This window comes from Micromonospora sp. PTRAS2 (assembly GCF_054052245.1).
In genome coordinates, this window is record NZ_JBSWBU010000004.1 from 57,243 (window position 1) to 113,426 (window position 56,184).

Consider the following 56,184-nt stretch of genomic DNA (forward strand, 5'->3'; position numbering starts at 1 on the left):
CCGCAGCAGGAGGAAGCCCTGCTCGTGGAACTCCTTGCGGTCGGTGTCGCTGATCGGTTCGTAGCCGGTCCGGCCGTCGTAATCGAACACCGCGTCGTACCCCTCCCCATGAGGTGAAACCATTTCTGGCACAGGACGCCGATGCTACTGCGCCCGCGCGGGCGGGTGCGGAGCGCGCCCGACGGTGCGGGGGAGTGGCCGGACCGTTGGCACCCGTCTGGGCACGGAGGGTGAGATCAGGTGCTTGTTCGGCGGCTTTCGCCGGATATGGAGGATTGTGCGGTAACCGTCGGTGTGGAGAATCGAGCCGCTCAGGCGTCGGCGAAGACCTCGGCGAGCACCTCGCCGTCGTTCGCCGGGGCGTCGCCCACCCGGCTCCAGGTGCCGGCCTTCGCGGTCCACTCCAGGCCGGCGAAGCGCACCCGCTTCACGCCGTGGTCGGAGGCGTGCGAGACCAGCCAGTGCGCGTACCGCCAGCCGTCGCGCCGGTCGTCGGCCGGCACCGCGAGGCCGGTCAGCTCAGCCGGGGACGCCGCCTCCGGCAGCCCCCAGTCCAGGCTCAGGCCCCGGGTCAGCGCGGCGGCGGCCGCCGCGCCCCGCATCACCGGCGTCGCGCCGACCGTGCAGGCCACCGCGCCGGTCGCCTCGCCGAGCAGGGCCCGGGTCAGCACCTCCGACTCGTCCGCCCACTTCTGGTAAGCCTCGGGGAACGCCGAGCGCTGCACCTTCTGCGCCGCGTCGGTGACCCGCATCTTCTCCCAGCCGCGCACCCGCTTGAGCGCGGCGTAGAACTTCCGGGTCGCGTACCGGGGGTCGGCGATCTGCGCCTCGGTGCCCCAGCCCTGGCTCGGCCGCTGCTGGAACAGGCCCAGCGAGTCCCGGTCGCCGTCGGGGAGGTTGCGCAGCCCGGACTCCTGGTAGGCCGTCGCGAGGGCGACCACCACGGCCCGCTCGGGCATCTTCCGCTGGACGCCGATGGCCGCGATCGTGGCGGCGTTGGCCATCTGGTCGGCGTCCAGGCGCACCTGGCCGTCGGCCTGCACCGTGCAGGTGCGGCTGGTCAGGGACAACGGCAGGCGCAGCTGCCCGCCGGCCTGCCGGACGACGAGCCAGATCCCCACCACGGCGATCACGGCGACGACGACACCGGTCGCGACGACTGCCCGACTTCGCACCCGCACCCCCTGTTCGACGGCGTCCGCCAAGAGTACGTCCCCGCCGCCGCCGTCCGGCCCGTCCGACCGATTCGCTCCGTTCCGTGGCGGGTCGGCCGCGATGCGTGTCCGCCTTCCCCACGCCCCGGCCCGGAAACCGGAGGCCGACCCGGGAACCGCTCGGCGCCCCGGGAGTCGATCGGCCGGCCCGGTCACCGGTCAGTCCGTCGGCACCCAGCGCGCGTCGCGCTTCTCCCGGAACGCCAGCACGCCCTCGCGCCCCTCGTCGGACAGGAAGAACCCGGTCGACAGGGCGGCCAGCTCGGCGACCCCGGCCCGCAGGTCGGCCGCCGGCGGGCGGCGCAGCAGCGCCTTCGCCCCGGCCAGCGCGTTCGGCGCCCCCCGCACCAGCGAGGCGCAGGCCCGCGCCACCGCCGCGTCCAGCGCGTCCGCCGGCACCGCCGAGGTGACCAGCCCGATCTCGGCGGCCCGCCGCCCGTCGAAGGTGTCGCCGGTGAGGTACAGCTCGGCGGCCGCCCGGGGCGCCAGCCGGGGCAGCACGGTCGCCGAGATCACCGCCGGGATCACCCCGATCCGCACCTCGGTGAACGCGAACGTCGCCTCCTGCGCGCAGATCGCCAGGTCGGCCGCCGCGATCAGGCCCAGCCCGCCGGCCCGCGCAGGCCCGGCCACCCGGGCCACCACCGGCTTCGGGCACTCCCAGACCGCCGCGAGCACGTCGCCGAGCATCCCGGCCGGGACCGTGCCGCTGGCGTACGCGGCGGCGGTCTCCTTCAGGTCGGCGCCGGAGCAGAAGACCGGGCCGGTGTGGTCGAGCACCACCACCCGGACCGCGTCGTCGGCCACGGCGGCGGCCAGCCCGGCCAGCAGCTCGGTCATCAGCGGCGTGGAGAGCGCGTTGCGGTTGTGCGGGCTGTCCAGGGTGAGGGTGGTCACCCCACGGGCCGTGGCGACCCGCACGAGCGCGGCGGTGGAGGTCATGCCGGGCACACTAGTGGCCATGCCCGGCGTCCTTCCAGAAGGCGAGCCCGTCCCGGCCGACGGCTCGCTGCCCGCCACCGCGACCCGCGCCGTCGGCGCGCGCGGCTTCGGCGTGTACGTGCACGTGCCGTTCTGCGCCAGCCGCTGCGGCTACTGCGACTTCAACACCTACACCGCCGACGAGCTGGGCGGCGGGGCGAGCCGCGAGGGGTACGCCGACACCGTGCTCGCCGAGCTGGCGCTGGCCGCCCGGGTGCTCGGCGACACCCCGCCGCCCCGGGTGGACACCGTGTTCGTCGGCGGCGGCACGCCCACCCTGCTGCCCGCCGACGACCTGGCCCGCATCCTCGACGGCGTCGACCGCACCTGGGGGCTGGCCGCCGACGCGGAGGTGACCACCGAGGCCAACCCCGAGTCGGTGACCCCGGAGTCGCTGAAGACCCTGCGGGCCGCCGGGTACACCCGCATCTCGCTGGGCATGCAGTCGGCCGCGCCGGGGGTGCTGGCGATCCTCGACCGCCGGCACCGCGCCGGCCGGGCCACCGAGGCCGCCCGGGAGGCCCGCGACGCCGGGTTCGACCACGTCAACCTCGACCTGATCTACGGTACGCCGGGGGAGAGCGCCGACGACTTCGCCGCGTCCCTGGCGCAGGTGGTGGCCGCCGGGGTGGACCACGTCAGCGCGTACGCCCTGATCGTGGAGGACGGCACCCGGCTGGCCGCGCGGATGCGGCGCGGCGAGCTGCCGTACCCCTCCGACGACGTGGCGGCGGACCGTTACCTGGCCGCGGAGGCCGCCCTCGACGCGGCCGGTTTCTCCTGGTACGAGGTGTCCAACTGGGCCCGCACGCCGGCCGGCCGGTGCCGGCACAACCTGCTCTACTGGAACGGCGGCGACTGGTGGGGTCTCGGGCCGGGGGCGCACAGCCACGTCGGCGGGGTGCGCTGGTGGAACGTCAAGCACCCGGCCGCGTACGCGAAGCGCCTGGCGGCGGGGGAGTCGCCCGGCCTGGCCCGGGAGGTGCTCACGCCCGACGAGGCCCACACGGAGGACGTCATGCTGCGGCTGCGGCTCGCCTCGGGGCTGCCGCTGGCGGTGCTGGACGACGCGGGCCGCGCCGGGGCCCGGCGGGCCCTCGCCGACGGCCTGCTCGACCCGGCCGGCTACGCGGCCGGCCGGGCGGTGCTCACGCTGCGCGGCCGGCTGCTGGCCGACGCGGTCGTGCGCGACCTGCTGCCCTGACGGGGGTGACCCCGACCGGCCGGGGGAGCGGCCGGTCGGGGATCACTTGATCAGGTTGACGGTCATCGGGTAGCGGTAGGGGCTGCCCTCGTTCGCTTTGATGCCGGCGACGATGCCGAAGATGATGCCGACGATCATGGCGCCGAAGCCGATCAGGAGCCCCACCAGGATGCAGGTGAGGATCCAGCCGATCAGGGCGATGACCGACCAGAGGAGCTGGAAGTTCAGCGCCGCCACCGCGTGGGCGCGGACCGTCGGCGACTGGTTGCCCCGGGCGAGCAGGGCGATCAGCGGCGCGAGCCAGCCGAGCACGCCACCGCCGAGGAACATCCCCGCCGCGCCGCCGAAGTGGGCGACCAGGACCCAGGTCTTGTCCTCGTTGTTGGCGTAGCCGCCGGAGGGCGCGCCGTACGCGCCGCCGGTCGGATATCCGCCACCGGGCGGGGGGAAGCCGCCCCCGGGTGGCGGGTAGCCGGCCGACGGCGGCTGGTCACCGGTGGGCGGCGGATAGCCACCGGGCGGGGGATAGCCGCCCGCCCCGGGGGCCCCGGACAGTGGTGCGGTGGGGGGCTCGTGCCCCGGCGAGCCGTACGGTGCCGACGGGTTCGGCTCCGGCGGGTAGCCGCCGGGGTCGCCCGATCCGGGAGGGCGAGGTGGTTCAGTCATGCACGTCACGGTAGGGGTTGCGGGCAAGCGGGCACCAGAGCGACACCGCCGCGGAGCGGCGGATGTTCGGCCCGCCCACGCAGGTGGCGGCCCGCACCGGGCGGCCGTCGACCGGTCGGCGCGCGCCCGGCCGGCCTCCCGCGCGGCGGTCGCCGCACCCGCGGTCCGTCGTTGATCTTACCCAGCACGGGGCAGCCGACGTAGACTGGCACTCGTTACAGTCGAGTGCCAGGCGTCGACGCACCGGCGGAGCGCCGACCTGCGGTGCCGCCGCGCCGCCGGGCCCGACATGCGACAGGAGGTGGCAGGGTGGGTCTGGACGACCGCAAGCTCGCCGTGCTCCGCGCGATCGTCGAGGACTACGTCGCCACCCAGGAGCCGGTCGGCAGCAAGGCGCTGGTCGAGCGGCACCAGCTCGGCGTCTCCCCCGCGACGGTGCGCAACGACATGGCGGTGCTGGAGGAGGAGGGCTACATCCGGCAGCCGCACACCAGCGCCGGCCGGGTCCCCACCGACCGGGGCTACCGCCTCTTCGTCGACCGGCTGTCCCGCGTCAAGCCGCTCAGCCCGGCCGAGCGCCGGGCGATCGAGCGCTTCCTGGTCGGCGCGGTCGACCTCGACGACGTGGTGCACCGCACGGTGCGGCTGCTGGCGCAGCTCACCCGGCAGGTCGCCGTGGTGCAATATCCCTCGCTGGCCCGCTCCTCGGTGCGGCACCTGGAGCTGGTGCCGATCTCCACCACCCGGCTGATGCTGGTGATGATCGCCGACACCGGCCGGGTCGAGCAGCGGCTGGTCGAGCTGCCCGCGCCGGTGAGCGCCGACGACGTCACCGACCTGCGCCGGCTGGTCAACGAGAAGCTCGTCGGCAGCCGGCTGTCGGAGACCCCGCCGCTGGTGCAGGCGCTGGTCGAGGAGTCGAGCCCGCACCTGCGCGGCACCATGACCACGCTCTCCACCGTGCTGCTGGAGACGCTGGTCGAGCGGCACGAGGAGCGCATCGCGCTGGCCGGCACCGCCAACCTGACCCGGGGCGGCCTGCTCGACTTCCAGGGGTCCCTGCGGCCCATTCTGGAGGCGCTGGAGGAGGAGGTGGTGATGCTCAAGCTCATCGGCGAGGCCGAGTCGACCACCACCCGCGTGCTGATCGGCGACGAGAACGAGATCGACAATCTGCGGGCCGCCTCGGTGGTGAGCACCGGCTACGGCCCGGGGGCGACCGCGCTCGGCGGACTGGGCGTGGTCGGCCCCACCCGGATGGACTACCCCGGCACCATCGCCACGGTGCGGGCCGTGGCACGCTACGTGGGCGAGCTGCTGGCCCAGAACTGACCAGTCAGGGCCGACGGCCGGCTCCGGCCGACGACCGGCGCAACGCGACAAGAACATGAGGACACGGGACGCAGTGGCCAGGGACTACTACGGCATCCTCGGCGTGAGCCGGGAGGCCTCCGACGACGAGATCAAGCGCGCCTACCGCAAGCTGGCGCGGCAGTTCCACCCGGACGTCAATCCGGACCCGGAGGCACAGGAGAAGTTCAAGGACATCAACGCCGCGTACGAGGTCCTCTCGGACGACCGGAAACGGCAGATCGTCGACCTCGGCGGCGACCCCCTCGCCCCCGGCGGCGGGGGCATGGGCGGCCCGGGCGGACCCGGCGGGGCCGGCCCGTTCGTCGGCTTCCAGGACATCATGGACGCCTTCTTCGGCGGCGCGGCCGGCGGCTCCCGGGGCCCGCGCCCGCGCACCCGGCCCGGCGCGGACGCGATCCTGCGCCTGGAGCTGGACCTGCACGAGACGGCGTTCGGCGTCGAGGCCCCCATCACCGTCGACACGGCGGTGCTCTGCACCACCTGCTCCGGGGCGGGCACGGCGGCCGGCACCCACCTGGCCACCTGCGAGGCGTGCGGCGGCCGGGGCGAGGTCCAGTCGGTGCAGCGCACCTTCCTCGGCCAGGTGGTCTCCGCCCGGCCGTGCACGGTCTGCCAGGGCTACGGCACCACCATCCCGCACCCCTGCCCGACCTGCACCGGCGACGGGCGGGTGCGCACCCGCCGCTCGCTCACCGTCAAGATCCCCGCCGGGGTCGAGGACGGCATGCGCATCCGGCTCGCCCAGCAGGGCGAGGTCGGCCCGGGAGGCGGCACCGCCGGCGACCTCTACGTCGAGATCCACGAGCGCCCGCACGACGTCTACTCCCGCAAGGGCGACGACCTGCACTGCCGGGTCACCGTCCCGATGACGGCCGCCGCGCTCGGCACCCGGCTGACCATCAAGACCCTCGACAGCGAGGAGACGGTCGACGTCAAGGCCGGCACCCAGCCGGGCAGCACCCTGCGGCTGCGTGCCCGGGGCGTGCCGCACCTGCGCGGCACCGGCCGGGGCGACCTCTACGTCCACCTCGACGTGCGCACCCCGACCAAGCTCGACCCCGACCAGGAAAAGATGCTGCGCGACTTCGCCAAGACCCGGGGCGAGGAGGTCGCCGAGCTGAGCAAGCAGGGCGGCTTCTTCTCCCGGATGCGCGACGCCTTCAACGGGCACGCCTGAGGTGTCGGCGCCGCTGTTCCTGGTCGACGCGCTGCCCACCGGCGACGCGCTGACCCTCGGCGGCCCGGAGGGGCACCACGCGGCCACCGTCCAGCGGCTGCGCGCCGGCGAGGAGCTGCTGCTGGCCGACGGCCGGGGCGGCACCGCCGCCGCCGTGGTCACCGCCGTCGGCCGGGGCGCCCTCGACCTGCGGGTCACCTCCCGGGGGCACGTCGACGCGCCCGTCCCCCGGCTCGTCGTGGTGCAGGGCATCGCCAAGGGCGACCGGGGCGAGCTGGCCGTGCAGGCGATGACCGAGGTCGGCGTCGACGAGATCGTGCCCTGGGCGGCGGCCCGCTCGGTGGCGCAGTGGCGCGGCGACCGGGGCGTACGGGCCCGGGAGAAGTGGGCGGCGACGGCCCGGGAGGCGGCGAAGCAGGCCCGCCGGGCGTGGCTGCCGGTGGTGGCCGGCGCCCCCGACGAGTCCACGGCCACGGTGGCCCGCCGGATCGCCGGCGCCGCCGCCGCGTTCGTCCTGCACGAGGAGGCGCAGGAGCCGCTGACCGCCGCCGCGCTGCCCGCCACGGGCGAGATCGTGCTGGTCGTCGGCCCGGAGGGCGGCATCACCGACGCGGAGGTGAGCGCGTTCACCCAGGCCGGCGCCCGCCCGGTGCGCCTCGGCCCGCACGTGCTGCGCACCTCCACGGCGGGCGTCGCCGCCCTCTGCGTCCTGGCCACCCGCCTGTCCCGCTGGTGACCCGCCCGTCCTGTCGGTGACCCGCCTGTCCCGCTGGTGGACCCCCGCCCCGGTCAGGTGCGCAGGTAGGACGCGCCGTTGAGGTCGACGATCGTGCCGGAGGCCCACTCCGCCTCCGCCGACGCCAGCCAGTGGACCGCCGCCGCGATCTCCTCCGGGCGGGCCACCCGGCCGAACGGGCTCTGCGCCCGGATCGCCGCGCCGCCCTCACCGGCCAGGTGCTCCGTGGTCATGTCGGTCTCCACGAAGCCGGGGGCCACCGTCGCGACCGCGATGCCGTACGGGGCCAGGGCCACCGCGAGGGACTGGCCGAGCGCGTTGAGCCCCGCCTTGCTCGCCCCGTACGCCGGCTGCTCCGGCTCGCCCCGGAACACGCCCCGCGACGAGACGTTGACGATCCGCCCGCCCCGCCCGCGCATGTGCTGGGCCGCGCACCAGGTCACGTTGGCCGCCCCGGTCAGGTTGGTCTCCAGCACCTGCCGCCAGCGCCGCTGCCAGTCGGCGTAGGACGCGCCGAAGACCGGGTGCGGGGCGTTCCGCTCGCCGTACACCCCGGCGTTGTTGACCAGCACGTCCAGCCCGCCGAGGCGGGTCGCCGCGTCGTCGACCATCACCCGTACCGCCTCGGGGTCGGCCAGGTCCGCGCGGACCACGACGTGGCCGTCGCCCGGCAGCTCCGCGCGCAGCCGCTCGGCCAGCTCCCCGGAGCCCCGGTGGTGGATCGCCACCCGGTCCCCGCCCGCCGCGAACCGCGCCGCCACCGCGCGCCCGATGCCCCGCGAGGCCCCCGTCACCAGCACCGCCCGTGAAGTCACGCGGCCATCATGCCCCAGCCGTCCGGCACCACTTACCATGCCCCGATGGGATCCGACTGCCTGTTCTGCCGCATCGTCGCCGGGGAGATCCCGGCCACCGTCGTCCGGGAGACCGACACCACCCTCGCCTTCCGCGACATCGATCCGAAGGCCCCGGTGCACGTGCTGGTCATCCCCAAGGAGCACTACGCCGACGTGGCGACCCTCGGCCAGGGCGACCCGGCACTCGCCGGCGAGCTGCTCGCCACGGCCGCCGCCGTGGCCGAGGACGAGGGGCTGCTCGGCGACGGCTTCCGGCTGATGTTCAACACCGGGGCGTACGGCGGCCAGGAGGTCTTCCACGTGCACGCGCACGTGCTCGGCGGCGCGCCGCTGGGCCCGATGCTCTGCCGCTGAGGGGGGGCGGCGGGCGCGTCCGTCGCGGGCGCGTCCCGCGCCGAGGTGTTAGGAAGGGGCCCTTCCCATACGGAATGCGTTAACAAGGGGCCCCTCCTTACACTGCGGGCGTGAGTGGAATCGACGAGCGGCTCGGGCGGATGGTGCGGCGGGTCCAGGCCGAGGGGCGGGTGCCGGCGGTCGCGGCGGCCCTGCACCGGGCGGACCGCCCGCTCTGGACCTGCGAGGCCGGCGGCACCGGCAACGACACGGCGCTCGGCCCGCAGACGCTGTTCCGGATCGGCTCGGTCACCAAGACGTTCACCGCGGTGCTGGTCATGCAGTGCCGCGACGCCGGCCTGCTCGACCTCGACGACCCCGTCGGCGCGCACCTCGACGTGCCCGCACACGGCGAGCTGACCGTGCGCCGGCTGCTGTCGCACACCTCCGGCCTGCAACGGGAGCCGCACGGCGACGTCTGGGACACCCTGCTCGCCCCCGGGGCGGACGAGCTGCTGGCCGACCTGGCCCGCGCCGAGCGGGTGCTGCCGCCGGCCCGCCGCTTCCACTACTCCAACCTCGGCATGGCCGTGCTCGGCCAGCTCGTCGCCCGGCTGCGCGGCGGCACCTGGGCCGAGGTGCTCGCCGACCGGGTGCTCACCCCGCTCGGCCTGACCGCCACCACCGACCGGCCGGGCCCGGCGGCGGCCACCGGGTTCCTCGTCGACGCGTACTCCGACGAGGCGCACCCCGAGCCGCCCACCGACTTCGCCGCGGTCGGCCCGGCCGGGCAGCTGTGGAGCACCGCCACCGACATGGCCCGCTGGGCGGCGTTCCTGGCCGACCCGGCGGCGCTCGACCCCACCGGCGCGGTGCTCGCCCCGGCGACGCTCGACGAGATGCGCTGGCCGCTGACCGTCACCGACGAGACGACCTGGGGGGCCGGCTTCGGGCTGGGGCTGATCCTGCTGCCGCAGGGCGACCGGGTCGTGCACGTCGGCCACGACGGGGCGATGCCCGGCTTCCTCGCCGCCGTCTACGGCCGCCGGGGCGGCGACGGCACCCCCGGGGCGATGGGCGCGGCGGTGCTCGGCTCGTCCGGGACCGGCGTGCAGGTCATGGAGCTGCCGCACCGGCTGCTCGCCGCCGCCGTCGAGCACGACCCGGCCGAGGTCGAGCCGTGGCGGCCGGGCCCGCCGGCCCCGGAGCACCTGCGCGGGATGCTGGGCCCGTGGTGGGGCGAGGGCTTCGCGTCCGTCTTCAGCTGGCACGACGGCACCCTGCAGGCCCGCAGCGCGGGCGACCCGGCGGGCAAGCCCCCGGCGGTCTTCGCCCCGCTGCCGGACCGGCCGGACGTGTTCCGCACCGTCTCCGGGCGGGAGGCCGGCGAGCTGCTGCGGTTGACCCGGGACGCGACCGGGGCGGTGGTCCGGCTGCACTGGGCGACGTACCGCTTCACCCGGGGCCAGGAGACCTTCGACGGGTACGACTTCCGGCGCTGACGCCCGGCCGGGCCGGCAGCCCGGCGGCCCGGGGAAATGGGCGAGGTGCCGCCGCGCGGGAAACGTTACGATGGAGGTAACGTCCGATCGCCGCGCCAGCAGGGCCCGGCGCCGAGATCGAGAGCAGGTGCGCAGGGCCCCTCGGCCCGACCCATGACCGGCACCCCACCTCCCGGCCCGCCCCGGGTGCAGACCAGGATCACCGTCCCCGACTCGAAGATCATGGTCAACCTGCTGGGCGCGGGCGACGAGATCCTGCGACTCGTCGAGCGTTCGGTCGACAGCGACGTGCACGTCCGCGGCAACGAGATCACCATCACCGGTGCTCCGGCGGACAACGCCATCGCCGAGCGCCTCTTCAGCGAGCTGCTCGAACTGATCGAGAAAGGCGAGACCCTGACCACTGACGCCGTGCGGCGCACCGTCGGGATGCTGGAGCAGGGCGGCACCGAGCGGCCCGCCGAGGTCCTGACGCTCAACATCCTCTCCCGGCGCGGGCGCACCATCCGCCCCAAGACGCTCGGGCAGAAAAAGTACGTCGACGCGATCGACGCGCACACCATCGTCTTCGGCATCGGCCCCGCCGGCACCGGCAAGACCTACCTGGCGATGGCGAAGGCCGTCCAGGCCCTCCAGGCCAAGCAGGTCAACCGGATCATCCTGACCCGGCCGGCGGTCGAGGCGGGGGAGCGGCTGGGCTTCCTGCCCGGCACGCTCAACGAGAAGATCGACCCCTACCTGCGCCCGCTCTACGACGCGCTGCACGACATGCTCGACCCGGAGACGATCCCGAAGCTGATGGCGGCCGGGACGATCGAGGTCGCGCCCCTGGCATACATGAGGGGGCGGGCGCAGCCGTACGACGCGCGGGTCCTGACCCCCGAGGGGTTCCGGCCGTTCGGGTCGCTGCGGGTCGGTGACCTGGTCATCGGCTCGAACGGCACGCCCACGCCGGTGATCGGCGTCTACCCGCAGGGGCCGAAGCAGGTCTACCGGGTCACCACCCAGGACGGCGCGTCCACCGTCGCCTGCGGCGAGCACCTCTGGACCGTCGCCACGCCCGACGACAAGCGGCGCGGGCGTCGGCGCACCCTCGAAACCCAGGAGATGATCGGCAAGGAGTGGCGGGGCCACACCCGCCGGTACGAGCTGCCGGTCGTCGCGCCCGTGCAGTTGGCGCCGCAGGACGTTCCGCTCGACCCGTACGCGCTCGGGCTGCTCCTCGGCGACGGTGCCTTCTCCTCCCGGGCGACGCCGGCCTTCTCCACGGCGGACCCGGAGCTGGCCGCCGCGCTCGACGAGGCGCTGCCCGGCATCGCCCTCGTTCGCAAGAGCGAGTACGACTACGTGCTCCGGCACGTCGACGGTCACCGGGGTGGGGTCATCGTCGCCAACCCGGTGACGGCCGTGCTGCGCGAACTGGGCCTGGCCGGGGAGACCTCGGGCACCAAGTTCGTGCCCGAGGTCTACAGGAACAACAGCCTCGACGTCCGGCTGGCCGTGCTCCAGGGGCTGCTGGACACCGACGGCGGGCCGGTCGTCCAGGCGGGGCGCACCTGCCGGGTGCAATACTCGACGACGTCGCCGCGGCTGCGGGACGACGTGGTCTACCTGGCCCAGTCGCTCGGTGGGGTGGCCACCTGGCGGGTCCGGGAGGCCGAGGGGCGTAAGCCCGGCCTGGCCAAGGGCCGCCCGGTCCACTACCGCGCCGACGCCTACGTCGTGGAGATCAGGCTTCCTGCCGGTGTCGCGCCGTTCCGCCTGTCGCGCAAGCGTGCGCTGTACGACGAGCACGGCGGTGGCCGGCCGATGCGGTTCATCGACTCGATCATCCCTGCCGGGGTGCAGGAGACGATGTGCATCCAGGTCGCGGCGGAGGACTCGCTGTACGTGACCGACGACTTCCTGGTCACGCACAACACCCTCAACGACGCGTTCATCATCCTCGACGAGGCGCAGAACACCACGCCCGAGCAGATGAAGATGTTCCTCACCCGGCTCGGCTTCGGTTCCAAGATCGTGGTCACCGGCGACGTCACCCAGGTGGACCTTCCCGGCGGGACGACCAGCGGCCTGCGGGTGGTCCGGGAGATCCTGGAGAACGTGGAGGACGTGCACTTCGCGCAGTTGTCCAGCTCCGACGTGGTGCGCCACCGGCTGGTCGGGGAGATCGTCGACGCGTACGCCCGCTGGGACGCCGAGCGGGAGAACCAGCAGGCGCAGGGCGTGCACGCCGTGCCGGGGCGCACCGCCCAGGGCGGCCGGGCCGGCCGGCGCCGACAGACCTAGGGAACCCAGTTGTCCATCGAGATCGCCAACGAGTCCGGTGTCGACGTCGACACCGACGCCGTGCTCGCCGTCGCCCGGCACGCCCTCGACGAGATGGGGGTCAACCCCCTCGCCGAGCTGTCCGTGCTGCTGGTCGACATCGACTACATGACCGAGCTGAACCACCGCTGGATGGGCGGCGACGGCCCGACCGACGTGCTCGCCTTCCCCATGGACGAGGGCAGCGTCGACCACGGGCCGGGCGAGTCCAGCTCGGCCGGCGGGGAGCCGGCGCTGCTGGGCGACATCGTGCTCTGCCCGGAGGTGGCGGCCAAGCAGGCCGCGACGGCCGGCCACTCCTCGGCCGACGAGCTGCACCTGCTCACCGTGCACGGGGTGCTGCACCTGCTCGGCTACGACCACGCCGAGCCGGAGGAGGAGCGGGAGATGTTCGAGCTCCAGGCCCGGCTGCTGGCCAGCTGGCGGTCGACCCGGTCCGCGTGATGCCCGCACAGGTGTCGGCTGCCGGCGCGGCGGCGGGCCTGCCCGACCTGCAGCTGCTCGTCTTCGCGGCCGGGCTGGTGGTGCTCGCCGGCCTGATCGCGATGACCGAGGCGGCGCTGGCCGCCGTGTCACCGGCCCGGGCGGCCGAGCTGGCCCGCGACGGGGCCCGGGGCGCGCGCACGCTCCAGGCCGTCGCCGGCGACGTCGTCCGCCACCTCAACCTGCTGCTGCTTCTGCGGCTGCTGGCCGAGCTGACCGCCACCACGCTGGTCGCGCTGGTGGCGGTCGACACGTTCGGCGCGGGCTGGCGGGCGGCGCTGGTCACCGCCGGCGCGATGACCGTGATCAGCTTCGTGGTGGTCGGGGTCGGCCCGCGTACCCTCGGCCGGCAGCACGCGTACGCGGTCGGCCGGGCCGTCGCGCCGCTGGTGCGCTGGCTGGGTCGGGCGCTCAATCCGCTGGCGTCGCTGCTGATCCTGATCGGCAACGCGGTCACCCCGGGGCGCGGTTTCCGGGAGGGGCCGTTCGCGACCCAGGTGGAGCTGCGCGAGCTGGTCGACCTGGCCGAGCAGCGGGGCGTCGTCGAGCACGGCGAGCGGCAGATGATCCACTCGGTGTTCGCGCTCGGTGACACCATCGCCCGCGAGGTGATGGTGCCGCGCACCGAGATGGTGTGGATCGAGGAGAGCAAGACCCTCTCCCAGGCCCTCGCCCTGTTCCTGCGCTCCGGCTTCTCCCGCATCCCGGTGATCGGGGAGAGCGTCGACGACGTGCTCGGCGTGCTCTACCTCAAGGACCTGATCCGCCGCACCCAGGGCGGCGACCCGGCGGCTTCCCTGCTGCCGGTGTCGGAGCTGATGCGCCCGGCGACGTTCGTCCCGGAGTCGAAGCCGGTCGACGACCTGCTGTCGGAGATGCAGGCCGCGCGCAACCACCTGGTCATCGTCGTCGACGAGTACGGCGGCACCGGCGGCCTCGTCACGATCGAGGACATCCTGGAGGAGATCGTCGGCGAGATCACCGACGAGTACGATGTCGAACGTCCGCCGGTCGAACGGCTGGCGGACGGCGCGGTGCGGGTCACCGCCCGGCTGCCCGTCGAGACCCTCGGCGAGCTGTTCGACGTCGAGCTGCCCGCCGACGAGGTCGAGACGGTCGGCGGTCTGCTCGCCCAGGCCCTGGGCCGGGTCCCGATCCCCGGCGCGGAGGCCGAGGTGGCCGGGCTGCGCCTGGTCGCCGAGGGCACCACCGGCCGGCGCAACCGGATCGACACCGTGCTGGTGAGCCGGGTCGAGCCGACCGACCACCCCGACACCACCCCCGGGCGCGGCGAGCCCGCCGAGGCCCGGGGCACCCAGAACCGAGCCGAGGAGAGGCAACCCGCCGATGCCTGAGTCACCCGCCGCGCCCGCCGCCCTGCCCACCCCGTCCGCGCCGGTCGAGCTGAGCGCCGAGGACGGCAAGCTGGTCATCCTCGCCCGGGGGGCCCGGGGCCGGGTGGGCGCCGTGGAGGGAGCCGCGGTACGCGACCAGGACGGCCGGACGTACGCGGCGGCGAGCGTGTCGCTGCCCTCGCTGACCCTCACCGCCCTCCAGCTCGCGGTGGCCTCCGCCGTGGCGGCCGGGGCGACCCGGCTGGAGGCCGCCGTCGTGGTGACCGAGGCGTCGACCCTGGACGGGGCGGGGCACGCCGCCGTCCGTGACCTGGCCGCCGACGCGCCGATCCACGTGGCCGCGCCGGACGGCACCGTCCTCGGCACGGTGGTCGAGTGAGCGACGTGCGGGGAGGCCGGGCGGGCGACGTCGGCGGCGGCGGGGGAGCGCGCCCGTACCGGGCGGGATTCGCCTGCTTCGTGGGCCGGCCGAACGCCGGCAAGTCGACGCTGACCAACGCCATCGTCGGCACGAAGATCGCGATCACCTCGAACAAGCCGCAGACCACCCGGCACGTCATCCGGGCCGTGCTGCACCGGCCGGAGTCGCAGCTCGTCCTGGTCGACACCCCTGGGCTGCACCGCCCCCGCACGCTGCTCGGCGAGCGGCTCAACGACCTGGTCCGTTCCACCTGGAGCGAGGTCGACGTGATCGGCCTGTGCATCCCGGCCGACGAGCCGGTCGGCCGGGGCGACCGGTTCATCACCGGGGAGCTGGCCGAGCTGAAGGCCACCGTGCTGGCGGTGGTGACCAAGACCGACCTGGTGGACAAGAAGCGGCTGGCCGAGCAGTTGCTCGCGGTCAGCGAGCTGGGCGAGTTCGCCGCCGTGGTGCCGGTCAGCGCGGTCTCCGGGCACCAGCTCGACACGCTGGTCGACGTGATGACCGGTTACCTGCCCGAGTCGCCGCAGCTCTACCCGGACGACATGCTCACCGACGACCCGGAGCAGGTGCTGGTCGCCGAGCTGATCCGGGAGGCGGCCCTGGAGGGGGTTCGCGACGAGCTGCCGCACTCCATCGCCGTGGTGGTGGAGGAGATGATCCCCGAGGGCAACCTCATGAAGATCTACGCCGACGTGTACGTCGAGCGACCCAGCCAGAAGGCGATCGTGATCGGCCACCGGGCCAGCCGGCTCAAGGAGGTCGGCACCACCGCGCGCCGGCACATCGAGGAACTGCTCGGCACCCGCGTCTACCTGGACCTGCACGTCCGCGTGGCCAAGGACTGGCAACGCGACCCCAAACAACTCCGCAAACTGGGCTTCTAACCCCCACCCACCCACCCCGGCCCGGGGCGGGTGTTCCGGTTCTGGGCAGAAGGATGGCGTTTCTCACTTTCTAGGCGGCTTGCTGGGCGTTTTGCGGTGGGGGGTCGGAGGGTAGGGATCGACAGCTCCCCCCTGCCCCCGACCGGAAGCCGGCTGATGCGAAACCGGTACCTGGACCTGCTCCGTGCCCTGGCGATCGTCCGTGTCGTCGTCTACCACGTGACCGGATGGGCCACGCTGACCCTGGTCTTCCCGGCCATGTCGGTGATGTTCGCGCTCGCCGGTTCGCTGATGGCGGCGTCGCTGGACCGGTCCGGACCGTCGGCGGTACGCCGGCGGCTGCGCCGCCTGTTGCCCTCGCTGTGGGTGCTGGCCGCCGTCTTCGTCCCCGCCATGCTGCTCACCGGGCTGCCGCTGACACCGAAGGTGCTGCTGTGGGCGTTCCCGGTCGCCGACCCGCCGGCCAACTACTGGGGGGCGCTGGCGCTCAGCGTGATCTGGTATCTGCGCGACTACCTGTGGTTCGTGTTCGCCTCGCCCGTCGCGCTGTGGCTGTTCCGGCGGGCCCCGTGGCCCACCCTGCTCGCCCCGTACGCGCTGCTGGCCGCCATCGAGTTCGGACTGTTCCCCGCCGCGCCCACCGTGCTGCGGGAGTTCGGCCTCTACTTCGGCGCGTGGCTGCTCGGCTTCGCCCACCACGACGGCCTGCTGCGGCGTACGGCCAATCGGGTGCTGGTCCCGGTGGCGCTGGCCCTCGGCGTCGCCGGGGCGGCCTGGATCGCCACCCACCCCGGGTCGCGCGGGTACGACCTGAACGACATCCCGCTGGGCAACGCGTTGTGGTCGGCCGCGTTCATCCTCGTGGCGATCGGCCGGGCCCCGGCGTCGGCGGCCTGGGTGGACCGGTCCGCCGTGGCGGGCCGGGCGGTGACGGTGCTGAACCGGCGGGCGCTCACCGTCTACCTGTGGCACATGCCGTTCGTGGTGGCACTCACCCCGCTGGTCGACGTGGTCGGCTGGTCCCATCAGGACCCGGTGGGCCTCGCGATCCGGGTGGTGCTGGTCTTCGCGCTGGTCGGCGCGGTCACCGCGGCGGTCGGCTGGGTCGAGGACGTCGCCGCCCGCCGGCCCCCGGAGCTGTTCCCCGGTGGCGTTCGCCCCGTGCCGGCCCGAGGGACCGCCCCCGGCCGCCCCGTGCCGGCGGGCGGGGCTGACGCCGGCCGCCCCGTGCCGGCCGGCGCCCGCCCTGTGCCCGTCAGTCCCGCCCCGGCCGGCTACGACCGGGCGGTGCTGCCCGCGCCCCGCGCCCCCGAGGAACACACCCTCAAGCTCAGCGCGCGGTGACCGTCACGTTGCCGCTGTCGGCGGCCACGTCGAGCAGCAGCGACGCGCCCGGGTCGTCGACGATGCCCAGCTCGGCCTCGCCGGAGTCGACGTCCGAGCGCACCCGGTACCGGCCGGCGGGCACGACGAGCTGCACGTCGCCGCTGGCGGCGTGCGCCCGCACCGAGGCGGGGGCGGCCAGCTCGACGGTGACGTCGCCGGAATCGGTCTCGGCGTCCACCTGGCCGCCGAGGCGGCTGCCCGTGACGTCGCCCGACGAGGCGCGCAGGGTCGCCGGGCCGCGTACGTCGTCGACCTCGACGTTGCCGGAGCTGGCCTCGGCGCGGACCGCCCCGGTCGCCCGGGTGATCTCCAGGTTTCCCGAGTCGAGCCGGAAGTCCACCTCGCCGACCCGGCTCAGCGTCACGTTGCCCGACCCGGTCGCGCCGCTCACGGCGACGCCTTCCGGGGCGTTCACCTCATAGGAGATCGTGCAGCGGGAGCCGCAGTCGGTGTCGAGCACCAGCTCGTCGCCCCGGATCTCGTACCGGGCTTCGGGCTGGTCGCCGTGGTAGCGCAGCACCCGCTTGATCCGTACCTGGCCGGCGGGGCCGCCGCCGACGACCGTCACGTCGCCCGAGCCGGGCAGCACGGTGACCCGGGCGATCCGCGTCGACTCGACGTCGTCGAAGTCCAGCCGGCGCAGCGACAGGTTGTCGCACCCGGCGAGGAGGATCAGGGCGGCGACGGCCCCGACCGCGACGGCGCGGGCGGGGACGCCGCGGGTGGCGCGGGCGGGGCGGGTGGCGTGGGCGGTCGGGTGCGAGGCCATGGCCGGCACGCTACGGCCGGTCCGGCCCGCCGCGCATCGGGGATCACCCGCCGGGCACCCCGATTCGACCCTGATTCCGTGGGCCGGGGGAGAATGATCGGATGGCCGGGTACCGCCGACAGCTCTACCGCGACGACGCGGTGGTCCTGCGCGTGCAGAAGCTCGGCGAGTCCGACCGGATCATCACCCTGCTGACCCGCCGGCACGGGCGGCTGCGCGCGGTGGCCCGGGGGGTCCGCCGCACCACCAGCAAGTTCGGTGCCCGGCTGGAGCCGTTCGGCCACGTCGACGTGCAGCTCGCCGGCGACCCCAAGGGCAACACCGGCAGTTCGCTGCACAGCGTCAGCCAGGTCGAGGGGATCGACCTGTACGGCAAGCGGTTCCTCGGCGACTATCCGCGCTACACGGCGGCCAGCGCGATCGCCGAGACCGCCGAGCGGCTCACCCCGGTCGAGCGGGAGCCGTCGCTGCGGCTGTTCCAGCTCACCCTCGGCGCGCTCAAGTCGCTCGCCCGGGGCGAGCACGCCACCACGCTGGTGCTCGACGCGTACCTGCTGCGGGGGATGGCCCTGGCGGGCTGGGCGCCCGCGCTGACGGCCTGCGCCGTCTGCGGCACCCCCGGGCGGCACCGGGCGTTCTCCGTGCCGGCCGGCGGCGCGGTCTGCCCGGACTGCCGGCCCCCCGGCGCGGCCCACCCCGCCCCGGCGACCGTCGACCTGATGTCCGCGCTCACCACCGGCGACTGGGTGCTCGCCGACGCCACCGAGACCGGCGTACGCCGGGAGTGCAGCGGCCTGGTCGCGGCGCACCTGCAGTGGCACCTGGAGCGCGCGCTACGCTCGCTGCCGCTGGTCGACCGGGGTGGCCCGACGGCCGGCGGTGCCGCCGCCGTGGACAGGGGGAAGACCGAGTGATCCGATCGTTGAGGGCCGGCCGGCGTGAGCCGGTGCCGCCGACTCCGCACCCGTCGGGCGCCCGGCCCCCGGCGCTGCCGGCCGACGCGCTGCCGAAGCACGTCGCGATCGTCATGGACGGCAACGGCCGGTGGGCCAAGGAGCGGGGGCTGCCCCGCACCAAGGGCCACGAGCAGGGCGAGCACAGCCTCTTCGACACCATCGAGGGCGCGATCGAGCTGGGCATCCCCTACCTTTCGGCGTACGCGTTCTCCACGGAGAACTGGCGGCGCTCCCCGGACGAGGTCCGGTTCCTGATGGGCTTCAACCGGGACGTCATCCGTCGCCGCCGCGACCAGCTCGTCGAGCTGGGCGTGCGGGTCGTCTGGTCGGGCCGCGCCGGCCGGCTGTGGAAGAGCGTCATCTCCGAGTTGCAGACGGCCGAGGAGATGTCCCGGGGCAACTCGACGCTGACGCTGCAGTTCTGCGTCAACTACGGCGGGCAGGCCGAGATCGCCGACGCCGCCGCCGCGATCGCCCGCGACGTGGCGGCCGGCCGGCTCGACCCGGGCAAGGTCACCGAGAAGACCGTGGCGAAATACCTCTACCACCCGGAGGTCCCCGACGTGGACCTCTTCCTCCGCCCGTCCGGCGAGGAGCGGATCTCCAACTTCCTGCTCTGGCAGACCGCGTACGCGGAGCTGGTGTTCCTCGACACCCTGTGGCCCGACTTCGACCGCCGCCACCTGTGGTATGCGTGCGAGCTGTACGCCCAGCGGGACCGCCGGTTCGGCGCGGCGCTGCCCAACCCGGTCGCCCCGCCGCAGCCCTGACCGGCCGCAGCCCTGACGCCGCAGCCCTGACCGGCCCGTAGGGACGCTTACCGGCGTGGCCGGTGGGGTATCACCTCCGGCAACAGCCACGACGGCGGAGGTGAACCCACATGATTCAGAAGCGGATTGCCCAGTGGGCGGTCATGGCGGTCGCCGTGCCGCTGGCGGCGGCCGGCGCGCGCCGGCTCAGCCACACGCTGGAGGCCCGGCGCGGCCCGACCGGCGTGACCCGGATGCTGACCAGGGGCGCCGACCTGCTGCGCCCGCAGAAGGCGAAGCGCCGCCGGTTCTTCTGACCCGACCGGTTCTCCCCGACCCGACCGCGCCGGTGCCGCCCCCGAAGCTTCGGGGGCGGCACCGGCGCGTTGCGGCTCAGGCCTCCACTTCGGAGCGGCCCTCGGTGGCCCACAGGGTGTGGAACGAGCCGTCCCGGTCCACCCGGCGGTAGGTGTGCGCGCCGAAGTTGTCCCGCAGCCCCTGCAGCAGCGCGGCGGGCAGCCGCTCGGCGCGCAGGCCGTCGAAGTAGGCCAGCGACGACGAGAACGCCGGCGTCGGCACCCCGGCCCGCGCCGCGTCGACGACGACCCGCCGCCAGCTCGGCACGCCCGCGCTGACCGCCTCGGCGAAGTACGGCGCGACCAGCAGCGACGGCAGCTCCGGCTCGGCGTCGTACGCCTCCTTGATCCGGTCCAGGAAGCGGGCCCGGATGATGCAGCCGCCCCGCCAGATCGTGGCGGTGCCGCCCAGGTCGATGTCCCAGTCGTACTCGCTGCTGCCGGCGCGGATGTGGTCGAAGCCCTGCGCGTACGCGACGATCTTGCTGGCCAGCAGCGCGCGCCGCACGTCCTCGACGAAGGTGTCGCGGTCCTCGACCTGCCACTTCTCCCCGGCGTCGCCGAAGGCGCGGCGGGCGGCCTCGCGCTGGCCGGCGTGCCCGGACAGCGACCGGGCGAACGTCGCCTCGGCGATGCCGGTGATCGGGATGCCCAGGTCAAGCGCGCTCTGCACCGTCCAGCGGCCGGTGCCCTTCTGCTCGGCCTGGTCGAGCACCACGTCCACGAAGGCCCGGCCGGTCGCCGCGTCGGTGTGCCCGAGGACCTCGGCGGTGATCTCGATGAGGAACGACTCCAGCTCGCCGGTGTTCCACTCCCGGAAGATCTCCGCGATCTCCGCCGGGCTCGCCGACAGCCCCGCCCGCAGCAGGTCGTACGCCTCGGCGATGAGCTGCATGTCGGCGTACTCGATGCCGTTGTGGACCATCTTGACGAAGTGGCCGGCGCCGTCGGGGCCGATGTGCCGGCAGCACGAGGTGCCGTCCACCTGCGCGGCGATCTTCTCGAACATCGGGCCGAGCTTCGCGTACGACTCGGCGGAGCCGCCCGGCATGATGCTCGGCCCGAGCAGCGCGCCCTCCTCGCCGCCGGACACGCCGGTGCCGGAGAAGTGCAGCCCCTTGGCGCGCAGCGCCTCCTCCCGCCGCCGCGTGTCGGCGAAGTGGGCGTTGCCGCAGTCGACGATGATGTCGCCCTCGTCGAGCAGCGGCACCAGCTCGTCGATCACCGCGTCGGTCGGTGCGCCCGCCTTGACCATGATGATCACGGCGCGGGGGCGTTCCAGCGAGCCGACGAAGTCCGCCAGGGACTCGGACGGCACGAACGTCCCCTCGTCACCGTGCTCGGCGACCAGGCTGCGGGTCCGCTCCGGCGACCGGTTGTGCACCGCCACCGTGAACCCGTTCCGGGCCAGGTTGCGGGCCAGGTTCCGGCCCATCACCGCCAGCCCCGTCACGCCGATCTGCGCCGTCGCCTGTTGCGTCATCCGTACCCGCCACCTCTCGCGTCGCCTGTAGTGCTGCGACGGTATCGCGCCGCCCGCCGTACCGGGACCGGTGGTCGACGCGGTGTCACAGTGTGGTGGCGTCCGCCCCGCAGCCGCCGCCCTGATCTGCGGGTCAGCCGATCAGCGGGCGGAACGTGCCCAGGACGACGCTGACCGCCAGCGCCGCCCCGGCCAGCGCCGCCGCACCGGCGACCAGCAGCGCGTCGGCGGGGCCGAACCGCTGCCGCCGGGCGACCGTGCGCGGCGTGGCCGCGTCGAAGCCCCGGGCGTCCATCGCCACCGCCAGCCGGGTGCCCCGCCGGATCGCGCCGACCAGCAGCGCGAACGCCGTCGAGACGAACAGCCGCAGCCGGGCCACCGGGTTGCGGCCGGCGTCCACCCCGCGCGCCCGCCGGGCCATGCTGATCATCTGCCACTCCTGGCCGAGCAGCGGCACCAGCCGGAACGCCGCCAACGCGCCGATCGCGAAGCGGGCCGGGGCCTTTGCGTTCTGCACCAGCGCGTCGGCCAGGTCGGTCGGATCGGTGGTGGCGAAGACGATCACGCCGGGCAGCGCCACCGCGAGCATGCGCAGGGCCAGCCCGAGCGCGGTCAGCAGCACCCCGCTGGTGACCGCCACCGGCCCCGCCTCGACCAGGGTCCGGCCGGTGCGCTCGGCGGCGAACAGGACCAGGGTCACCACGATGCCGGCGGCGCTGAGCAGCAGCGGGGCGGCCCGGCGGGCGAGCACCCCGTACCGGATGCCGAACAGGGGCAGCACGGCCAGCTCGACGCCGATGGCGACGGCCGGCGCCACCGGGTCGAGGGTGGCGAGCAGGGTGAACGAGAAGACCAGCGCGGCGGCGACCTTCGCCACGGGGTTGCGCCGGGCCAGCGGGGCGCCGGGCACGGCCACCGGAGAGATGCTGATCACGCCGCCACCGCCCGGCGGTGCCCGGTGCCGGTCACGCCGCCACCGCGGCCGGGTCGCGGGTCAGGGTGAGCCGGCGGTCGGCCAGGGCCGCCACGAAGTCCGCGTCGTGGGTGACGGCGACGACGCCGTGCCCGCCGTCGCGCAGCTCGGCGAACAGGTCCACCAGCTCCAGCCAGGTGCGCCGGTCCTGGCCAAAGGTGGGCTCGTCGCAGACCAGCAGGCGGGGCGCGGTGGCCAGGGCCGTCGCCACGCTCAGCCGCCGCGCCTCCCCACCCGAGAGGGTGTACGGGTTCGCGCGCGCCAGCCGCGCCAGGCGCAGCCGGTCCAGCAGCCCGTCCACGGTGGCCCGGACGGCGGCCTCGCCGTGGCCGGTGCGGCGCGGCCCGAGGGCCAGCTCGTCGTAGACCGTGCCGGTGACGAACTGGTGCTCCGGGTCCTGGAAGACCGACCCGATCCGGCGGGCCAGGGCGGGCGCCCGCCAGCGGTGCGGCGCGGTGGCGGCGTCCCGCCCGGCCAGTTCCCGGGTCGCCTCGATCCGCCCCGCCCCGGGCCGCAGCAGGCCGCCGAGCAGCAGCGCCAGCGTCGACTTGCCCGCACCGTTCGGGCCGAGGACGGCGAGCGCCTCGCCGGCGCGTACCGCCAGGTCGGTCGGGGCGAGGCGGGGCGGCAGGCCGGCCCCGTCGGCGGTGAGCAGCGCCGCGCCGGGGGCGGCGGTGGCCCGCCGGGGCGGCACCGTCCGGCCGGGCACCCAGACCCCCTCGGCGGCGAGCGCGTCGCCGTGTGCGGCGAAGACGGCCTCCGGCGGCCCGTCGGCGCGGACGCCGCCGCCCGGCTCCAGCACCACCACCCGGTCGACCAGCGGCAGCGCCTCGGCGACCCGGTGCTCGACCAGGACCAGCGCGGTGTCGGCGGTGACGGCGTCGGCCACGGCCCGGCGGACCAGCGCCGCCCCGGCCGGGTCGAGGTTGGCGGTCGGCTCGTCGAGCAGCAGCAGCCCCGGCCGCGGGGCGAGCGCCCCGGCCAGCGCGAGCCGCTGCTGCTCGCCGCCGGAGAGGGCGGCGGTCGGGCGGTCCCGGTCGTACGGGAAGCCGACCCGGCGCAGCGCCTCGTCCACCCGGGGCCAGATCTCACCGGCGGGCACGCCCCGGTTCTCCAGCCCGAACGCGACGTCGTCGCCGCAGCGGGCCATCACGAGCTGGCTCTCCGGGTCCTGGAAGACGATGCCGACCCGGTCCCGGTCGGCGCGGGGGTCGACGCCGTCGACCTCGACGGTGCCCTCCTGCTCGCCCGAGTCGTCGGACAGCAGCCCGGCCAGCGCGGCCAGCAGCGTGCTCTTGCCGGCCCCGGAGGGCCCCAGCAGCAGCACCCGCTCGCTGGCCTCGACGCTCAGGTCCACCCCGCGCACCGCCCAGGCCCGCCGCCCGGCGTGCCGCCACCCGAACCCCCGCAACACCACCCGCGCCCGTACCGCCACGCCTCCCCGCCCCCTCCGCCGCCGTCGGTGATCAAGAGGTCTGCGTCAGGAGAGCGCGCTCAGCTGACGCAAACCTCTTGATCGACATGTGGAACCGCGCGCTAGATCGGGGTGCGGGCGCGGGCGGCGGGGAAGCGGTCCAGGGCGCCCGTGGTGAGCAGGGCGCGCAGGAGGGCCCACGCGCCCGCGCCCGCGATGACCGTGGCGCTGACCACGGTGAGCAGGGCGTACGGGAGGCGGTAGCCGGTCAGGTCGTACTCGGCGTTCCACACGAGGAAGTCGAACAGGGCGGCGCCGACGCCGGTGAGCGCCCCGGCGAGCAGCGCGGTCGGCAGCCGGAAGGAGCGGTAGCGGAACGCGGCGAACGCCAGCTCCGCGCCGAGGCCCTGGACCATGCCCTGCGGGATCACCGTGCCGGCCCACTGGCTGCCCAGCAGGGCGGACAGGACGGCGGCGACGGTCTCGCAGTACAGGGCCGCGCCCGGCTTGCGGATCACCAGGCCGCCGAGCACGGCCGGCATCAGCCAGACCCCGTAGAGCAGGGTCTGCGCGGGCGGGAAGAACGCGAACGCCCCCTCGGTGGCGCTCCAGACCAGGCCCCAGGCCCAGAAGATGACGCCGAAGGCGACGGCGATCACCGAGGCGACCACGATGTCGATCGTGCGCCAGCGGTTGCTGTCGGTGTGGTTCATGGTGGCTCCCAGTCCTTGACGAACCAGGAGAAGACGCACGCCGCGCCCGGTGCACCGGACGTCGACGCGGCTGGAGGTCGACCGAACTCCCTGCGCTGGCATTACCCAGATCAGGTTCGAGGGTCTGCGGGCGGTGCCCGCACTCTCAGCGCTGTGCGCTCCCCTGTCGGATGTGAAGTTGTCTCCCCGACGCTAACACCCGGGAAGATCACCGGGCAAAGTGATCTTTCCGCAGCTCACGAGGGAGGATCCCGGAACCCGGTCACCGCCGTTTCGGCGTCGTCCATCGACCCGGCCCGCTGGGCGCGATAGTGTCGCGCCGCCGAACCTCACCCGCCTCCAGGGAGCAGACCGTGGCGTCGACGACCGACAGCTCCGCGCCGCCCGCCGGCCCCGACGGGCGGGCCCCGGCGACGGGGCCGGGCGGCGGGGACAGGCCGGACGTACCCCGGGGGGAGGCGGCGTCGGGCGGGCCGCGACGGTCGCTCGGCGGCCGGATCGGCTCGGTCGAGGTGCTGGCCGCGCTGCTGGTCCTCCTGATCGTGTTCCGCGCGCCGCTGGCCGACGCGCTGTCCGCGCCCCGGCTGCAGACCTGGACGACGGTCTTCGTCTCGGTGCTGGTGCAGGCCGTGCCGTTCCTCGTCTTCGGGGTGCTGCTCTCGGCGGTGATCGCGGTCTTCGTGCCGCGCTCGTTCTGGGCCCGGGCGCTGCCCCGGCACCCGGCCCTCGCGGTGCCGGTGGCCAGCGCCGCCGGCGTGGTGCTGCCCGGCTGCGAGTGCGGTTCGGTGCCGATCGCCGGGTCGCTGATCCGGCGCGGCGTCACCCCGGCGGCGGCCCTGGCGTTCCTGCTCGCCGCCCCGGCGGTCAACCCGGTCGTGCTCGCCGCCACCGCCGTCGCCTTCCCCGGCGCACCGGAGATGGTGCTCGGCCGGGCGGTGGCCAGCCTGGTCGTCGCCATGGTCATGGGGTGGCTCTGGCTGCGGCTCGGCCGCGCCGACTGGATCCGGCTGCCGCGCCGGCCCGAGCTGGACGGGGCGTCGCGCGGCGCGGCCTTCTGGGCGGCCGTGCGGCACGACGTCGTGCACGCCGGGGGCTTCCTGGTCGTCGGCGCGATGGCCGCCGCCAGCATCAACGTGCTGGTGCCGGAGCGCTGGCTGCAGACCCTGGCCGACAAGCCGGTGCTGTCGGTGCTCGCCCTGGCCGTGCTCGCCGTGCTGCTGTCCATCTGCTCGGAGGCCGACGCCTTCGTCGCGGCGTCGCTGTCGCAGTTCTCCCTCACCTCCCGTCTCGTCTTCCTGGTGGTCGGTCCGATGGTCGATCTCAAGCTGATCTCGATGCAGGCCGGCGTCTTCGGCCGCCGGTTCGCGGTCCGGTTCGCCCCGGCGACGTTCGTGGTCGCCGTCGGGGTGGCCAGCCTCGCCGGGGCGGTGCTGCTGTGAACCGGCAGGCGCAGGCCGTCGTCCTGCTGCTGCTCGGCGGCGCGGTGGTCCGGGCCAGCGTCACCGACCTCTACCTGCGCTACGTCAAGGAGGGGCTGCGGCCGTTCCTGATCGCCGCCGGGCTCGTGCTGATCACCGCCGCCGTCATGACCCTGTGGTACGACCTGCGCCCCACGCCGCGCGGCGACGCCCACGGGGCCGACGACGGGCCCGGGCCCGGCGGGCACGCGGAGGACGACGACGGGCACGGGCACGGCCACCACGGGCCGCGCGTCGGCTGGCTGCTCCTGCTGCCCGTGCTCGGGCTGCTGCTGGTCGCCCCGCCGGCCCTCGGCTCGTACGCGGTGGGCCAGGCCGGCACCGCGCTCGCCGGCCAGCAGCAGTCGGACTACCCGCCGCTGCCGCCGGGCGACCCGGCCCCGGTCACCGTCCTCGACTACGCCTCCCGGGCCCTGTTCGAGCGGGGCGCGTCGATCGGCGAGCGGCGGGTCCGGCTCACCGGGTTCATCGCGCCCGGCCCCGACGGGCAGCCGATCCTCGCCCGAATGGTGCTCTCCTGCTGCGCCGCCGACGGCCGCCCCGTCAAGCTGGGCATGACCGGCGACGTGCCCCTGGGCCTGCCGCCCGACACCTGGGTCGAGGTCACCGGCCGCTACAGCGACCGGGTCGGGCGGGACCCGGTCAACGACGCCGAGATCCCCTACCTCGCCGTGGAGTCCTGGCGGGAGGTGCCCGCCCCGAGAAACCAGTACGAGTGACCGGCCCCGGCCTGGGTAGGCTGCCGATCATGCGGGTCGACGCGCGAGGGTTGACGTTCGAGGTGCACGCCGGCGGGCCGGCCGACGGCGAGCCGGTGCTGCTGCTGCACGGTTTCCCCCAGCACAGCGGCGAGTGGGACGAGGTCACGCCGGCGCTGCATGCCGCTGGGCTGCGCACGTACGCGCTCGACCAGCGCGGCTACTCGCCCGGCGCCCGGCCGGCGGAGGTCGAGGCGTACCGCATTCCCGAGGTGGTCGCCGACGCGGCGGCGGTGCTCGACGCGCTGGGCGTCGACGCGGCCCACGTGGTGGGGCACGACTGGGGCGCGATCGTCGCCTGGGGGCTGGCCGCCGCCCACCCCGACCGGGTGCGCACCCTCACCGCCGTGTCGGTCCCGCACCCCGCCGCGATGGCCCACGCGCTGGCCACCGACGCCCGCCAGAAGGCCCGCTCGTCGTACATGGCCCTGTTCCGCAAGCCCGGCACGGCCGAGAAGGTGCTGCTGGCGTTCCGGGCCGCCGCCCTGCGCCGGCTGCTCGGCGATGTCGGCGACGCCGCCCGGGTCGCCCGGTACGCCGACCCGATGCGCGCCCCGGGCGCGCTGACCGCCGCCCTGAACTGGTACCGCGCGATGTCCGGGAAGGACCTCGCGGCGGTCGGGCCGGTGTCGGTGCCGACCACGTACGTGTGGAGCGACCGGGACACGGCGGTCGGCCGGGTCGCCGCCCGGGCCTGCGCCGCCCACGTGACCGGCGACTACCGCCCCGTCACGCTGGCCGGGGTGTCGCACTGGATCCCCGACGCCGCGCCCGGCCCGCTGGCCGAGGCGATCCTGGCCCGCACGGCCACGGCCCGATGACGCCGGCACCGGCCGTCCGGCCGCACACCCGCGCCTCGCTCGCCGCGCAGCTCACCGACCTGGGGGTACGCCCGGGCACGGTGGTGCTCGTGCACGCCGGGCTGAAGGCGCTCGGGTTCGTCTGCGGCGGCGCGCAGGCGGTGGCGCTCGCGCTGCGCGACGTGCTCGGCGAGCGGGGCACGGTCGTGGTGCCTACCCACACGCCGGAGAACAGCGACCCGGCCGAATGGACCAACCCGCCGGTGCCGGCGCAGTGGTGGCCGGTGATCCGGGCCGAGACGCCCGGCTTCGACCCGGCGGTCACCCCGAGCCGGTTCATGGGGGCGCTGGCCGAGACCGTCCGGGGCTGGCCGGGTGCCCGGCGCAGCGACCACCCGCAGGTCTCCTTCGCCGCCCTCGGGCCCGCCGCCGAGCGGATCGTGGCCGGGCACCGGCTGGCCGGCATGCTCGGCGAGGACTCGCCGCTGGGCCGGCTCTACGACGCCGACGCCGACGTGCTGCTGCTCGGCGTCGGCCACGACTCGAACACGTCGCTGCACCTGGCCGAATACCGGCAGCCCGCCCCGCCGAGGCGACGGGAGGGCGCGGCGGTGCGGACCCAGGACGGCGGCCGGCGCTGGGCGGGGTGGGACGACATCGTGCTCGACGAGAGCGACTTCCCCCGGCTCGGGGCGGCGCTGGAGGCGACCGGCGCGGTGCGGGTCGGCCCGGTCGGCGACGGGACGGGGCGGCTGATGCGCCAGCGGGTCGCGGTCGACTTCGCGGTGGACTGGTTGGCCCGCCACCGGGCAACGGTGGCCGGCGGCCGGACAAGGAGCGACGGGACCGGCGAGACGCCGGACGGCAGCCGGGGGACGGAGGACGCATGACGGTCAGCGCCGAGGACTACCTGGCGGTGGTGACGGAGACGATCGGCCGGGTGTCGGCCAGTCAGCGGGAGGCGGTGGGCCGGGCGGCCGACCTGATCGCCGACGCGCTGCGCGCCGACGGGGTGGTCCACGCGTTCGGCACGGGCCACTCCGAGGCCCTCGCCATGGAGATCGCCGGCCGGGCCGGCGGCCTGGTGCCGACCAACCGGATCGCGCTGCGCGACGTGGTGCTGCGCGGCGGGGCCCCGGTCGACGTCCTGGGCCCGCTGCTGGAGCGGGATCCGGCGGTGGCCCACCGCCTCTACGAGCTGGCCCCGGTCCACCCGGCCGACGTGTTCGTGGTGGCCTCCAACTCCGGGGTCAACGGGGCGATCGTGGAGTTCGCGGCGCTGGTGACCGGGCGGGGGCACCGACTGGTCGCCATCACGTCGGCGCAGCACTCGGCGCGGATGGCGTCCCGGCACCCGTCGGGGCGCAAGCTGGCCGACTTCGCCGACGTGGTGCTGGACAACGGCGCACCGTACGGCGACGCGACCCTGCCGCTGCCCGGCGGCGGCGCGGTCGGCGCGGTCTCCTCGATCACGGCGGCCCTGCTCGCGCAGCAGGTCACCGTCGAGGTGGTGGCCCGGCTGCTCGCGGCGGGGGAGCCGCCCCCGGTCTACCTGTCGGCCAACATCGCCGGCGGCGACGCGCACAACGACGCCCTGGAGGCCCGGTACGCGGGCCGGATCCGCCGGGGGGCGTGACCGCTTCCGATCGGGCCCGGCCGCGCCCCGCCGCGCCCCGCCGTCCCGCGCGGGCGCGGGCGTGAATGGGTTTCGTCGTCGATCCGATCGGGCAATGGCGATGCTGCCGGCGGGCCGCACCCGCCGGCAGTACCGTCGCCCCCGGAGGTAACGCGTGTCCAAGGAAACCGAGCGGCAGCGCTGGCAGCGCAACTTCGCCGACCTGCTCCAGGAGCTGCGGGTCGCGCAGACCGGTGTGCAGATCCTCTTCGCCTTCCTGCTGACGCTGCCGTTCAGCAACGGTTTCACCAGGACCAGCGACTTCCAGAAGGACGTCTACATCGTCGCGCTGCTGTCGGCCGCCGCCGCCACCGCGATGATCATCTCCCCGGTGGCCTTCCACCGGGCGCTGTTCCGGCAGGGCCGCAAGCCGGAGCTGGTCCGCTTCGCCCACCGGATGGCCAGCGGCGGGCTCGCGTTCATGCTGGTCTCGATGGTCAGCGCGGTTTTGCTGATCACCGACTTCGTGCTGGACCGGGGCATCGCGTTCGTGCTCACCGCGGTCACCGCCGTGTGGTTCCTGACCTTCTGGGTCTTCCTGCCGTTCGCCCGCCGCAACTGGGGCGAGGACGACATCGACGACGACGATGACGACCCGCAGACGCTGACGGGCGACTGACCGCGCCCGCTGCGACCAGCGGCGACGCTGTCGGAAATCCGAAGTGCACGCGACGCTACCCCTGGGTAACAACCGGGGGTAGCGTCGCTTGTGAGTCGAGCACGTCGACGCATCCGGACCGAGGTTCGAGGAGGCAGCCGTGACCACGACGCAGAACAGCCGACCCGCGCCCGACCCGGCGGAGGGAGCCACGCCGGGCGCCGGCCCGCAGCCGGCGCAGGCGAGCGCGGCGGCGGACGACGCCGGCCCGACGCCGGCCCAGGGAAGCACCGGGCCGCTGCCGGCGGAGGCCGGGCAGGTGTCCGAGAAGGAGGCCCGGCAGGTCGCCGAGGCGGCCCGCGAGTCGGCCTGGGACCGGCCCAGCTTCGGCAAGGAACTGTTCCTCGGGCGGTTCCGGCTCGACCTGATCCACCCGTGGCCGCGCGCCGATCCGGCCGAGGACGCCCGCGCCGAGGAGTTCCTGGGACGGCTGCGCGCGTACCTGGCCGCCGAGGTCGACGGCGCGGCGATCGAGCGGGACGCCCGCATCCCCGACGAGGTGTTCCGGGGCCTGGCCCGGCTCGGCGCGTTCGGCATGAAGATCGACCGGAAGTACGGCGGGCTCGGGCTGAGCAACCTGCACTACTGCCGGGCGCTGATGCTGGCCGGCTCGGTCAGCCCGGCGATCGGCGCGCTGCTGTCGGCGCACCAGTCGATCGGCGTGCCGCAGCCGCTCAAGATGTTCGGCACCGCCGAGCAGAAGCAGCGCTTCCTGCCCCGGCTCGCCGCCGGCGAGGTGTCGGCGTTCCTGCTCACCGAGCCCGACGTCGGCTCCGACCCGGCGCGGCTGGCGACCACCGCCGAGCCGACCGCCGACGGCACCGGCTACCGGCTCAACGGGGTGAAGCTCTGGGCCACCAACGGCACCGTGGCCACGCTGCTGGTGGTGATGGCCCGGGTGCCGGCGACGCAGGGGCGGCGCGGCGGGATCACCGCGTTCGTCGTCGACGGCGACGCCGAGGGCATCACCGTGGAGCGGCGCAACGAGTTCACCGGTCTGCGCGGCCTGGAGAACAGCCTCACCCGGTTCCACGACGTGTTCGTGCCGGCCGAGAACGTCATCGGCGGCGAGGGCAAGGGCCTCAAGATCGCCCTGACCACCCTCAACACGGGGCGGCTCTCGCTGCCGGCGATGTGCGTCGGCGCGGGCAAGTGGTCGCTGAACGTGGCCCGGGAGTGGGCCGCCGACCGCGTCCAGTGGGGCCGGCCGGTGGGCGAGCACGAGGCGGTGGCCCAGAAGCTCGCCTTCGTCGCCGCCACCACGTACGGCATGGAGACGATGCTCGACCTGTGCTGCCTGCTCGCCGACGACGACCGCAACGACATCCGGATCGAGGCGGCGCTGGTCAAGCTGTACGCCAGCGAGATGGCCTGGAAGATCGGCGACGAGCTGATCCAGATCCGGGGCGGGCGCGGCTACGAGACCGCCGACTCCCTGGCCGCCCGGGGCGAGCGCCCGGCGGCGGTCGAGCAGATGCTGCGGGACCTGCGGATCAACCGCATCTTCGAGGGCTCCACCGAGATCATGCACCTGCTGATCGCCCGCGAGGCCGTCGACGCCCACCTGTCCGTGGCCGGCGACATCATCGACCCGGACGCCGGGCTCGGCCGCAAGGCGAAGGCCGGCGCGCGGGCGGGCGCGTTCTACGCGCGGTGGCTGCCGACCCTCGCCGTCGGCCGGGGGCAGACCCCGACGGCGTACGCGGAGTTCGGCCCGCTCGCCGGGCACCTGCGCCAGGTAGAGCGGTACAGCCGCAAGCTGGCCCGGTCGACGTTCTACGCGATGTCCCGCTGGCAGGGGAAGATGGAGCGCAAGCAGGCGTTCCTCGGCCGGGTGGTGGACATCGGCGCGGAGCTGTTCGCGATGAGCGCGGTCTGCGTCCGGGCGTACGCGGAGAAGGACACCCGCCCGGAGAACGTCGAGCTGGCCGACCTGTTCTGCCGCCAGGCGCGGCTGCGGGTCGACGCCCTGTTCACGGGCCTGTGGGCCAACACCGACTCGGTCGACGTGGCGGCGGCGCGGCGGATCCTCGCCGGTCGGTACGCCGCCCTGGAGGACGGGGTGATCACGCCGCCGGCCGACCTGCCCTGGGTGGCCCGCTGGACGCCGGGCCCGTCCACCGCCGACGACGTCCGCCGCCGCATCCCGCCGGAGTGAAAGGCGGGCCGGTCAGCGGGAAGCGATCGCCCAGGCCAGCACGGCCGCCAGGATGAGCCCGTTGAGCAGCGCCAGCACCAGGTACGCCTGCGGCGGGATCTTGCGGCCCCGCTTGACGAAGCTCACCAGCACGGCGGCGTACGCCAGCAGCAGCACGGCGACGACGATCAGGAAGTAGAGCACCGCCCCACCCTAGACGAGCGGCTCGGCGGCCGGCCGGCGGTCGGCCGCCGAGCTGGGCCGGGCGGCGGGCACGGCCGGGTAGCATGCGCGTATGAATCGAATCTCATCAATCAATAAGTGGGGCGCGGCGTATCGGCGTGCCGTCGGGGTGGTCGCGATCGCGCTGGCTGTCCTGGCGGGCGGGGTGGCCGTCGCGGCCGGGGCCGCCACCGCAGCGGCCACCGGCTGCCGGGTCGACTACAAGGTCACCAGCGAGTGGCAGGGCGGCTTCGGCGCGGACGTCACGATCACGAACCTCGGCGACCCGGTCTCCGGCTGGACGCTCACCTGGTCCTTCGCCACCGGGCAGCGGGTCACCCAGGCGTGGAACGCCACCGTCACCCAGAGCGGGTCGGCGGTCAGCGCGAGGGACGCCGGCTACAACGGCTCCATCGGCACCAACGCCAGCGTCAGCTTCGGCTTCAACGGCGCGTGGACCACCGCCAACCCGGTGCCGACGGCGTTCTCGCTCAACGGGCTGCCGTGCACCGGCGCGCCGACCGCCACGCCGTGCGCGCCGCCGTCCACCCCGTCGTCGCCGTCGGCCACCCCGTCCCGTACGCCGACCCCGACGCCCTCCACGCAGGCCCCCGTCACCGTCTGGCTGGCCGGCGACTCCACGGTCGCCAACCCGTCCTCCAGCGGTGCCTGCCCGGTCGGCTGGGGCAACCAGTTCGGCCAGTACCTCAACGCCAACGCGACCGTGGTGAACAGCGCGGTCGGCGGGCGCAGCATCCAGACCTGGCTGTACGACCCGAACGTCACCACCACGAAGAACTCGGCCGGCGAGTGCGTGGTCAGCCCGGAGACGTACTCGACCCGCTGGCAGGCCATGCTGAACTCCGGCACCGGGATGAAGGCCGGCGACTACCTGTTCATCCAGTTCGGCATCAACGACGGCGACCCCAACTGCAACCGGCACGTCGGCTCCGCGCGGTACAAGCAGCTGCTCGGCGTGATGGCCAACGCGGCCAAGCAGCGCGGCGCGCGCCCGGTCTTCCTCACCCCGGCCGCCGCGATCACCTGCTCGGGCAGCACCGCCGTCGGCAACCGGGGCTTCCTCACCGAGACGTTCGACGCGGGCGCGGCCAACAACGTGCCGGTCATCGACCTGCACCGGCTGAGCTACACGCTGTACAACCGGCTCGGGCTGTGCCCGAACAACGGCGACTACGGCTCGGGTGCGGTGGGCGCGTTCTTCTGCAACGACCACACGCACTTCGAGGCGGCGGGTGCCCGGCAGATCGCCGGCGTGGTCGCCACCGCGCTGCGCGACCAGCAGATCGGCCTGGCGGCCTACCTGCGCTGACGCGAGCGGTCAGGAGAGCGCGCAGGCGGCGCCGTTGAGGGTGAACGCGGTCGGCCGGGTGTTCGCGCCGGGGGTGTCGGCCAGGAAGCCGAAGCTCACCGTCGCGCCGGCCGCGATCGTGCCGTTCCAGCTGGCGTTGGTCGCCCGCACGGTGCCGCCGCTCTGCGCGTAGCTCGCGTTCCACGCCTGGCTGATCCGCTGGCCGTCGGCGAACGTCCACTGCACCGTCCAGCCGTCGACCGGCGCGGTCCCGGTGTTGCGGACGGTGACCTCGCCCTGGAAGCCGCCCTGCCACTGGCCGGTGACCGCGTACCCGACGGAGCAGCCGGTCGTGCCCGCAGGCGGCGTGGTTGCCGGCGGCGTGGTTGCCGGCGGGGTCGTGGCGGGCGGGGTGGTGGCGGGCGGGGTGGTGGTGCCGGGCGTCGGGGTGGTGGCCAGCTTCGCGGCGACGATCGGGGCGAGCCGGGCCGCGATCGCCCGGTGGCCGGCGTCGTTCGGGTGCACCGAGTCGCTCAGCCCGTCGGCCGGCAGCCACCCGGTGGTGTCCACGTAGAACACGTTGCGGTCGCCGCCGCCGGTCACCGTCGCGATGGCGGCGGCGGTCTCCGCGGCGTACCGGCCGCTGAAGGTACGCAGCGCGAAGATCGCCGCGCGCGGGTACTTCCCCCGCACGGTACGGATGAACGTGGCGTACTGGCTCTGGAAGTCCGCGCCGCTCACCCCGTGGCCGCGGTCGTTGGTGCCCAGGTTGATCACGACGGCGTCGGCCTGGTAGCGGCTGAAGTCCCAGTTCGGGCTGGTGGCCGCGTACCCGGTCTTGAGGAACTGCGCGGCCACGCTGACGCAGCCGTCGGCGGTGGCCACCAGGCAACCCCCGCCGTAGCCGAGCTGGGTGTGCTCGGTGCCGAGCTGCTCGCCGGTCAGCCAGCCGTACGCGGTCAGCGCCACCCGCGACGACGTGGTGCCCAGCGTGATGGAGTCGCCGACGAACTCGATCAGCCGGGGCCGCACCGGGGTCGGCAGGGTGGTCGCGCCCGCGTCGAGGGTCAGCCCCTGGAACACCGCGTCCCCGGTGTACGAGCCGCCGACCACCCGGTACGACACCAGCAGCGTGTGGTTGCCGGCGCGCAGCGGGGCGGGGGTCAGGTTGACGGTCCCGCTGACGTTGGTCAGGTACGTGAAGTCGGCCCCGTCGATGCTGTAGTAGAGGTCGATGGTGCGGCGTTGCCGCAGCTTGACCGTGGTGCCGGTGAACCCGGTCTTCAGGTAGGCCCCGGCCCAGTTCGGCACGTACGCGGTGCTGTTGCTCTTGTCCCAGCGGCCGACGAACGCGATGTTCGGGTCCGTGGGCGAGCCGTCACCGGTCGCCGCCCGTGCCGGCGGCAGCCCGAGGAGCGTGGCGGCGAGCATCGCCACCACGCCGACGGCGCCGGCCGCGACGATCGACCGCCTGCGAGACACGGACATGGGTCGCTCCCTCCCGGCGCCCCGGCACCGGCATAGGGCAGGCACCCCAAGGCAAACGTATCGACGCCTATCTAATCCTCTTCCTCCGGTGCGCACAACCACGGCGGGCGCGGCAGGCGCGACGGTCGTGGCGGCGCTCGCGGGCTGGCCCGCGTGGCGGTTGCCCTGCGTCACGGTCGTGGCTTCTCCGAGGCCGCCGGTCGTCCTGACCCTGCGTCACGACCTTGCCGCCCCCGACACGTCTCGTCGCCCCCTTTGCTCTGCACCCATCCACGCAACACCTGAGTTGAGCAGCCACTCGGCAAGATCACGGATCGCGCCGACGGAGCGGCGTGTGGTCGCGCTGCGTGAGTGCTGCGCATGTGGGTGCAGAGCAAAGGGTGTGGAGGGGGCGGCGGCGTCGGGGCGGCGAGTCACGTGGCGTCACGTGCCGCCGGACGTCGGCGCGGCGGGGCAGACCCTACGCGCGCCGGTGCGACCGGCAGGCCCGCCGGTCCGTCCGACGCCCGCCGGTGCGCTCCGGCGGGCCCGGCAGGCCCCACGTTCGCCGGTGCGCTCCGGCAGGTCCGGCAGGCCGGGCCGGTCAGCGGCCCGTGCGCAGGCCTAGTCGGCGCAGCTCCAGCGCCGCGAGCGCGTCGACGGTGGCGTCGTCGCCGCGCCGCCACGCCTCGGCCACGTCCGGGGCGATCCGGGCCAGCTTCCCCAACGGCTGTCCGGCCAGCGCCCGCAGGGCCAGCAGGTCCCGGCCGGCGGGGCCGGTGGCCAGCGCCTTCGCCGAGGCGGCCCGGCGCATCCAGCGCAGCCGCAGCGGCAGCCAGCCGAACAGCACCAGGCCGAGCGGGAAGACCAGCACGGCGATGCTGAGCGCCAGCGCGAGCTGACCGACCAGCTCCTGCTGGTCGCGGCCCGCCTCGGCGACGGCCCGCGCCGCGTCGGCGGCCTTCGTGAACGGGGCGGTCAGCTCGTCGCCGACCAGCGGCACCCGGCCGACCTTGCCGCCGGCCTCGGCCAGGTTGTCGGCCAGGCCGCCGCCGGCCCCCTCCAGCTTCTGCCCCGGTACGGCGAGCTTCTCCACCAGGTCGTGCACCCAGAGGGCGAAGCGGATCGCGGCGTACACCCAGGCGAGGACGAGCAGGTCGGTGAGCAACTGACGGGCGGCGGTCGGGAAGCGATCGGCGTAGATTTTCACGCCGCACAGCGTGCCACGGCCGCCCCGGCTGGGCACGGGTCGGAATTGTCAGCCGGTGCAGGCCGGGCAGGTGCCGAAGATCTCCAGGGTGTGGCTGACGTCGGCGTACCCGTGCTGCGCCGCCACCCGCTCCGCCCAGGCCTCCACGGTCGGCCCCGCGACCTCGACCGTGCGGCCGCAGACCCGGCAGACCAGGTGGTGGTGGTGGCCCTCGCTGCACCGCCGGTAGAGGTGCTCGCCGCCCGGCGGGCGCATCACGTCGATCTCACCCGCGTCGGCCAGCCCCTGCAGCGTGCGGTAGACGGTGGTCAGCCCCACCCGCTCGCCGCGCTCGCGGAGCATGGCGTGCAGGTCCTGCGCACTGTGGAAGCCCTCCACCTCGCCCAGCAGCGCGCTCACCGCGGAGCGTTGCCGGGTGTTCCGGACGGCGGTGCCTTCGCTCATGATGCCTCCCCGGCGTGACTGACCGCGTCGGCCACGATGTGCGCGACGTGCTCGTCGACCAACGCGTACGCGATCTCGCGGCCACGCCGGGAGCCCCGGACCACGCCGGCCCCGCGCAGCACCCGCAGGTGCTGGGAGACCAGCGGCTGGGCGGCCCCGAGCTTCTCCACCAGCTCGTGCACGCACCGTTCACCCTGCGCCAGCTCGCTCACGATCGCCAGTCGGATGGGGGCCGAGAGCGCGCGCAGCAGCTCACCGGCGCCCTCGTAGGCCTCGTACCCTGATCCGCTGGTCACTGGATAACGGTAACCAATCCCGCCGACACGCCGGGGCGCAGGATCAACGAAGTACCACCTCGTGGGGTTCCGGGGCCGGCGTGCCGGCCTCCGCGCGTCGGCGGCGCAGTGCCCGCCAGGCCGCCGCGACGACCGCCACCGCGAGGAAGGAGGCGATCGCCAGCAGCACCACGGACGCCCCGGGCGCGGTGTCGGCGTTGGCGGCCACCCACACGCCGGAGCCGGCGGCGAACAGCCCGAGCGCCATGGCCGCCGTCATCGTGGCGCGGAACCCCCGGGTGACCTGCTGGGCGGTGGCCACCGGGACCACCATCAGCGCGCTGATCAACAGCACCCCCACGGCCCGCATGGCGATCGTCACGGTGACCGCGGTGCCGACCGCCAGCAGCAGGTTCAGCGCCCGCACCGGCAGGCCGGCGACCCGGGCGTACTCCTCGTCGTGGCAGACCGCGAACAGCGCCGGGCGCAGCGCCAGCATGGTGACCAGGATCGCCGCCCCGAGCACCACGATGGTGGTCAGATCCTGCGGCGAGATGGTGGTCAGCGACCCGAACAGGTACGCGTTGAGGTTGGCGCTGGTGGCGTCGGAGAGCCCCACCAGCATCACCCCGCCGGCGATGCCGCCGTAGAACAGCAGCGCCAGCGCGAGGTCGCCGGAGGTGCGGCCCCGGGCCCGGACCAGCTCGATGGCGACCGCGCCGAGCGTCGCCACGACCACCGCCACCAGCACGGGGGAGCGGTTGAGCAGCAGCCCCGCGCCGACCCCGGTCAGCGCCACGTGCCCCACCCCGTCGCCGATCAGCGCCAGCCGGCGCTGCACCAGGTAGATGCCGAGCGCCGGAGCGGCCAGGCCGATGACCAGCGCGCCGATCAGGGCCCGCTGCATGTACGGGTACTGGAAAAGCTCCATGCTCAACTGCTCCACAGCCCTGCGGGCTCGTCGGGTGCGTGCGGGTGTACGTGGTCGTGGTCGGGGTCGGCGTGGTGCCCGGCCGGTTCGGGGACCGCCCCGTCGTGCGCGATCCCGCCCTGGTGCACCACCACGGCGCGGCTGATCAGCGGGCGCAGCGGCCCCAGCTCGTGGGCGACCAGCAGCACCGTCCCGCCGCCGTCGAGGAAGCCGCGCAGCGCCCCCGCGAACGCCTCCTGGCTGGCCGCGTCGACCCCGGCGGTCGGCTCGTCGAGGACCAGCAGCTCCGGCTCGCCGGCCAGCGCCCGGGCGATCAGGGTGCGCTGCTGCTGCCCGCCGGAGAGGGTGGCCACCGGGTCGCCGGCCCGGTCGGCCAGGCCCACCGACGCCAGCGCGGCGTCGACCGCCACCCGGTCGGCCCGCCCCGGCGGGCGCAGCACGCCCCGGCGGGCCAGCCGGCCGGAGGCGACCACCTCGCGGACCGTGGCGGGGACCCCGCCGCCCGCGCCGAGCCGCTGCGGGACGTACCCGATGCGTTTCCACTGCCGGAACCGGCGCAGCGGGGTGCCGAACAGCGAGACGGACCCGGAGTGCAGCGGGACCAGCCCGAGCACCGCGCGGATCAGGGTGGACTTGCCGGAGCCGTTGGCGCCGAGAATGGCGACGACCTCGCCGGTGTCGACGGCGAGGGAGACGTCCCGCAGCACGGGGCGGCCGTCGTAGCCGACCACCCCGTGCGCGACGGTGATGACAGGTTCGGTCACGAGCAGCTCAACGCCGTCCTCAGGGTCTGCAGGTTGGTGCGCATCACCGAAAGGTAGTCCTGCCCGCCGCCGTCGGCCGACAGCCCCTCCAGCGGGTCGAGCACCGCCGTCTTCGCGCCGACCTCGCGGGCGATGGTCTCGGCGACCTTCGGGCTGACGAGGGTCTCGAAGAAGATCGTGGTCGCGCCGTGCTCCCTGGCCTCCTTCGCCACCTCGGCGAGGCGCTGCGGGGACGGCTCGGTCTCCGGGGTGAGCCCGGTGATGCCGACCTGTTCGAGCTGGTAGCGCTCGGCCAGGTAGCCGAAGGCGGTGTGGCTCACCACGATCTCCCGCCGCTGGCAGGTCTTCAGCCCGGCGGCGAAGTCGGCGTCCAGCTTCTCCAGCTCGGCGCGCAGGGTCTTCGCCCGCGCGGTGTAGTCGGCGGCGTGCTCCGGGTCGGCCTTGCCGAGCCGCTCGGCGAGCTGGTCGGCGACGCCGGCCAGCCGGGTCGGGTCGAGCCACAGGTGGGGGTCCCTGCCGCCGGTGTCCTCCTCGTCGGCGTGCTCCTGCTGGCCCGCGCCCTCGCCCTCGTGGTCGTGCCCGCCCGCGCTCGCGGCCAGCAGTGGCTGCACCCCGGCCACGTCGAAGGCCCGGTCGCCGCCGCTCTGCGCGATCGCCTCGTCCACGGCCGGCTGGAAGCCCTTGAGGTAGACGACCAGCTCGGCCTGGTTGACCTCGCCGACCTGGCTCGGGGTGAGCTCCAGGTCGTGCGGCTCGGCACCGGGCTTGGTCAGGTTGGTGACCCGGACCGCGTCGCCGCCGACCCGCTCGGCGACGAACTGCAGCGGGTAGAAGGCGGCGGCCACGTCGACCCGCTGCGGGTCGGCGCCGGTCGTGCCGTCGTCGGAGCAGGCGGTGGCGGCGCCGAGCGCGACCAGGGCGGTCGCGGCGGCCAGGACACGTACGGTGGGGCGGCGGAGCATCATGCCCCCAACTCTCCGCGATAACGAAATTGATTGTCAAAAACGCATGCTTGCATGCGAGTGGCTCTTCTGCTAGTGCCGACTCCGCTGTCGGCGGCAGGGCGGCTCAGATCAGCTTCGCCAACGCCACGGCCACCAGCAGGGTCAGCATCACCAGCCGGATCATCCGGGTCGCCGGGGACTGCACCGGCCAGGTGGTGACCAGCAGCGCCACCAGCGCGGCGGCGAGCACCAGCAGCAGCGCCCCGCCGAGCACCCCCGGGGCGAACAGCCCCACCAGCACCAGCACCAGGGCCGCCAGGAAGACCGTCGTCGGGTTCGCCCGGGCCAGCCGGAGCGGCAGGGAGCGCTGCGTACGCTGCATCCCACAGACTCTACGAGGAGGATCCCGGGTGCTGGTCACCAACCGGTTCGTGATCGACGAGGACGTCGCCCCCGCCTTCACCGAACGCGCGCACGCCGCCCTCGCCGCGCTCGCCGCCCGCCCCGGCTACCTGCGCGGGGAGCTGCTGCGGGCCCTGGACGACCCCCGCCACTGGTGCCTGGTCACCGAGTGGGAGTCCGTCGGGACGTACCGGCGGGCGCTCGGCGGGTTCGACGTGAAGGTGCACGCCACGCCGCTGCTGGCCGAGTCGCTGGACGAGCCGTCCGCGTACGAGACGCTGGCCGGCGCGGCCCCCGGCGGCGCCGTGGAGGTCAACCCCAGTGATCGGGCCGCTGATCCGCTGCGCTGAGCCGCCGGGCACTACCCTGCACCTATGACCGCACCCGGACCGTCCGGTCCACCCCCGTACCCCGTGGCGCCCGGGCCCGACGGCCCGCCGGCCCCCGGCGTGCCGCCGACGCCCCCGGAGCCGCAGGTCCCCGCGCCCCCGGCCGGCCCCGGGGTGGTCCCGCCGTTCGCGGCGCCCCCCACCGAGGGGCGCGGCGCCCGCCTGTGGCTCGGCCTCGGCGCGGGGGCGCTCGCGGTGCTGATCTGCTGCGGCGGGGGCGGCACGGCCGTGGTGGGCCTCGCGGTCAGCAACGTGCAGGCCGTACGCGAGCAGGGCCGGTCGGTCACCGACGACTACTACCGGGGGCTGGCCGAGCGCAAGTACGACCAGTCGTACGACGCGCTCTGCGACGACGCGCAACGGCGCGAGTCCCGGCAGGAGTTCGAGCGGCGGGTCGCCGCCGAGCCGCAGATCGACTCGTACCGGGTGGGCGACGTCGACACGGTCAACCTCACCGTGCCCGTCTCGGTCACCTTCAGCGGCGGTGACCGGGGCGACCAGGAGGTCACCCTCGCCCCCGACGAGCAGACCGGCGCCATGGAGGTCTGCGGGGTGAGCTGACCACCGCCCCCGGTATTCTGCTGGGCTCGGGGTCCCCGCGGTCGTACCGTGGGTCCCGAACCGACCGTTCCATCCATTGCGCGCCCCCGCCGGCCGCCAGCCGGCGTAGGAGGAAACAACATGCCAGCCGACCGTATCGACGCCGTCGTCAGCCTCGCCAAGCGCCGAGGCTTCGTCTTCCCCTCCAGTGAGATCTACGGGGGCACCCGGTCGGCGTGGGACTACGGCCCGCTCGGCGTGGAGCTGAAGGAGAACGTCCGCCGGCAGTGGTGGCGGACCATGGTCCAGCAGCGCGACGACGTCGTCGGCCTGGACTCGGCGGTCATCCTGGCCCGCAAGGTCTGGGAGGCCAGCGGCCACATCGCCGAGTTCGTCGACCCGCTCACCGAGTGCCAGTCCTGCCACAAGCGGTTCCGCGCCGACCACCTGGAGGAGGCGTACGAGGCCAAGCACGGCAAGCCGCTGACCTCGCTGACGGAGCTGAACTGCCCCAACTGCGGCAACAAGGGCACCTTCACCGAGCCGAAGATGTTCAACGGCCTGATGAAGACCTACCTCGGCCCGGTGGAGAGCGACGAGGGCCTGCACTACCTGCGCCCCGAGACCGCCCAGGGCATCTTCGTCAACTACAAGAACGTCGAGACGGTCGCCCGCAAGAAGCCGCCGTTCGGCATCGCGCAGACCGGCAAGTCGTTCCGCAACGAGATCACCCCGGGCAACTTCATCTTCCGCACCCGCGAGTTCGAGCAGATGGAGATGGAGTTCTTCGTCGAGCCGGGCACCGACGAGCAGTGGCACGAGTACTGGCTGCAGGAGCGCTGGAACTGGTACCTCGACCTCGGCCTGTCGGAGGAGAACCTGCGCTTCTACGAGCACCCCAAGGAGAAGCTCTCCCACTACTCGAAGCGCACCGTCGACATCGAGTACAAGTTCCAGTTCGGCGGCAGCGAGTTCGCCGAGCTGGAGGGCATCGCCAACCGCACCGACTTCGACCTGTCCACGCACAGCAAGCACTCCGGCGTCGACCTGTCGTACTTCGACCAGGCCAAGGGCGAGCGCTGGATGCCGTACGTGATCGAGCCGGCCGCCGGCCTCACCCGCGCGGTGCTCGCGTTCCTGCTGGAGGCGTACGACGAGGACGAGGCCCCCAACACCAAGGGCGGGGTGGACAAGCGCACCGTCATGCGCTTCGACCCGCGCCTGGCCCCGGTGAAGGTGGCCGTGCTGCCGCTGTCGCGCAACGAGGCCCTCTCGCCGAAGGCCAAGCAGCTCGCCGCCGACCTGCGCAAGCGCTGGGTGGTGGAGTTCGACGACTCGCAGGCCATCGGCCGCCGCTACCGCCGCCAGGACGAGATCGGCACCCCGTTCTGCGTGACGGTCGACTTCGACACCCTCGACGACAACGCGGTGACGGTGCGCAACCGGGACACCATGGCCCAGGAGCGCATCGGCCTGGACCAGGTGGAGCGCTACCTGATCGAGCGCCTCCCCGGCTGCTGACGGTGTAAGGAAGGGCCCCTTCTTAACGTTTCCGGTATAGAAGGGGCCCCTTCTCACCACCCCTCCCCGGGGGACGGGGCCTCCCCAGGGGACGGGGCCTCCCCGGTGGGCGGGGCGTCGGCGGGGCGGGGCTCCACGCGTACGCGGGTCGTCGCGCCGAGGCCGCGCCGCGACTCGTACGCGTCCTCCACCATGCGGCGCACGCGCTCCGGGTCCCGGCGGATCTGCGCCGGCGTGAAGTGCAGGATCAGCACCCCGTGCCGGCTCAGCTCGTTGTGCCGGTCCAGCGTCCGCGCCCAGTCGGCCGGGCTGAAGTGGAACTCCTGCGAGTCCACCTCCAGGGCCACCGCGGCGTCGGCCAGGTAGCCGTCCGGGGTCGGCAGCACAGCGCCGTCGCCGCTGACCAGGCGCGGATTCCACCGGATCTCCGGCACCACCCGGCTACCGGCGAGGCACTCCCGCAGCTCGGCCTCCGGCGCCGACCGGGTGCCGTCGACGACCTCCGCGAACGCCTTCCGGACCAGCGCCGTCCGGCTGCGCCTCGCCCGGCGGATCTCCTCGTCCAGCGCGGGGAGGTCGGCGTACCCCCGTTGCACCGCCTCGGCGACGATCGCACGGACCGGGCGCAGCTCGCGCAGGTCCCGGGCCGCGTCGACCACGGCCCGGGCGGGCGAACACACCGGGTAGAGCGCCGTGTGCCGGGCCCGCTCATCGAGCGCCAGCGCCCGGGAGATCACCGCGTGCCCGGCCGACCGGCGTCGCGCGTGGTGCGGCACGACCAGGTGTACGTCGTCGCTGCGCGGGCTGTAGCGGAAGCCGTACCAGGTCAGGGCTGCCAGCCCGGTGAGCTGCGCCTGCCCGCCCGCGTAGAGGGCGGCGGAGATGCGCCGCTGCTCGTCGGTCAGCGCGCCGGTGAACAGGGCGTACGTGGCCGGAAGGACGCGCTGCCAGCGGCCCCGGCGGGCCTGCCGGTAGAGGTACATGTCGTCGAAGCCGGCGGCGAGCAGCTGCGCCCGCGTGACGATCTGCTGCTGGCCCTGCGCGGCCCGGTCCAGCTCGGGTGAGTAGTCGGCCATGCCCGGCAGCATGGCCGCGCCGTCCCCGCACTGTCCCGCCCGACGGCCCCGCCTGTGGACAACGACCGGCCCTGTGGACAAGCCCCGTCGGCCCGGCGGGTGTGCTACGGGCGGTTGTTAACAGGGGTCCCCTGCTATGCAAAAGGCGTTAACAGGGGGCCCCTCCTTACACTTGGCGGGTGAGTGGGAGCGGAAGGCAGGGGAGCGGGCCGGGCGGCGGGCTGCGCATCGGACGGCACGAGGTGTGGCCGCCGGTGGTGCTCGCCCCGATGGCCGGGATCACCAACGTCGGGTTCCGCCGGCTGTGCCGGGAGCAGGGCGGCGGCATCTACGTCTGCGAGATGATCACCACGGTCGCGCTGGTCGAGCGGAACCCGAAGACGCTGCGGATGATCGCCTTCGGCGACGACGAGCGGCCGCGCAGCCTCCAGCTCTACGGCACCGACCCGGAGATCACCGCCGCCGCCGTGCGGATCGTGGTGGAAAAGGATCTCGCCGACCACATCGACCTCAACTTCGGCTGCCCCGTCCCGAAGGTCACCCGCAAGGGCGGCGGGTCGGCCCTGCCCTGGCGGCGGCGACTGTTCGCCCGGCTCGTGCGGGCCGCCGTGGATGCCGCGTCGCCCGCCGGGGTGCCGGTCACCGTGAAGATGCGCAAGGGCATCGACGACGACCACCTGACGTACGTCGAGGCAGGGCTCGCCGCCCAGCACGCGGGCGTCGCGGCGGTGGCCCTGCACGGGCGTACGGCCGCGCAGCGCTACTCGGGCACCGCCGACTGGGACGCCATCGCCACCCTCAAGCAGGCGCTCGACGTGCCGGTCCTCGGCAACGGCGACATCTGGGAGGCCGACGACGCGCTGCGGATGGTCGCCCACACCGGCGTCGATGGCGTGGTGATCGGGCGCGGCTGTCTGGGTCGGCCGTGGCTCTTCGCCGACCTGGAGGCCGCGTTCGAGGGCCGGCCCGAGCGGCGGCTGCCCACCCTCGGCGAGGTGGCGGCGACCATGCGCCGGCACGCCGAGCTGCTGGTCGACCAGTTCACGGCGGGCGCGCGCAACCCGGCCCGGGGCGAGCGGGACGGCTGCACGGACTTCCGCAAGCACGTGGCCTGGTATCTCAAGGGCTTCCCGGTCGGCAGCGAGCTGCGCCGCTCCCTGGCGATGATCGAGAGCCTGGCCCAGCTCGACGACCTGCTCGGCAAGCTCGACCCGGCCGAGCCGTTCCCGGTGGCGACGCTGGGTCAGCCGCGCGGCCGGACGAACTCGCCCGGCAAGGTCTTCCTGCCCGACGGCTGGCTGGCCAGCCGGGACGACGACACCGTGCCGGAGGGCGCCGAGCTGGCCGACTCCGGCGGCTGACGGTTTGCAGGGGCCCCTTGTACAACAGAAAGCGTTAACAAGGGGCCCTTCCTTACTCACGCCGAAGGGCCCGACCCCTGCCGGGGTCGGGCCCTTCGTGTTGCGTCAGGAGGCGTAGCCGCGGCTGGCGATCCAGTGCGCCAGGGCGTCGACGTCGATGCGGTAGCTGGCCTGGTCCGGGTTGGCCGAGTCGGCGATCGTCACGGTCTTCCCGCCCTCGGAGTAGCCGACGACACTGATGTAGTGGCCGCCCTCGAAGGAGTGGCTGACGCCGTCGGTGTCGGTGGCGGTGCCGGCGATGTTGGCCACCACGGCCCGGCCGTCGTCGACCGCGCGGACGACGTCGGCGCGCAGCTTCTCGACGCGCTTACCGTCGACCTTGTCGGCCGGCATCTCCGTGCTGTGGTACGCCTTGCGGCCGGTCTCCTTGTTCAGCACGGGGGTGATGTCGTTGATGGAGTTGGTGCCGGCCTCGGTGGTGCCCATCTCCTTGGCCATGGTGTCCACGTCGATGTTCTTGCCCTGCACGCTCAGCGCGTTGCGCGCCGCGGCCGGGCCGCAGTAGTAGAAGTTGGGCTGCGCCTCGTAGCGCACGTCGAGCTGGCGCTCGCCGGCCGGGCGGCGCTCGGCCTGCACGGTGGCGGCCCGCTCGGCGGGGGTGGCCTGCGCGGCCAGCGCGGGGCCGGCGATCCCACCAGCGGTGGCGGCGATACCAGCAACGGTCAGAGCGGTACGACGAATCAGATCGGTACGCATAACAGCGTGCTCCTCTGCTCGGGGGAGACGGCACCGCGAAAGGGGGATACGCGCGGCGGCACCGCGAAGAAAAGTCCGGGGGAAGGACGACCCGGCGGCGGGGGCCTGCTCGGGCGTCCGGAGGGTGTAACGACCCCGACCCCATCGGCATTCCGGGGTTCCCTGCCCCCGGCGTCCCGGCGTGCGGGGCGGGGGTGGGGCGGTTCGGGGGCCGACCGGGCGGCAGAGCCCCGGTCGCATGCCAGTTACAACGCCCCCACCCCCACGCCGATTCCGCCGTCGGGGTGACCCGGGCCACGGGACGCCACGGCGCAAACCGGGCATCCCTCGGGTCGCGGCCCGCCCGGGTGGGTGGCCGCCTCGGCGACACGACGCGCCGAGGCGGTTCCACCCCAGCCGGCCACGAACCGCCGAGGCCCGCCCGGGTCGGGGCGGTCGGCCGGAGTCAGGGCAGGTCGGCCGTGGGTGCGGTCGGCTGCGGTGCCGGGCGAGGGGTGGGGAGCCCGGTGGGGACCGTGCTCGGCCAGGGGATCTCCGGGGCGGGGTGGAACGTGATGCCGGCGGTGTGCCAGCGGGGGCCGTGCCCGGCGAGGCGACGGCGGAAGGACGCCCAGTCGTGCGTCCGGCGGGGCGACCAGCCCAGCTCGGCGAGGGCGGGCAGCCGGGGCAGCAGCATGAACTCGATCTCGGCCAGCGAGGTCACCGACTCGGTCCAGAGCGGGGCCTCCACGCCCAGCACCGCCTCGGCGGGCACGCCGCCCAGGTGCGTGCCCGGATCCCAGTCGTACGCCCGTTCCACGTCGATGAGGCCCGCCCAGTCGTGCCCGATCGGGGTGTCCGGGGCGTACTTCATGTCCAGGTATGCGCGGTTGCCGGGGGAGAGGATCACCCGCGCGCCGCGCCGCACCGCCTCGGCCGTCCCGGGGTCGTCGCCCCCGGTGCCCCACCACTGCAGCACCCGACCGTCGGCGTGCCCGGCCGGGGCGATCTGGTGCCAGCCGACCACGGTCTTGCCGGTGGCGGCGACGATGCCCTGCGTCCGCGCGACGAAGCGGGCGTACGCGTCGGCCGGGACCTTGAACGCCTCGTCCCCGCCGATGTGCAGCCACGGCCCGGGGGTGAGCGCGGCGACCTCGCCGAGCACGTCGGCGACGAAGGCGTACGTGCGCTCGTCGCCCGGGTCGAGGTAGCTGAAGCCGACCTCGGTGCCCGTGTACGGCGGCGGCGCGACCCCGTCCGGCGCGAGCTGCGGGTATGCCGTCAGCGCCGCGTTGGTGTGACCGGGCAGGTCGATCTCCGGGACGACGGTGACGTGCCGGCGGGCGGCGTAGGAGACGATGCGCCGGTAGTCGGCCCGGGTGTACGCCCCGCCGGGGCCGCCGCCCACCTGGGTCGCCCCGCCGACGGCGGTCAGCCTCGGCCAGCCGTCGACGGCGATCCGCCAGCCCTGGTCGTCGGTGAGGTGCAGGTGCAGGTGGTTGAGCTTGTAGCGGGCCAGGTGGTCGATCACCCGCAGCACGTCGGCGACGCCGAAGAAGTGCCGCGCCACGTCGAGCATCGCGCCCCGGTAGGCGAACCGGGGCCGGTCGACGATGACCCCGCCGGGCACCGCCCAGCGGGCGGCCACCGGGGTGGGGCTCTCGACGGCGGGCGGCAGGAGCTGGCGCAGGGTCTGCACGCCGTGCAGGAGGCCGGCGGGGGTGGCGGCGGTGATGCGTACCGCGTCGGGGGTCACGTCGAGCCGGTAGCCCTCCGCGCCGAGCGCGGCGACCGGGTCGGGGCCGGCGCCGGCGGCGACCGGGCCGGGCGCGTCGCCGGGCGTGCCGGAGAGCTGGAGGGTCAGGCCCTCGGCGGGCAGCGTGGCGTCGGTCACCGGGAGCGGGTAGCCGGTGGCCGGCCGCAGCAGGGCCGCGAGCTGCTCGGCGACGTCCCGGGCGGCCGGGTCGGGGCTGACCCGGACGGCCGCGTCGGCGGGGAGCGTGAAGTCGGCGGCCGGGTCGGGCTCGACCCGTTCCGGGGCGGGGACCACGTCGCCCAGCCGGACGGGGGCCGGTGGCGCGAGCCGGTCGACGGCGGCGCGGGCGGCGGCGTGGGCCAGGTCGGCGGCGGCCGGCTCGGGCGCGGTCGGGTCGACGGCCGGGCCGGTCGGGTCGAGCGGTCTGCGGCCGGGCTCGGCGGGGCGGGGCGCGGTGGGCGGCACGGTGCGGACTCCGGGGGGTGTATTTGCGAGGGATATGGCAAAGGTGAAGTTCGGCAGAACCGGTGCGGTCAAGAGTACGAGGGGAGCCGAGAAATGCGTGATCGTGCTCGTGGAAACGTTCCCAAAAACCGGTACGGACGCGGATAGTCGTGATGGCTGTGCCGATTGTCACCAAGTAGTCCCAGGTCATGCGATGTTCGCTTAGCCTTCGCCCACCGATCGGCGACGGCACCGGATTAGCGGTGGTCAGCCCTGGGGTATCAGCAAACTGAACCTTCGTTAAGTGTCAATCCGGCGCGCGTGGGAGGCTCTGGTGGCAGCGCAAGAGACGGTCGATCACAAGTACGTCTACGACTTCGCCGAGGGCAACAAGGAACTCAAGGACCTGCTCGGCGGCAAGGGGGCGAACCTCGCCGAGATGACGAATCTCGGCCTGCCGGTGCCGCCCGGCTTCACCATCACCACCGAGGCATGCAAGGCGTACCTCGCCACCGGACGGGAGCCGGACGGGCTCGCCGGCCAGATCGAGGCGCACCTGGAGTCGCTGGAGCGGGGGATGGGCCGCCGCCTCGGCGACGCGCACGACCCGCTGCTGGTCTCCGTACGCTCCGGGGCGAAGTTCTCCATGCCGGGCATGATGGAGACCGTCCTCAACGTCGGCCTCAACGACCGCAGCGTCGTCGGGCTCGCCGCGCAGGCGGGCGGCAACGAGCGGTTCGCCTGGGACTCCTACCGCCGGCTGATCCAGATGTTCGGCAAGACCGTCTGCGAGGTGCCGGGCGAGGAGTTCGAACACGCGCTCGACGAGGCCAAGCGCGCCCGGGGCACCACCAGCGACCTCGACCTGGACGCCGACGACCTGCGGGGGCTGGTCGACGCGTACAAGAAGATCTTCCTCAAGCACACCGGGCGCGACTTCCCGCAGGAGCCCCGCGAGCAGCTCGACCTGGCCATCCGCGCGGTCTTCGAGTCGTGGAACGCCGAGCGCGCGGTGCTCTACCGCCGGCAGGAGCGCATCCCCGCCGACCTCGGCACCGCCGTCAACGTGGTGGCCATGGTCTTCGGCAACCTCGGCCCCGACTCCGGCACCGGCGTCGCCTTCACCCGCGACCCCGCCAGCGGCGCGCAGGGCATCTACGGCGACTACCTGGCCAACGCCCAGGGCGAGGACGTCGTCGCCGGCATCCGCAACACCGTGCCGCTGCAGGACCTGGAGCGCCTCGACAAGCGGTCCTACGACGAGCTGCTCGCCATCATGGCCCGGCTGGAGGGGCACTACCGGGACCTGTGCGACATCGAGTTCACCATCGAACGCGGCAAGCTCTGGATGCTCCAGACCCGGGTCGGCAAGCGCACCGCCGCGGCGGCGTTCGTCATCGCCGGCCAGCTCGTCGACGAGGGCCTGATCGACCTCGACGAGGCGCTGCACCGGGTCAACGGCGCGCAGCTCGCCCAGCTCATGTTCCCCCGGTTCCAGCTCGACCACGACTTCGAGCCGGTCGCCAAGGGCGTCGGGGCGTCGCCGGGCGCGGCGTCCGGCAAGGTGGTCTTCACCTCGGCCCGCGCCGTCGAGCTGGCCGCCGAGGGCGAGGCGGTCATCCTCGTCCGCCGGGAGACCAACCCCGACGACCTCAACGGCATGATCGCCGCGAAGGGCATCCTCACCTCGCGCGGCGGCAAGACCAGCCACGCCGCCGTGGTCGCCCGGGGCATGGGCAAGACCTGCGTGTCCGGCGCCGACGAGATCGACGTCAACGTGCCGGCGAAGCGGTTCAGCGTCGCCGGACAGACCGTGAACGAGGGCGACGTCGTCTCGATCGACGGCACCACCGGCAAGGTCTACCTCGGCGAGGTGCCGGTCATGCCGTCGGAGGTGGTGCGCTACTTCGAGGGCACGCTCGACCCCGACGAGGCCGACGACGCGCTGGTCAGGGCCGTACACCGGATCATGACCCACGCCGACGCGGCCCGGCGGCTGGCGGTACGCGCGAACGCCGACACGGGCGAGGACGCCGCCCGGGCCCGGCGCTTCGGCGCGCAGGGCATCGGCCTGTGCCGCACCGAGCACATGTTCCTCGGCGACCGGCGTGAGCTGGTCGAACGGCTGATCCTGACCCGCACCGACACCGAGCGCTCCGACGCCCTCGCGGCGCTGCTGCCGTTGCAGCGCGACGACTTCGTGGAGATCTTCCGCGAGATGGACGGCCTGCCGGTCACGGTGCGGCTGATCGACCCGCCGCTGCACGAGTTCCTGCCCCCGCTGGAGCAGCTCGCGGTCGACGTCGCCGTCGCCCAGGAACGCGGCGAGGACGTGGCCAAGGAGGAGGCGCTGCTCGCCGCCGTCCGGCGGATGCACGAGGAGAACCCGATGCTGGGCCTGCGCGGCGTGCGGCTCGGCCTGGTCATCCCCGGCCTGTTCGCCATGCAGGTGCGGGCGATCGCCGAGGCCGCCGTGCGGGTCACCCGCGAGGGCGGGTCGGCCTGCCCGGAGATCATGGTCCCGCTGGTCGGGGCGGTCCAGGAGCTGGAGACGGTGCGCGCCGAGGCCGAGAAGATCATCGCCGAGGTGGTCGGGGACAGCGGCGTCGAGGTGCTGATCGGCACGATGATCGAGGTGCCCCGGGCTGCGCTGACCGCCGGCCAGATCGCCGAGGCGGCGCAGTTCTTCTCCTTCGGCACCAACGACCTGACCCAGATGGGCTGGGGCTTCTCCCGCGACGACGTGGAGGGGGCCTTCTTCTGGCGCTACCTGGAGCTGGGCATCTTCGGCATCTCGCCGTTCGAGTCGATCGACCGCGACGGCGTGGGCCGGCTGGTGCGGATCGCCGCCGAGGAGGGCCGGGCGGCGCGGCCGGAGCTGAAGCTCGGCGTCTGCGGCGAGCACGGTGGCGACCCGGAGTCCGTCCACTTCTTCCACTCCGTCGGCCTGGACTATGTCTCCTGCTCGCCGTTCCGGGTGCCGGTGGCCCGGCTGGAGGCCGGCCGCGCGGCGGTCGAGACGGTCGGCTCCGACAGCCGCTGAGCGACGGAGCCGTCGCACCGCCGGCACGGCGGGGCCCGGCCGCACGACGGGCCGGCGGACGCCGCGTCCGGCGCCGGCCCCGGTGGGGAAGCCGCACGCATCACCCACCGGGGCCGGCGGGCTCAGATCGGCGGACGCCGCCAGCCGGTGGCGCGGGACGCGTTCGGGGTGCGCCCCGGCAGGGTCGCCATCGGGGTCCGCATGGCCAGCGGCGCGCGCGGGTCGGGCGCGGGCATGCTGACGGGCGCGCTGCGCTCCTGGTCGAAGGCCGAGCCCGTGCGGGCGGCCACCTCCCGGGCCTCCCGGTGCAGGGTCTCCAGGTCGGTGCGGGCCCCGGTGACCAGGGTCAGCAGCGCGTGCCGGCCGGCCGGGTAGGTCACCACGCAGCCCCGGGCGGTGAACACGACCGACTCCTGGAACTCGCCGTGCCGGACCGTGTCGGCGACCCGGTGGCCGAGGCCGAAGCTGGCCGCGGCCAGCGCCGCCAGGTGGGTGGCGTCGGTGGTCGGCAGGTCGCTGGAGATGAGCAGGCCGTCGGTGCCGGCGAGCACGCCCCCGGCGACCTCCGGCCGGCGCTGGCGCAGCCCCCGTAGTTCCGTTTCCAGCACCGTGTCAGCGTCCACGAGCGTCACTTCCCGTCGTCCGATTCATCTGGTTCGGATCTGATTCAGGTGGGCGGATCATCGGTAACGTTCTGCTCTGGGAACGCTACCGGTCGCCATGGTGGACCGCGACCCGTCACGGTCGGCGATTAGCCGACAACTCTCGACTGATCGGCTGTTGCGCGCCGCCGGGCGGGGACTCGTCGCGCGGGGAGTCGTCGCCGCGCCGTCGGCAGCCGTCAGGCGTAGCCTGGGGGCTCTCGCGAAGGATGTCGTATCGCCGGTGGAGGGTGGAACCGCATGACCAGCGTCTGGGAGAGTCTCACCGTGGTCGCGCGGGATCCGGCCCGGCTCGCCCGCTGGTGGGCCGAGGCGCTGGGCTACCGGGTGGTGGCCGAGCGGCCCGGCGAGGTGGAGATCCGGCAGTCCGCCGACCGGCTCCCGGGCATCGTCTTCCTGCCGGTCTCCGGCGACAAGCAGGGCCGCAACCGCCTCCACCTCGACCTGCGCCCGGCCGACCAGGAGGCCGAGGTCGAGCGGCTGGTCGACATGGGCGCCCGGCACGTCGACGTCGGCCAGGGCGACGCCGACCGGACGGTGCTCGCCGACCCCGAGGGCAACGAGTTCTGCGTGCTGCGGCAGCGGGGATAGCCGGTGCGCGGGTGAGCGACCAGCACTCCGCCGGCGCGCGCTGGGTCGACGAGCCGGCCAAGGACACCGGCGCGGGCCGCTCGCCGTACGAGCGGGACCGGGCGCGGGTGCTGCACTCGGCCGCGTTCCGCCGGCTCGCCGCGAAGACCCAGGTGCACACCGCCGGCACCGACGACTTCCTGCGTACCCGGCTGACCCACTCGCTGGAGGTGGCGCAGATCGCCCGGGAGATGGGGGCCCGGCTGGGCTGCGACCCCGACGTGGTGGACACCGCCGGGTTGGCCCACGACCTCGGTCACCCGCCGTTCGGGCACAACGGCGAGGCCGCCCTGGACCAGCTCGCCGCGTCGTGCGGCGGCTTCGAGGGCAACGCGCAGACGCTGCGGGTGCTCACCCGGCTGGAGGCCAAGGTGCTCGCCCCGGGCGGCGGGTCCGCCGGGCTCAACCTGACCCGGGCGTCGCTCGACGCCACCGCGAAGTACCCGTGGCCGCGCCGGCCGGCGGGCGGCAAGTTCGGGGTGTACGCCGACGACCGGCCGGTCTTCGACTGGCTGCGCGCCGGTGCCCCGGCCGAGGGGCGGCGCTGCCTGGAGGCTCAGGTGATGGACTGGGCCGACGACGTGGCGTACTCGGTGCACGACGTCGAGGACGGCGTCCACGGCGGGTACGTGGGCCTCGGCCCGCTGCTGGCCGACCCCGACGAGCGGGCCGCGCTCTGCGCCGACGTGGCCGCCACCTACTCCGGGGAGTCCCCGGCGGACCTGGGCGTCGTGCTGGTCGAGCTGCTCGCCGACCCGGTGCTCGCCCCGCTCGCCGGCTACGACGGCAGCCACCGGGCCCAGGCCGCGCTGAAGGCGACCACCAGCGTGCTCACCGGCCGGTTCGTCTCGACCGCGGTGGCCGCCACCCGGGAGCGCTGCGGGCCCGGCCCGCTGCGCCGGTACGCGGCCGACCTGGTGGTGCCGCGCCGGGTCCGCGCCGAGTGCGCGCTGCTCAAGGGGCTGGCGCTGCGCTACGTGATGCGCCGCCCCGGCGCGCGGTGCCGGTACGAGCGGCAGCGGCAGATCCTCGCCGAGCTGGTCTCCGCCCTGACCCGACGGGCCCCCGAGGCGCTGGACCCGGTCTTCGCCCCGCTGTGGCGGGACGCCCCGGACGACGCCGCCCGGCTGCGCGTGGTGATCGACCAGGTCGCCTCGCTCACCGACCCGGCCGCCGTCGCCTGGCACGAGCGGCTGCGGGCCGACTGAACGCCGAGGCCAGGGGCGCGAACGGGCTGGCGGGCGGCGGCGGACGGCCGGTGGGCACCCGAGCGGACTTAGGCTAGCCTAAGCGCATGACGGAGCGCCCGAAGAAGGTCACCACCGCCCGGGTCCTGCGGACCTGGCGGCCCACCCCGCACGTGATCCGGCTGGTGCTCGGCGGGGAGGAGCTGACCGGCCTCCCGGTGGGCGAGCACACCGACCACTACGTGAAGCTGGTCTTCCCGCCGGACGGGGTGACCTATCCGGAGCCGGTCGACCTCGCGGCGATCCGCCGCCTGCCCGCCGAGCAGTGGCCGCGGCTGCGCGCGTACACGGTGCGATCCTTCGACGCGGCGGCCGGCGAGCTGACCATCGACGTGGTGCACCACGGCGACGAGGGGGTGGCCGGCCCCTGGGCGGCCCGGCTGCGCCCCGGCGACCCGGTGCGGTTCGTCGGCCCCGGCGGGGCGTACGCGCCGAGCCCGGACGCCGACTGGCACCTGCTGGTGGGCGACGAGAGCGCGCTGCCGGCGATCGCCGCCGCCCTGGAACGGCTCCCGGCGGGCGCCCCGGCGCGGGTCTACCTGGAGGTGGCCGACGCCGCCGAGGAGCAGCTGCTGCCCAGCAAGGGCGACGTCGAGCTGACCTGGCTGCACCGGGGCGACCGGCCGGTCGGCGAGGCGCTGGTGGCGGCGGTGCGGGCGCTGGACTTCCCGCCCGGCACGGTGCACGCGTTCGTGCACGGCGAGGCGACCTTCGTCCGCGAGCTGCGCCGGCTGCTGCGCGTCGAGCGCGGCGTGCCCCGGGAGTGGCTGTCGATCTCCGGCTACTGGCGGCGGGGCATGGACGACGAGGGATGGCGCTCGACGAAGCCCGACTGGAACCGGCAGGTCGAGGCGGACGAGGCCACCACGCCCGCCTGACGCGGTGATCGGGACGTCGGGGGGACGCCTCCGCCCGCCGTCCCCCCGACGCCGCGTGGGTCACCCCGGCAGGGCAGGATGTAGGGCCGAGGGGGTGGCGAATGGCTGGGCGGATCCGCGACGAGGACATCGCGCTGGTCCGGGAGCGCACCTCGATCGCCGAGGTCATCTCGGACACGGTGACGCTCCGGTCGGCCGGCGGCGGCAACCTCAAGGGGCTGTGCCCGTTCCACGACGAGAAGAGCCCCTCGTTCAACGTCTCGCCCGCCCGCAACGTCTGGTACTGCTTCGGCTGCGGGGCCGGCGGCGACGCGATCAAGTTCCTGATGGACGCCGACCACCTCAGTTTCGTCGAGTCCGTCGAGCGGCTCGCCGCCCGCGCCGGCATCCAGCTGCGGTACGTCGAGAACGACCAGGCCGCCCCGCGCGCCGCCCGCCCCCAGCAGGGGCAGCGGCAGCGCCTGGTGGCCGCGCACGCCGCCGCCGTCGAGTTCTACCAGGCGCAGCTCGGCACGGCCGGCGCCCGCCCGGCCCGGGAGTTCCTCGCCCAGCGGGGCTTCGACCGGGCCGCCGCCCAGCGCTACGCCTGCGGCTTCGCCCCGGACGCCTGGGACCTGCTCACCAAGCACCTGCGTCAGCAGGGCTTCACCCACGACGAGCTGGTCACGGCCGGGCTGTCCCGCCCGTCGCGCTCCGGCACCCTGATCGACCGGTTCCGCCGCCGGCTGATGTGGCCGATCCGGGACATCACGGGCGACCCGATCGGCTTCGGCGCCCGCAAGCTGTTCGACGACGACGGCCCGAAATACCTGAACACCCCCGAGACGCCGATCTACAAGAAGTCGCACGTCCTCTACGGCATCGACCAGGCCAAGCGGGAGATCGCCAAGCAGGGCAAGGTGGTCGTCGTCGAGGGCTACACCGACGTGATGGCCTGCCACCTGGCCGACGTCCCGACGGCGGTGGCGACCTGCGGCACCGCGTTCGGCGCGGACCACATCTCGGTGCTGCGCCGGCTGCTGCTGGACACCGACGACGTGGCCGGCGAGATCATCTTCACCTTCGACGGCGACGCCGCCGGGCAGAAGGCGGCGCTGCGCGCGTTCGACGACGACCAGCGCTTCGTCGGTCGCACCTTCATCGCGGTCAGCCCCGACAACATGGACCCGTGCGACCTGCGCCTGGCAAAGGGCGACCTGGCGGTGCGCGACCTGGTCGCCCGCCGCGAGCCGCTTGTCGACTTCGCGCTGCGCCACGTCATCAACCGGTACGACCTGGACACCGTCGACGGCCGGGTGGAGGCGATGCGCCGGGCCGCGCCGATCGTCGCGAAGATCAAGGACCGGGAGAAACGCCCCGAGTACGTCCGCAAGCTCGCCGGTGACCTCGGCATGGAGATCGAGCCGGTGCAGCGGGCCGTGCTCGCCGCCGCCTCCGGCCAGCCCGCCGGGGGCGTGGCGGCGGCACCGGCGCGCGCCGCCCGGCCCGCGCCCGGCGCGGACAGCCCGATGTCGCTGGTCGAGCGGGAGGCGCTGAAGCTCGCCCTCCAGGAGCCGGTGCTGGCCGGGCCGATGTTCGACGCGGTCGAGGCGGCGGAATACCAGCACCCGGTGCACGTGGCTGTGCGGGAGGCGATCGCGGCGGCCGGCGGGGCCGCCGCCGCCACGCAGGGCGCGGTCTGGGTCGAGGCGGTCCGCGACGCCTGCGCCGACCTCGCCGCCCAGGCCCTGGTGGGCGAGCTGGCCGTGGAGCCGCTGCGCATCGACGGGGAGCCCGACCCCCGGTACGTCTCGGTGACCATCGCCCGGCTGCAGTGGGGCTCGGTGACCGGCCGGATCCGGGACCTCAAGTCGAAGATCCAGCGGATCAACCCGGTCAGCAACAAGGACGAGTACTTCGCGCTCTTCGGGGAGCTGCTGTCGCTGGAGCAGCACGCACGGGCGCTGCGCGAGCAGGCCGCGGGAGGGCTGTGATGGGGCTGTTCAGTCGAAAGCCGAAGCTGCCGGCGGCGGCCCGCCCGCCGCTGGCCGACGCCGAGCGGGTGCTGGCCTGGGCCGCCGCAGGCGAGGCCGGCGGTCCGGGCGCCGGCGTGCTGGTCGCCACCAACCTGG

Annotated in this window: 55 protein-coding genes, 3 pseudogenes and 1 riboswitch (2 of these 59 running past the window's edge); of the genes and pseudogenes, 35 read left to right on the forward strand and 23 right to left on the reverse strand. The window is 74.5% G+C overall.

Annotated elements, in window-relative coordinates; translation table 11 throughout:
• From ACVMYR_RS15235 to ACVMYR_RS15245, 3 genes are all read right to left on the reverse strand, one after another.
• A protein-coding gene (locus tag ACVMYR_RS15235) for a phytanoyl-CoA dioxygenase family protein (RefSeq protein ID WP_228986774.1) crosses the window boundary here: on the reverse strand, positions 1–90 show its 5' end (the start). 813 nt of this gene lie to the left of the window's left edge; 90 of the gene's 903 nt are visible here — the first part of the coding sequence; it begins with the start codon at positions 88–90; the stop codon falls past the left edge of the window.
• Between the two features lie 221 nt (positions 91–311).
• Complete coding sequence (locus ACVMYR_RS15240) at positions 312–1,181, reverse strand: hypothetical protein (RefSeq protein WP_043969225.1); 870 nt, start codon at positions 1,179–1,181, stop codon at positions 312–314.
• A gap of 192 nt (positions 1,182–1,373) precedes the next feature.
• Entirely contained in the window at positions 1,374–2,156 is a 783-nt protein-coding gene (locus tag ACVMYR_RS15245) for an enoyl-CoA hydratase-related protein (RefSeq protein WP_457122292.1), read from the reverse strand.
• Between the two features lie 19 nt (positions 2,157–2,175).
• Between ACVMYR_RS15245 and hemW the strand changes: the two genes are divergently transcribed.
• A complete protein-coding gene (gene hemW / locus ACVMYR_RS15250) occupies positions 2,176–3,399 on the forward strand; it encodes a radical SAM family heme chaperone HemW (RefSeq protein WP_431893464.1) in 1,224 nt (407 codons plus the stop codon).
• A gap of 42 nt (positions 3,400–3,441) precedes the next feature.
• Here hemW and ACVMYR_RS15255 read toward each other — a convergent pair whose 3' ends face one another.
• The gene (locus ACVMYR_RS15255) at positions 3,442–4,065 is read right to left on the reverse strand and encodes a DUF4870 domain-containing protein (protein WP_077938738.1); all 624 of its coding nucleotides are present in this window, start codon (positions 4,063–4,065) and stop codon (positions 3,442–3,444) included.
• 309 nt (positions 4,066–4,374) lie between these two features.
• On the opposite strand from ACVMYR_RS15255, the gene hrcA reads away from it, so the two are divergent.
• The 3 genes from hrcA (at position 4,375) to ACVMYR_RS15270 (ending at position 7,352) form a co-directional block, all read left to right on the forward strand.
• Positions 4,375–5,397: a heat-inducible transcriptional repressor HrcA gene (gene hrcA / locus ACVMYR_RS15260; protein ID WP_043966779.1), complete on the forward strand. Its 1,023-nt coding sequence runs from the start codon at positions 4,375–4,377 to the stop codon at positions 5,395–5,397.
• A 73-nt stretch (positions 5,398–5,470) separates the two neighbouring features.
• Positions 5,471–6,616 carry a molecular chaperone DnaJ gene (dnaJ, locus tag ACVMYR_RS15265; protein WP_176734063.1) on the forward strand — a complete coding sequence of 382 codons (1,146 nt, stop codon included), beginning with the start codon at positions 5,471–5,473 and terminating at the stop codon, positions 6,614–6,616.
• A 1-nt stretch (position 6,617) separates the two neighbouring features.
• Entirely contained in the window at positions 6,618–7,352 is a 735-nt protein-coding gene (locus ACVMYR_RS15270; protein WP_457122076.1) for a 16S rRNA (uracil(1498)-N(3))-methyltransferase, read from the forward strand.
• 53 nt (positions 7,353–7,405) lie between these two features.
• On the opposite strand, the gene ACVMYR_RS15275 is transcribed toward ACVMYR_RS15270, so the two are convergent.
• The gene (locus ACVMYR_RS15275; protein WP_457122077.1) at positions 7,406–8,167 is read right to left on the reverse strand and encodes an SDR family NAD(P)-dependent oxidoreductase; all 762 of its coding nucleotides are present in this window, start codon (positions 8,165–8,167) and stop codon (positions 7,406–7,408) included.
• Positions 8,168–8,212: 45 nt separating this feature from the next.
• Between ACVMYR_RS15275 and ACVMYR_RS15280 the strand changes: the two genes are divergently transcribed.
• From ACVMYR_RS15280 to ACVMYR_RS15325, 10 genes and pseudogenes are all read left to right on the forward strand, one after another.
• Complete coding sequence (locus ACVMYR_RS15280; protein ID WP_077938743.1) at positions 8,213–8,563, forward strand: histidine triad nucleotide-binding protein; 351 nt, start codon at positions 8,213–8,215, stop codon at positions 8,561–8,563.
• A 140-nt stretch (positions 8,564–8,703) separates the two neighbouring features.
• Entirely contained in the window at positions 8,704–10,044 is a 1,341-nt protein-coding gene (locus ACVMYR_RS15285; RefSeq protein WP_255704799.1) for a serine hydrolase domain-containing protein, read from the forward strand.
• A 153-nt stretch (positions 10,045–10,197) separates the two neighbouring features.
• Positions 10,198–10,893 (forward strand): annotated as a pseudogene (locus ACVMYR_RS15290) (PhoH family protein); the annotation flags it as partial.
• A gap of 258 nt (positions 10,894–11,151) precedes the next feature.
• Positions 11,152–11,700, forward strand: a pseudogene (locus ACVMYR_RS15295) (LAGLIDADG family homing endonuclease); the annotation flags it as partial.
• 264 nt (positions 11,701–11,964) lie between these two features.
• Positions 11,965–12,333, forward strand: a pseudogene (locus ACVMYR_RS15300) (PhoH family protein); the annotation flags it as partial.
• Between the two features lie 9 nt (positions 12,334–12,342).
• Positions 12,343–12,816 (forward strand): rRNA maturation RNase YbeY, encoded by a 474-nt coding sequence (gene ybeY, locus ACVMYR_RS15305; protein WP_043966793.1) that lies wholly within the window; start codon positions 12,343–12,345, stop codon positions 12,814–12,816.
• A complete protein-coding gene (locus ACVMYR_RS15310) occupies positions 12,792–14,210 on the forward strand; it encodes a hemolysin family protein (protein ID WP_091275544.1) in 1,419 nt (472 codons plus the stop codon). The genes ybeY and ACVMYR_RS15310 overlap by 25 nt, the downstream gene beginning before the upstream one ends.
• Complete coding sequence (locus ACVMYR_RS15315) at positions 14,203–14,589, forward strand: hypothetical protein (protein WP_043966794.1); 387 nt, start codon at positions 14,203–14,205, stop codon at positions 14,587–14,589. The genes ACVMYR_RS15310 and ACVMYR_RS15315 overlap by 8 nt, the downstream gene beginning before the upstream one ends.
• Positions 14,590–14,594: 5 nt before the next feature.
• The gene (era, locus tag ACVMYR_RS15320) at positions 14,595–15,518 is read left to right on the forward strand and encodes a GTPase Era (RefSeq protein ID WP_077938753.1); all 924 of its coding nucleotides are present in this window, start codon (positions 14,595–14,597) and stop codon (positions 15,516–15,518) included.
• Between the two features lie 156 nt (positions 15,519–15,674).
• A complete protein-coding gene (locus ACVMYR_RS15325; RefSeq protein WP_077938755.1) occupies positions 15,675–16,862 on the forward strand; it encodes an acyltransferase family protein in 1,188 nt (395 codons plus the stop codon).
• Here ACVMYR_RS15325 and ACVMYR_RS15330 read toward each other — a convergent pair.
• A complete protein-coding gene (locus ACVMYR_RS15330; RefSeq protein WP_077938757.1) occupies positions 16,849–17,673 on the reverse strand; it encodes a DUF4097 family beta strand repeat-containing protein in 825 nt (274 codons plus the stop codon). The two genes, ACVMYR_RS15325 and ACVMYR_RS15330, sit on opposite strands and share 14 nt — an antisense overlap.
• Positions 17,674–17,774: 101 nt before the next feature.
• Between ACVMYR_RS15330 and recO the strand changes: the two genes are divergently transcribed.
• From recO to ACVMYR_RS15345, 3 genes are all read left to right on the forward strand, one after another.
• The gene (recO, locus tag ACVMYR_RS15335) at positions 17,775–18,587 is read left to right on the forward strand and encodes a DNA repair protein RecO (RefSeq protein ID WP_043966796.1); all 813 of its coding nucleotides are present in this window, start codon (positions 17,775–17,777) and stop codon (positions 18,585–18,587) included.
• 32 nt (positions 18,588–18,619) lie between these two features.
• On the forward strand, positions 18,620–19,399 hold the full coding sequence (locus ACVMYR_RS15340; protein ID WP_457122293.1) for an isoprenyl transferase: 780 nt from the start codon (positions 18,620–18,622) through the stop codon (positions 19,397–19,399).
• 110 nt (positions 19,400–19,509) lie between these two features.
• A complete protein-coding gene (locus ACVMYR_RS15345; protein WP_077938759.1) occupies positions 19,510–19,695 on the forward strand; it encodes a hypothetical protein in 186 nt (61 codons plus the stop codon).
• A 76-nt stretch (positions 19,696–19,771) separates the two neighbouring features.
• Here ACVMYR_RS15345 and gndA read toward each other — a convergent pair whose 3' ends face one another.
• The 4 genes from gndA to ACVMYR_RS15365 all read right to left on the reverse strand — a co-directional run bounded on the left by gndA (position 19,772) and on the right by ACVMYR_RS15365 (position 24,317).
• A complete protein-coding gene (gene gndA / locus ACVMYR_RS15350; protein ID WP_077938760.1) occupies positions 19,772–21,217 on the reverse strand; it encodes an NADP-dependent phosphogluconate dehydrogenase in 1,446 nt (481 codons plus the stop codon).
• A 133-nt stretch (positions 21,218–21,350) separates the two neighbouring features.
• The gene (locus tag ACVMYR_RS15355; RefSeq protein WP_077938761.1) at positions 21,351–22,151 is read right to left on the reverse strand and encodes an energy-coupling factor transporter transmembrane component T family protein; all 801 of its coding nucleotides are present in this window, start codon (positions 22,149–22,151) and stop codon (positions 21,351–21,353) included.
• A gap of 31 nt (positions 22,152–22,182) precedes the next feature.
• Entirely contained in the window at positions 22,183–23,625 is a 1,443-nt protein-coding gene (locus ACVMYR_RS15360; protein WP_457122078.1) for an ABC transporter ATP-binding protein, read from the reverse strand.
• Positions 23,626–23,726: 101 nt separating this feature from the next.
• Positions 23,727–24,317 (reverse strand): ECF transporter S component, encoded by a 591-nt coding sequence (locus ACVMYR_RS15365; RefSeq protein WP_431893480.1) that lies wholly within the window; start codon positions 24,315–24,317, stop codon positions 23,727–23,729.
• A gap of 69 nt (positions 24,318–24,386) precedes the next feature.
• A riboswitch (TPP riboswitch) is annotated at positions 24,387–24,492 on the reverse strand.
• Between the two features lie 322 nt (positions 24,493–24,814).
• Between ACVMYR_RS15365 and ACVMYR_RS15370 the strand changes: the two genes are divergently transcribed.
• The 7 genes from ACVMYR_RS15370 (at position 24,815) to ACVMYR_RS15400 (ending at position 31,844) form a co-directional block, all read left to right on the forward strand.
• Positions 24,815–25,756, forward strand: a complete 942-nt coding sequence (locus tag ACVMYR_RS15370; RefSeq protein ID WP_198956652.1) for a permease — start codon at positions 24,815–24,817, stop codon at positions 25,754–25,756.
• Positions 25,753–26,514, forward strand: a complete 762-nt coding sequence (locus ACVMYR_RS15375) for a TIGR03943 family putative permease subunit (RefSeq protein WP_457122079.1) — start codon at positions 25,753–25,755, stop codon at positions 26,512–26,514. The genes ACVMYR_RS15370 and ACVMYR_RS15375 overlap by 4 nt, the downstream gene beginning before the upstream one ends.
• A gap of 29 nt (positions 26,515–26,543) precedes the next feature.
• Entirely contained in the window at positions 26,544–27,374 is an 831-nt protein-coding gene (locus tag ACVMYR_RS15380; RefSeq protein WP_457122080.1) for an alpha/beta fold hydrolase, read from the forward strand.
• A complete protein-coding gene (locus ACVMYR_RS15385; RefSeq protein ID WP_457122081.1) occupies positions 27,371–28,243 on the forward strand; it encodes an aminoglycoside N(3)-acetyltransferase in 873 nt (290 codons plus the stop codon). The genes ACVMYR_RS15380 and ACVMYR_RS15385 overlap by 4 nt, the downstream gene beginning before the upstream one ends.
• Positions 28,240–28,989, forward strand: a complete 750-nt coding sequence (locus ACVMYR_RS15390; RefSeq protein WP_457122082.1) for a sugar isomerase domain-containing protein — start codon at positions 28,240–28,242, stop codon at positions 28,987–28,989. The genes ACVMYR_RS15385 and ACVMYR_RS15390 overlap by 4 nt, the downstream gene beginning before the upstream one ends.
• 154 nt (positions 28,990–29,143) lie before the next feature.
• Positions 29,144–29,647, forward strand: a complete 504-nt coding sequence (locus tag ACVMYR_RS15395; protein WP_043966805.1) for a DUF6328 family protein — start codon at positions 29,144–29,146, stop codon at positions 29,645–29,647.
• A gap of 139 nt (positions 29,648–29,786) precedes the next feature.
• Positions 29,787–31,844 carry an acyl-CoA dehydrogenase family protein gene (locus ACVMYR_RS15400; protein WP_431893491.1) on the forward strand — a complete coding sequence of 686 codons (2,058 nt, stop codon included), beginning with the start codon at positions 29,787–29,789 and terminating at the stop codon, positions 31,842–31,844.
• Between the two features lie 12 nt (positions 31,845–31,856).
• Here ACVMYR_RS15400 and ACVMYR_RS15405 read toward each other — a convergent pair whose 3' ends face one another.
• The gene (locus ACVMYR_RS15405; RefSeq protein ID WP_176734065.1) at positions 31,857–32,027 is read right to left on the reverse strand and encodes a hypothetical protein; all 171 of its coding nucleotides are present in this window, start codon (positions 32,025–32,027) and stop codon (positions 31,857–31,859) included.
• A 148-nt stretch (positions 32,028–32,175) separates the two neighbouring features.
• Here ACVMYR_RS15405 and ACVMYR_RS15410 point away from each other — a divergent pair, with 148 nt between their 5' ends.
• Positions 32,176–33,375, forward strand: a complete 1,200-nt coding sequence (locus ACVMYR_RS15410; protein ID WP_457122083.1) for a cellulose binding domain-containing protein — start codon at positions 32,176–32,178, stop codon at positions 33,373–33,375.
• A gap of 9 nt (positions 33,376–33,384) precedes the next feature.
• Here ACVMYR_RS15410 and ACVMYR_RS15415 read toward each other — a convergent pair whose 3' ends face one another.
• The 8 genes from ACVMYR_RS15415 to ACVMYR_RS15450 form a co-directional block, all read right to left on the reverse strand.
• Positions 33,385–34,842, reverse strand: coding sequence for a cellulose binding domain-containing protein (locus tag ACVMYR_RS15415; RefSeq protein ID WP_457122084.1), 1,458 nt, complete (start codon positions 34,840–34,842; stop codon positions 33,385–33,387).
• A 583-nt stretch (positions 34,843–35,425) separates the two neighbouring features.
• Entirely contained in the window at positions 35,426–36,031 is a 606-nt protein-coding gene (locus ACVMYR_RS15420; RefSeq protein WP_457122085.1) for a hypothetical protein, read from the reverse strand.
• 48 nt (positions 36,032–36,079) lie between these two features.
• On the reverse strand, positions 36,080–36,475 hold the full coding sequence (locus tag ACVMYR_RS15425) for a Fur family transcriptional regulator (RefSeq protein WP_043966806.1): 396 nt from the start codon (positions 36,473–36,475) through the stop codon (positions 36,080–36,082).
• Entirely contained in the window at positions 36,472–36,771 is a 300-nt protein-coding gene (locus tag ACVMYR_RS15430) for an ArsR/SmtB family transcription factor (protein ID WP_043966807.1), read from the reverse strand. Before ACVMYR_RS15430 ends, ACVMYR_RS15425 begins: the two co-directional genes overlap by 4 nt.
• 43 nt (positions 36,772–36,814) lie before the next feature.
• The gene (locus tag ACVMYR_RS15435) at positions 36,815–37,681 is read right to left on the reverse strand and encodes a metal ABC transporter permease (RefSeq protein WP_043966808.1); all 867 of its coding nucleotides are present in this window, start codon (positions 37,679–37,681) and stop codon (positions 36,815–36,817) included.
• Between the two features lie 2 nt (positions 37,682–37,683).
• Positions 37,684–38,445 carry a metal ABC transporter ATP-binding protein gene (locus ACVMYR_RS15440; RefSeq protein WP_396787697.1) on the reverse strand — a complete coding sequence of 254 codons (762 nt, stop codon included), beginning with the start codon at positions 38,443–38,445 and terminating at the stop codon, positions 37,684–37,686.
• Positions 38,442–39,410, reverse strand: a complete 969-nt coding sequence (locus ACVMYR_RS15445; protein WP_077938771.1) for a metal ABC transporter substrate-binding protein — start codon at positions 39,408–39,410, stop codon at positions 38,442–38,444. Before ACVMYR_RS15445 ends, ACVMYR_RS15440 begins: the two co-directional genes overlap by 4 nt.
• A 103-nt stretch (positions 39,411–39,513) precedes the next feature.
• On the reverse strand, positions 39,514–39,771 hold the full coding sequence (locus ACVMYR_RS15450) for a DUF6703 family protein (protein ID WP_457122086.1): 258 nt from the start codon (positions 39,769–39,771) through the stop codon (positions 39,514–39,516).
• A gap of 28 nt (positions 39,772–39,799) precedes the next feature.
• On the opposite strand from ACVMYR_RS15450, the gene ACVMYR_RS15455 reads away from it, so the two are divergent.
• The 3 genes from ACVMYR_RS15455 (at position 39,800) to ACVMYR_RS15465 (ending at position 42,241) form a co-directional block, all read left to right on the forward strand.
• Positions 39,800–40,141, forward strand: a complete 342-nt coding sequence (locus ACVMYR_RS15455; protein ID WP_043966812.1) for an antibiotic biosynthesis monooxygenase family protein — start codon at positions 39,800–39,802, stop codon at positions 40,139–40,141.
• Between the two features lie 24 nt (positions 40,142–40,165).
• On the forward strand, positions 40,166–40,741 hold the full coding sequence (locus ACVMYR_RS15460; RefSeq protein ID WP_229405238.1) for a hypothetical protein: 576 nt from the start codon (positions 40,166–40,168) through the stop codon (positions 40,739–40,741).
• Between the two features lie 120 nt (positions 40,742–40,861).
• Positions 40,862–42,241, forward strand: coding sequence for a glycine--tRNA ligase (locus ACVMYR_RS15465; RefSeq protein WP_091274972.1), 1,380 nt, complete (start codon positions 40,862–40,864; stop codon positions 42,239–42,241).
• A 53-nt stretch (positions 42,242–42,294) separates the two neighbouring features.
• Here ACVMYR_RS15465 and ACVMYR_RS15470 read toward each other — a convergent pair whose 3' ends face one another.
• Complete coding sequence (locus tag ACVMYR_RS15470) at positions 42,295–43,317, reverse strand: type IV toxin-antitoxin system AbiEi family antitoxin domain-containing protein (RefSeq protein ID WP_457122087.1); 1,023 nt, start codon at positions 43,315–43,317, stop codon at positions 42,295–42,297.
• Between the two features lie 179 nt (positions 43,318–43,496).
• Here ACVMYR_RS15470 and dusB point away from each other — a divergent pair, with 179 nt between their 5' ends.
• Complete coding sequence (gene dusB / locus ACVMYR_RS15475; RefSeq protein WP_457122088.1) at positions 43,497–44,678, forward strand: tRNA dihydrouridine synthase DusB; 1,182 nt, start codon at positions 43,497–43,499, stop codon at positions 44,676–44,678.
• Positions 44,679–44,783: 105 nt separating this feature from the next.
• Here dusB and ACVMYR_RS15480 read toward each other — a convergent pair whose 3' ends face one another.
• Positions 44,784–45,434, reverse strand: a complete 651-nt coding sequence (locus tag ACVMYR_RS15480) for a C39 family peptidase (protein WP_457122089.1) — start codon at positions 45,432–45,434, stop codon at positions 44,784–44,786.
• Between the two features lie 445 nt (positions 45,435–45,879).
• Positions 45,880–47,634, reverse strand: coding sequence for a beta-N-acetylhexosaminidase (locus ACVMYR_RS15485; RefSeq protein ID WP_457122090.1), 1,755 nt, complete (start codon positions 47,632–47,634; stop codon positions 45,880–45,882).
• Positions 47,635–47,947: 313 nt separating this feature from the next.
• Between ACVMYR_RS15485 and ppdK the strand changes: the two genes are divergently transcribed.
• Entirely contained in the window at positions 47,948–50,656 is a 2,709-nt protein-coding gene (ppdK, locus tag ACVMYR_RS15490; protein WP_091275052.1) for a pyruvate, phosphate dikinase, read from the forward strand.
• A gap of 122 nt (positions 50,657–50,778) precedes the next feature.
• Here the strand turns inward: ppdK and ACVMYR_RS15495 are convergent, their stop codons facing one another.
• The gene (locus tag ACVMYR_RS15495) at positions 50,779–51,279 is read right to left on the reverse strand and encodes a roadblock/LC7 domain-containing protein (RefSeq protein ID WP_228986780.1); all 501 of its coding nucleotides are present in this window, start codon (positions 51,277–51,279) and stop codon (positions 50,779–50,781) included.
• Positions 51,280–51,558: 279 nt separating this feature from the next.
• On the opposite strand from ACVMYR_RS15495, the gene ACVMYR_RS15500 reads away from it, so the two are divergent.
• From ACVMYR_RS15500 to ACVMYR_RS15520, 5 genes are all read left to right on the forward strand, one after another.
• Positions 51,559–51,909, forward strand: a complete 351-nt coding sequence (locus ACVMYR_RS15500) for a VOC family protein (RefSeq protein WP_077938782.1) — start codon at positions 51,559–51,561, stop codon at positions 51,907–51,909.
• An 11-nt stretch (positions 51,910–51,920) separates the two neighbouring features.
• The gene (locus ACVMYR_RS15505; RefSeq protein ID WP_091275059.1) at positions 51,921–53,156 is read left to right on the forward strand and encodes a deoxyguanosinetriphosphate triphosphohydrolase; all 1,236 of its coding nucleotides are present in this window, start codon (positions 51,921–51,923) and stop codon (positions 53,154–53,156) included.
• Between the two features lie 86 nt (positions 53,157–53,242).
• Positions 53,243–54,073, forward strand: coding sequence for a siderophore-interacting protein (locus ACVMYR_RS15510; RefSeq protein WP_457122091.1), 831 nt, complete (start codon positions 53,243–53,245; stop codon positions 54,071–54,073).
• Between the two features lie 101 nt (positions 54,074–54,174).
• On the forward strand, positions 54,175–56,046 hold the full coding sequence (gene dnaG / locus ACVMYR_RS15515) for a DNA primase (RefSeq protein ID WP_457122092.1): 1,872 nt from the start codon (positions 54,175–54,177) through the stop codon (positions 56,044–56,046).
• Positions 56,046–56,184 carry the start of a hypothetical protein gene (locus tag ACVMYR_RS15520; protein ID WP_457122093.1) on the forward strand. It continues 404 nt past the right edge of the window, so 139 of the gene's 543 nt are visible here — the first part of the coding sequence; it begins with the start codon at positions 56,046–56,048; its stop codon lies beyond the right edge, outside the window. Before dnaG ends, ACVMYR_RS15520 begins: the two co-directional genes overlap by 1 nt.

Bases quoted from the DNA above. Each gene is read 5' to 3' on its own strand.
- ACVMYR_RS15245 (WP_457122292.1), bottom strand. From the start codon at position 2,156: ATGACCTCCACCGCCGCGCTCGTGCGGGTCGCCACGGCCCGTGGGGTG.
- hemW (WP_431893464.1), top strand. From the start codon at position 2,176: ATGCCCGGCGTCCTTCCAGAAGGCGAGCCCGTCCCGGCCGACGGCTCG.
- ACVMYR_RS15255 (WP_077938738.1), bottom strand. From the start codon at position 4,065: ATGACTGAACCACCTCGCCCTCCCGGATCGGGCGACCCCGGCGGCTAC.
- ACVMYR_RS15280 (WP_077938743.1), top strand. From the start codon at position 8,213: ATGGGATCCGACTGCCTGTTCTGCCGCATCGTCGCCGGGGAGATCCCG.
- ACVMYR_RS15285 (WP_255704799.1), top strand. From the start codon at position 8,704: ATGGTGCGGCGGGTCCAGGCCGAGGGGCGGGTGCCGGCGGTCGCGGCG.
- ACVMYR_RS15315 (WP_043966794.1), top strand. From the start codon at position 14,203: ATGCCTGAGTCACCCGCCGCGCCCGCCGCCCTGCCCACCCCGTCCGCG.
- ACVMYR_RS15325 (WP_077938755.1), top strand. From the start codon at position 15,675: ATGCGAAACCGGTACCTGGACCTGCTCCGTGCCCTGGCGATCGTCCGT.
- ACVMYR_RS15330 (WP_077938757.1), bottom strand. From the start codon at position 17,673: ATGGCCTCGCACCCGACCGCCCACGCCACCCGCCCCGCCCGCGCCACC.
- recO (WP_043966796.1), top strand. From the start codon at position 17,775: ATGGCCGGGTACCGCCGACAGCTCTACCGCGACGACGCGGTGGTCCTG.
- ACVMYR_RS15345 (WP_077938759.1), top strand. From the start codon at position 19,510: ATGATTCAGAAGCGGATTGCCCAGTGGGCGGTCATGGCGGTCGCCGTG.
- gndA (WP_077938760.1), bottom strand. From the start codon at position 21,217: ATGACGCAACAGGCGACGGCGCAGATCGGCGTGACGGGGCTGGCGGTG.
- ACVMYR_RS15365 (WP_431893480.1), bottom strand. From the start codon at position 24,317: ATGAACCACACCGACAGCAACCGCTGGCGCACGATCGACATCGTGGTC.
- ACVMYR_RS15380 (WP_457122080.1), top strand. From the start codon at position 26,544: ATGCGGGTCGACGCGCGAGGGTTGACGTTCGAGGTGCACGCCGGCGGG.
- ACVMYR_RS15385 (WP_457122081.1), top strand. From the start codon at position 27,371: ATGACGCCGGCACCGGCCGTCCGGCCGCACACCCGCGCCTCGCTCGCC.
- ACVMYR_RS15390 (WP_457122082.1), top strand. From the start codon at position 28,240: ATGACGGTCAGCGCCGAGGACTACCTGGCGGTGGTGACGGAGACGATC.
- ACVMYR_RS15415 (WP_457122084.1), bottom strand. From the start codon at position 34,842: ATGTCCGTGTCTCGCAGGCGGTCGATCGTCGCGGCCGGCGCCGTCGGC.
- ACVMYR_RS15425 (WP_043966806.1), bottom strand. From the start codon at position 36,475: ATGAGCGAAGGCACCGCCGTCCGGAACACCCGGCAACGCTCCGCGGTG.
- ACVMYR_RS15435 (WP_043966808.1), bottom strand. From the start codon at position 37,681: ATGGAGCTTTTCCAGTACCCGTACATGCAGCGGGCCCTGATCGGCGCG.
- ACVMYR_RS15445 (WP_077938771.1), bottom strand. From the start codon at position 39,410: ATGATGCTCCGCCGCCCCACCGTACGTGTCCTGGCCGCCGCGACCGCC.
- ACVMYR_RS15450 (WP_457122086.1), bottom strand. From the start codon at position 39,771: ATGCAGCGTACGCAGCGCTCCCTGCCGCTCCGGCTGGCCCGGGCGAAC.
- ACVMYR_RS15460 (WP_229405238.1), top strand. From the start codon at position 40,166: ATGACCGCACCCGGACCGTCCGGTCCACCCCCGTACCCCGTGGCGCCC.
- ACVMYR_RS15465 (WP_091274972.1), top strand. From the start codon at position 40,862: ATGCCAGCCGACCGTATCGACGCCGTCGTCAGCCTCGCCAAGCGCCGA.
- ACVMYR_RS15470 (WP_457122087.1), bottom strand. From the start codon at position 43,317: ATGGCCGACTACTCACCCGAGCTGGACCGGGCCGCGCAGGGCCAGCAG.
- ACVMYR_RS15480 (WP_457122089.1), bottom strand. From the start codon at position 45,434: ATGCGTACCGATCTGATTCGTCGTACCGCTCTGACCGTTGCTGGTATC.
- ACVMYR_RS15500 (WP_077938782.1), top strand. From the start codon at position 51,559: ATGACCAGCGTCTGGGAGAGTCTCACCGTGGTCGCGCGGGATCCGGCC.
- ACVMYR_RS15510 (WP_457122091.1), top strand. From the start codon at position 53,243: ATGACGGAGCGCCCGAAGAAGGTCACCACCGCCCGGGTCCTGCGGACC.
- dnaG (WP_457122092.1), top strand. From the start codon at position 54,175: ATGGCTGGGCGGATCCGCGACGAGGACATCGCGCTGGTCCGGGAGCGC.